Origin of the sequence: Massilia polaris, from assembly GCF_012927275.1 — a bacterium.
Lineage (GTDB): Bacteria > Pseudomonadota > Gammaproteobacteria > Burkholderiales > Burkholderiaceae_D > Telluria_A > Telluria_A polaris.
The window spans coordinates 1-43930 of sequence record NZ_JABBGG010000019.1; the positions used below are offsets into that span (position 1 = coordinate 1).

The following is a 43930-nucleotide window of genomic DNA, read 5'->3' on the forward strand; positions in this document are numbered from 1 at the left end:
CAACTGGCTGTGGACCTACAATCACGACCGGCCCAACATGGCACTCGGCGGTATTACGCCAAAACAGAAATTGGCACTTGCCGCTTAACCTCTACTTTTAGCGTGCTCTAAAAATGGGGGGATTACCCTCAACTTTCAAAGCTCGGCAATGTTAATCCAACTTTCCGATGTCTCTATGCCGCGAAGTCTTCACGGGCCAGTCCTGGCTATAAGGCCAGCGCACTCATCCTCGAGAAAATTCTAACGCATGACTACTGGGCAGATCGGTGCCGATGGCGAGCCACCCGCGCGCGTTCGCCACCTCGCCGCTTGCGCGATCTTCTTGCGCCCCGTGGGCGTAGACCGGGCCCCTCCCGGTCCGAATCGCCCTGGCGCATGCGCACCAGAGTCTGTCGGTACTGGAACATCTCGAAGCTCCGTTTGGTCACGGCGCATCAGCAGAAAGTGTCACCCCGATGACGAAAAACGTCAGCATTTTTCCTGAAAAATGGCATTAAATTATGCTATTTGCATCGATATGACACGAAAACTGCCTCAATATTGCTGGTATGACATTTGCTTATAGATAAGTCTACGCGCAGTTGATGAGGTGGCGCCAGTCGCCAATCGCCATCAGCACGTGTTCAGCCCGGCTGCGTTAGCAGAATGTCACACCAACCGGCCTATCGAAGCTACGCACGACGAGGCGGCCAAGGCGCGCAAGCAACGGGATGTACCAGTGACGAACCAAAAGCAAAGGGATAGACCATGAGCAAAGCGCCATATCGGCATCGATCGAGCTTAGAACAGTTACGCAATCGTTCAACACGAGGGCTGCCGTTCGCCCTGACGTTGTTGCTGGCAGCCTGCGGCGGCGGGGGCGGCGAGTCCACAGTCCCTGGATCCCAGAACGTTTTGCTTGCTATGTCCAACTCGATGTCCGCGCGCAAGGCGGCAGAAATCCCGCTCACGCCGGTAAGCGCCGGCGCTAGTTCGTCAGAACGTGGCGACTTGTCCGCCGCTGCGGCGATCGACCACAACGAAAGCACGCGCTGGAGCAGCGAGTTCTCCGACGACCAGTACCTGACGCTGGATTTCGGGAAATCCGAGCTCATCAGCCGCGTGCGCATCGACTGGGAGAACGCCCACGCTGTTCAATACCTCTTGCAAGTCTCCGACGATAATACGAATTGGACCACGATCAAGGCTGTCGACAACAGCCAGGGCGGCACCGAAGACATAGGCGGGCTCTCAGGCCAGGGCCGCTATCTGCGTATGAAGGGCGTCAAGCGCTCGACGCAGTACGGCTATTCCATCCTCGAGATCCAGGCGTTCTCGGGCACGCCGGTCGCACCGCAACCGGTGCCCCAACCGGACCCCGCACCGGCGCCCGGTCCGATCGACACCAGCAAGCCCGGCGTGTCGGTCAAGCCGGTGGCGACCAGCTCCTCCGCGCTGGAAAACCCAGGCTTGTCCGCCGCACTGGCGATCGACGGCAAACCGACGACCCGCTGGGCCAGTTCGTTCGAGGACGGGGCCTGGATCCAATTCGACTTCGGCACCAGGACGCAGATCGGCTATATAAAGCTGCTCTGGGAGAACTCCTACGGAAAGCAGTACGCGCTGCGCGTGTCGGATGACGGTCAGAATTGGTCGCAACTACGCTACGTGACCAATGGCCAGGGGGGCACCGAGGAATTTTTCAATCTCGGCGCCAATGCCCGCTACATCCGACTGCAGGGTGTGGCCCGAGCCACACAGTATGGCTACTCGCTTTTCGAGGTGGAGTTCAAAACACCCGGCAGCGACAACACGGTGCTTAACGCCGCCACGTCGGCGCTGCAGTTCCCCGCCAACGGCAACGGGTGGGCGCCATTGCCCACATCGGTCGAGCCGCTCGAAACGCTGCAGTTCACGCTGTCCGACGGCACGCTGGTCACCCGATTCGGCGCACGCGGCTTAGCCCGTCACGGTCGCGAGCGTGGCGAGGAATGGAATGAAATCGGCTATGGCCCCAACGAGACAGTCGATCCGGTGACGGGTCTTGCAGTGGACAAAGGGCCAGGCAATTACCTGACCTTCGTGCCGAATTACTTCAAGAACCGTACCTGGGGCTTCGAGATCATCGACAATAGCCGCGTGGCGGGTGTGACTAAGCCGACGCTGACTGTTAACCAGTACAACACCGTGGACTTCCTGCCTGGCGGCGTGGCGTTCTTCCGCGCGTTCGACCGGCCGGGCGTGACAGGCTATGGCTGGATGAACCCCGGCGAGCTCGTCGATCGCAACGTCTCCATTTGCAAGCCCGTACCCTACCCTGCCAACGGCAAACTGGCCAGCGCCAATGGAATCAACGGCGCCTGTACCCTGCTGGTCAAGGAGTACCCGGGGCATGGTGATCTCGACGCCAGTGGCTTCCCGAATGGCAGGAATATCCCGGCGCGTCCCCTCGTCGCTGGTGACGTCATCGAAGTATCGCCGTCCATGTTCTCCACGACCAATGCCATGCAGGCCAAGGGTGACAACGGCGGTATCCGCTATTACTCATCCGAATTTATGTACGTGGTGGGCACGGGTCTCCGGCCCTGGTACGGAGTGCAGCCACGTCTTAACTCGGTGCCGCTTCCGGCGGAGACTTTGTCGGGCGGCGTCGGCTCGGTGTCCTATGACTACACGGACAATGGGTCGTTCATGTTCCAGCAGCCGCACACCAATATCGGCATGCAGAATATGCAACGTTTCGTCGAAGGCCGGCGGCTGGTTCATACTAATTTCGCGACCGGCGAGCACAACGAGCCAGGCAATGAGCGCTACACGCCAGCTGTGGGACTGCGGGGGCAGCGCTTCAACCAGTCCGCCTGCATCGCCTGCCACGTCAACAACGGCCGCAGCCCAGGCCCAAGCTCCCTGAACCAGCGGCTTGACAGCATGTCCGTCCGGGTTGCGGCTACCGGCGCTACGGGGCAGCAACTGCCGCATCCGCAGTATGGCAGCGCGGTTCAGATGAACACGCTGTCGGCCACTGGCGCCTCGCAAGATTGGGGCAACAGCGTTCGTGTGGGGGGATTCGAGAGCCGTTCAGTAAAGCTTGCAGACGGCACGATCGTCGAATTGCGCAAGCCAACGCTGGCGTTCGACGGTCCGGTGCCGGATACTTTTTCGCTGCGTGCCGCCCAGCCCATGATTGGCACTGGCTTGCTCGAAGCCGTACCTGAAGCGGATATCCTCGCGCGCGCCCGCTCGACACCGGACGGTGATGGCGTCATGGGCCAGGCCAACTATGTCTTCGATCCCGAGACTGGTGCCGTCCGCGTGGGTCGCTTCGGCTGGAAGGCGACCAAGGCGACGCTGCGCCAACAGACCGCTGCCGCGCTGCTGGCGGACATGGCGGTGACCTCGCCCGTCTACCCCAACCGGTCCTGCAGCACCGACCCTGCCGGCTGCGCTTCCGCCGGGGCCCAGAAGGGCATCTCGGAGTCCGATCTGCAATCGATCTCGCGCTATCTTGCGCTGGTGGGCGTGCCGGCCCAACGCAGTGTTGCCAGCGGCTTCCCCAAGGGCGTGGCACCGCTGGATGAACACCGCGTCGATCCGCTACAGGTGCGTTCCGGCGCCAAGGTCTTCGAGGGCATGCGATGTGCGGCCTGCCACACCGTGGAGATGAAAACTGGACCAGGGCACCTGTTCGCCGAGCTGCGCAACCAGACCATCCGGCCCTACACCGACTTACTGCTGCACGACATGGGTCCGGACCTTGCCGACAAGCTTGTCGAGGGTCAAGCCAAAGGTAGCATGTGGCGTACGTCGCCGTTGTGGGGCATCGGCTATACCGAGAAGGTCATGGGCAGCAACGCTAAAGTAGGTTACTTGCACGATGGTCGCGCCCGAAACCTCACCGAGGCCATCCTCTGGCACGGCGGTGAGGCGGCTCGCGCCCGCCAGCGCTTCGAAACCCTGTCCAAGGCGGACCGTGAGGCCCTGCTGGCGTTCCTGAAGTCGCTTTAATCGCTTAAGGACCGTTTTGTATAATATGCCGGCCGCTGAGTTGTTAGCGCTACCCAGCGGCCGGTTACATGATGCTCGTAACCCTAGCTGGAGGTAGCCGCCACATTGGCCCGTGCCATGTGCAATTTTTTGTAGCTGTCGATCAGGCGCTGGTGCCTATCGAGCCCCTCCAGTTTCGTACTCGTTGGCGTTAAACCGAAGAAGCGCACGCTGCCGTCCACCGACCCCATCACTGCATCCATCCGAGGATTGCCAAACATCCGGCGGAAATTGGCCGCGTAATCGTCCAGCTCCAAGGCGTCATCCAGCAGCACCTCTAACACCACATTCAAGGCCTGATAAAACAATCGGCGCTCGACCGTGTTGTCGTTGTACTGCAGGAAGGCTCCGACCAGCTCATGCGCCTCTTCAAATTGCTGCAAGGCCAGATGAATCAGCAGCTTCAACTCCAGAGTTGTCAGCTGGCCCCAGTCCGTATTCTCGTCAAATTCGACGCCGATCAATGTGGCGATGTCGCCGTAATCATCCAGCTCACTGTTCTCTAAACGCTCAAGCAGTGCTTCCAGGCTGGCGTCGTCCAGGCGATGCAAGTTCAAAATATCGGCCCGGAACAACAGCGCTTTGTTTGTGTTATCCCAGATCAAATCTTCTACCGGATAGATTTCCGAATAACCCGGCACCAAGATCCGACAGGCAATTGCGCCTAACTGGTCATACACCGCCACGTACGCTTCCTTGCCCATGTCTTCGAGAATGCCGAACAAGGTCGCGGCTTCCTCGGCATTGGAGTTTTCACCCTGGCCAGAAAAATCCCACTCAACAAAATCGTAATCAGCTTTGGCGCTGAAAAAGCGCCACGACACGATGCCGCTGGAGTCAATGAAGTGTTCAACAAAGTTATTTGGCTCAGTCACGGCTTCGCTTGCAAAGGTGGGCTGAGGTAAATCGTTCAAACCTTCAAAACTACGACCCTGTAGCAATTCCGTCAGACTACGTTCCAGCGCCACCTCGAAGCTTGGGTGCGCGCCGAACGATGCAAACACACCGCCTGTGCGCGGGTTCATCAAGGTGACGCACATCACCGGGTACACGCCTCCCAGCGACGCATCCTTCACCAGCACCGGAAAGCCCTGCTCTTCCAACCCCTGAATGCCGGCCAGAATGCCAGGATATTTCGCCAGCACTTCCTGCGGCACGTCGGGCAATGCGATTTCGCCTTCCAGAATTTCGCGTTTGACCGCCCGTTCGAAAATTTCTGATAGACATTGCACCTGCGCCTCGACCAGCGTATTCCCGGCACTCATGCCATTACTGACGTACAGGTTTTCGACCAGGTTGGACGGAAAATACACCACCGCGCCGTCCGACTGCCGAACATACGGCAGCGAGCAGATACCGCGCTGCTCATTGCCGGAGTTGGTGTCGACCAGGTGCGAGCCACGCAACTCGCCATCGGGATTGTAAATTTCCAGACAGTGCTCATCCAGAATTTCAGGCGGCAGCGCATCTTTAAGGCCAGGTTTGAACCAGCGTTCGTTCGGGTAATGGACGAACGCCGCGTTGGCGAAGTCTTCGCCCCAAAACGTACCGGCGTAGAAATGGTTGTTGTTCAGTCGCTCGATATACTCTCCCAACGCCGACGCCAACGCGCTTTCTTTGGTCGCTCCCTTGCCATTGGTAAAACACATCGGCGAGTGCGCATCGCGGATATGTAGCGACCACACATTGGGAACGATATTGCGCCACGAAGCAATTTCAATCTTGATGCCCAGGTCCGCCAAAACGCCCGACATATTGGCAATGGTTTGCTCCAACGGCAGATCCTTGCCCGCAATATAGGTGCTCGCTTCAGAAGCCGGATTCACCATCAGCAACGCCTGAGCATCGGCATCTAAATTCGCTACCTCTTCAATCACGAACTCGGGGCCGGCTTGCACCACTTTTTTCACCGTACAACGGTCGATGGAGCGCAAAATACCTTGGCGGTCTTTGTCGGAGATGTCCGCCGGCAACTCAACCTGAATCTTGAAAATCTGCTGGTAACGGTTTTCCGGATCAACAATATTATTTTGCGACAGGCGGATATTTTCGGTAGGAATATTGCGGGTTACGCAATACAACTTCACAAAATACGCCGCACACAGGGCCGATGAGGCCAGAAAGTAGTCAAACGGACCCGGCGCCGAGCCATCGCCCTTGTAACGTATCGGTTGGTCGGCGATCACCGTGAAATCATCGAACTTGGCTTCAAGACGAAGCTTATCGAGAAAGTTGACCTTAATTTCCATGGGGGAATTCCAAAATAGTGCGCAAAATCGCTTAGACAGCATTATCCGTTCTTTTAGCCTTACAGCATAGGCTGATGACCGGCCCCATACCGTCGGGGTGCGCGTAAGCCTGTTCCTACATCACCAATATAAGTCGCCATCCCGTCGATCCGTCCGGCTTTCTTTCCGGTGCTAGCGCCATCGCAGCATGTTCATCGATGGCCTGGACATGCTGGGATCGACGCTGCGTCACAAGCAGCAGATCGAGTCCTTTGCCCGCAACTGGCACGGGGCTCATCCCTGGCTGAAAGACGTTGCCGCGGTGACGCGTGACAGGCTTAACCGGACAGCAAACGCTCGTATTTAAGGATGGCCTGGCGCGGGTTTGCGCCTGGCCACCGGCCGCTTCGCAGCTGTGGATCTGTTCAGGGCCACGGCGGCGCGGATCAAGGCGATCAGGGCCTCCTCGTCAACCGCTTCGCCTTCATGGAGATCGATGGCGCGCCGGGTGTTTCCTTCGAGGCTGGAATTGAACAGGCCCGAAGGGTCGTCCAAGGAGGCACCCTTGGCGAAAGTCATCTTCACCGCACTTTTGTACGTCTCACCGGTACAAATGATTCCAGCGTGTTCCCACACCGGGACCCCGCGCCACTTTACTTCTTCGATCACCTCGGGATCGGCCTTCTTGATGATTTTCCGAATCAGCGCGAGCGTCGGGCCGCGCCAATCGCCCAGTTCCTTAATTTTCGCGTCGATCAGTTGAGCGGGAGAGTTACTGACTTCGTCTTCAGCCTTCTTCAGCATCGGTCTCTTTCTTGTTTGTGGCTTCCCAAGATCGGTAGTCGGCCGCCGTCCGCTGTCAGGACACTGCCTGAGATAAAGCTCGACTTGTGCGACGCCAGGAATAACACAATTTCTGCGACCTCTGACGGCTTTCCAACCTCGCGCTTGTCGATCGTCTCTTCGCCCGACTTCACCTGCGGATTATTCCAGAGCATCTCGGTATCCACCGCGCCCAGTCTCAGCGCATTCACCCGGATGCGCCGTTCGTAGCATTCAAGCGCGAGTCCGCGCGTGAACGCTTCAAGCCAGCCCTTGCTTGCAGAATATGCCGTGCTGTGGGTGTCCGTAGCGATTGCGTGAACCGACGAAATGTTGATGATGGAACTGTCCTGCGGCATGTGCGGGATGGCGTGCTTTGCCATCAAGAACGGGCCGCGCATGTTCACTGCTACCGTATGCCCCCATTCCGCCTCGTCCATGTCAATCAACGGACCGGTCGCCATGACGGCGGCATTGTTGACCATCACGTCAATCGACTTCCATCGTTTGACGATATCCGAAACCGCGTTGCGCACCTCGTCACTATTGGCGACATCGGCATGGATAAAACTGCAGTCGCCGACGCCCAGGCGCCCTGCCAGCGCCTTTAGTTTAGCTTCGACTTCCCGCCCGGCGTCGTCGTTGCGCCCAATAATTGCCGTGCGAGCGCCCTCCTCCACAAACCTGCGTGCGATCGCCTCGCCGATGCCGGCGGTACCGCCGGTAATCACCGCCACCCGGTCGCGTAATTCCATACGCCCCCTCTATTTGCGCAGGCACATCAGCCCGCTGTTGACCTGGCCCGACCACGTTTTGATCAGCTCGCGGTAAGCCTCGCCAACCGGCCTGATCCGCCGGTCGAGGTCGAACAGTCCGTAGTGGTTCACATGGCCGCTGTTTTCGGTTAGCAAACTGTCCCAGTCGACCTGGTCAATGAGGCTGTACCAGGTAAAGCCGACGATCGGCACGCCGTCGTTCTTCAGGCGGAGAACGTTCGACCATTGCTGCTCCAGCCAGACGCGGCCGTCCTTCTCAAGCCGCGCGTCGTCGCGGTTGTTGGTTTCAGTGTGCATCACAGGCAACCGGTAGCGGTCGTAGTATTGCTTCGTGATGACGTAGTAGCCGAACATTTCGCAGACAAACATGCTGCCGTCCGGATAAACGATGTGCTCGTTGGTAGCGTAGTAGTCGTTGCCCATGATGCAGACGGCCCTGACATTCCGGTCGAGGAAGAAATGGTATTCCTCACGCGTCATGCCGTTATCCATCAGGTACTCGTACATGGTGCCGCACACGTCGTAGCCGTAATTCAGGTCCAGCGCAAGGAACCTCAGCTCGTTCAGGTGGTCGGCGACTTTAATCGCGGCAGGTTCGACGGCGTGGAAATATTCCGACGATTCGCTTTGAATAAAGCGGCCATTCGGCTGGACGTTCGCGATCGCTTCGGTGGCCAGGATGTTCGCCTTGACCAGGTGCTTGGTCGCGGTGACGAAGGCGGCATCGGATGCCAGGCACTCGTTCCACATGCCGTAGCGCGCGGAAAAATTCGCAGCGACATAGATCTCATTCACCGGTGTGTACAAGGTTATCCAGGGAAAGCGCTGGGCGAATGCGCCGGCGTATTCGGCAAACAGGGCGGGAAAGTCAGGATTCTGGAAGTCGCCGATCCAGTCTGGGACGCCGAAATGGCAGAGGTCGACAATCGGCGCGATGCCCAGGCGCTTCAGTTCCGGGAAGACCTGGTCGGCAAAGTCCCAGTCGTAGCGGCCGGGTCCGAGATGGGTGGCGTAATACGGCGGGCCATACCGCAGAACATCGATGCCGAGGCCCTGCACCAGCGCGAAATCTTCCCGCCAGCGCTCGTAATGGCCCGTCTTCGCCATTTCGTCGACGCGGTGGCGCGTGCCGTCCGGCAAAGCTATGACGGGATAGCTGTTCTCGATGCCAGTTGCAAAAAGAAACGGTTGCACGCGCGTTCCTTGTGCCTCGGGGAACCCCTGCCCTGTTCGCCTATTGCTTGCTTGCCGCCTGGTACAGCGGCGCAACGGCGGCTTGCATGCGGGTCAGGTCCGCGATGCGGGATTCGTTAGCCGGATGGGTTGACAGGAACTGCGGCGGACGGTCGCCGCTGCTTGCCGCGCCCATCTTTTGCCAGACGCTGACGGCCGCCGCGGGATTGAACCCTGCGCGCGCCGCGAGTTCGAGGCCGATCTTGTCCGCCTCGGATTCGTTCTTACGTGAATTCGGTAGTGTGAGCATCACATCGGCAACCTGGCTCGCCATTTTGGCCTGCGTCTCGGTGGTCTGCAATGCGCCCAGCACGACCGAGCCGATCAGGTTTTGCGCCATTGCCTGCGATACCTTTTCGCGGCCGTGTTCGCGCAGGGCGTGGGCGATTTCGTGGCCCACAACCATCGCGATCTCGTCGTCGGTCAGGTTGAGTGAGCGGATGATGCCGGTGTAGACGGTGATCTTGCCGCCTGGCGCGCACGATGCGTTCAGCTCGGGGGAATCGATCAGCGCCACTTCCCAGTTCCAGTTGGCGGCGTCGGGCCGGAACACCGGCGCCTGTTGCTGCAGGCGCGCCGCGATGCGCCGGAGGCGCTCGTATTCGGCGCCCTGGGTGACGAGCTTGCCCGCCGCCCGCGCCTTTTCATTTTGCTCGTTGAAACTTACCTGCGCCATCTGTTCGAGCTGTTCAGCCGGAACAATCAGTAATTGCCTGCGATCGACATCGACTGCGCCGGGACTTGTGGTCGAAGCACAGCCAGCCAGGGCCGCGATGGCCGCGACGATGACAGCGTGCTTAATCAAGGTAAGTTTCATTGCGGCGGATGATTAGTGGACGGAGGAAGTTACTGCGTAGCCCTTTTCGGAAAGCTGCTCTGTGAGGCGCTGGATGTCGTAATCGGGCATCTGGGTGGCGTCATCGTCGACTTCCACAGCCCTCGCCTCCACCTGCCAGTCGGTATTGGTTGCTTCTTCGGGGATGTTGCGGGTCTCCGGAACTGCGAGATACTGGAAATTGCCGTCCGTCTCGGCCCTGCGGTAGATATCCAAGCGCATGCTGAACTCCTATAAAAGAAAGGCGGACCACGCCATCCGATCAGCGGGATCCGTTTCCTTACTTTGGAGAAGGCCGGCAGTTCTGTCTGTTAAGTCACCCACATTGAAGGGTTATCGGCCCGGCCCCGAGCCGAGGATACGCGCGGGCAGCAGCACGATGGCGCGCAGCAGCTCGAAAACCGCTTCGACGCCGATGCCGATCAGGCGAAACGGCAGGGTCAGCAGCCAGGCGACCGGCCATAGCACCAGGGCGAGCAGCGCAAGCGGCCAGCACAGGAACAAGACAAGCAACCACACCAGGAAACTAAACATTGCACACTCCGAAGGGAAAGAGATCGAGTGTGCATACAGTACGTCAGCAGCCAAGCGCGGGCAACGCCCATGCGACCAGCTGCGTGTGGAAGCGACAAGAATGCAAAAACCGGGGATAGACGGCTAAGCTGGCCTTACTGGCCCAGGCAGATGATCCGGGTGCTGTATTCGTGCGCGTTGGGCTTGCGTTTGGTGGCCCAGTCGATGGCTTCCTGCGCTTCGGCGACGGTGAGGACCGTGGCCTTTTCCTTGTTCTTGATAAAGGAAACGCCTTCGAACTTGCCTTCCTTGCTGCGCATTACTTTCGCGAACACAGGTGGTTTGGTGTCGCCGTCGCTGATTTTGTTCTGCTGGACGAGGTAACGCTGGTCAATGTTTTCCATGTGGGACAGTCGATAGTGGTCGGTCAAACCGGCATTTTACCGGTTGGCGGCGGCGATTGTCAGGAAAACCGGGGGGGCGCCGAGGCGCCCGGCGAGATGGCCGGGCGATTGCTGCATGCGATTTAAGCGCGGGCAGTGTTGAGATGCACTGGCGTGGCGACCATGTCCTGTGCCACGGAAACGCGCATCGTCGCTTCCAGCGAAGGCAGCGAGCCGCCGGCGCGGTAGGAGAAGCTTACCTGCACCACATCGCCGGCCTTGACCGCCACCGGCGTCGCCACCGGCAGGCTCATGTAGTGGTTGAGCCAGTCGATCGTGCTGCCCTCTTCCTGCACGACGGCAAGAATGTTCTTGGTGATGAAGCGCAGTGCGTTGACCGTGCCGCTCTTGCCGGCGACGAATTCGCCTTCCCAGGCGATCTGCGGATCGTTCGGCTGGCTGAAATCGAGAATGCTGTAAACCGCTGGCGGCGCCATGTCGATGGTGCCTGGGTGAATCACATTGGTCTCGTGAAACTGGACGATTGGCGCGTAGAAGCCTTCGAAATCGTATTCGACCTGCATCGGCTGGACAGCCATGATCGCCGCTTCCGGCAGGAACACCGGCAGCGGGCCGCCGAAACGCTCGAGGTAACGGATCTTGAACGCCTCGATGACCTGGACCTGCTTTTCGCGCAGCATGCCGACATGGATCATTTCGCAGATCACGACATCGACCGGCTCGGGCGGCAGGTACTCGAATGCGTCCGCGTGGACGACCTCGACCTTGTGGCCGTTCGGGTTCAGCGCCATCATCTTGCGCGCTTCCTTGACCATGTCCGGATTGAACTCGACGCAGTAGACCTTGTCGGCCTTTGCCGCCGCGAACCACGACAGCACGCCGGTGCCGCCGCCCAGTTCGAGCACTTTATGTCCTGGACGTACGGCGTAATGGATCGCCGACTTAAACCCGTGCATGCGGTTCTGGTCCATCAACATATTGTGGTGGTAATGGACGGGGATAAATTGCCCCAGATAACAGCTCTCGATTTCGCTTTCGTTCCGCATGGTTTCCTTTTCGTTCCTGGCGATGTGACGATGCCATTATCGACAACATTCGCCTCGTCCCATGCGGCGAGGTGGGCAGTGTTTCCATGCCAGTTCGGGAATTGCCAAGACGAAACTAGCGAACGCGTTTGCCCGGCCGACGATGCGCGTTGATGGCTTTGACGATGCGCGGTTTGTCCATGCGTTCGGCGAAATCGGCGGCGGTCAGGCCGTCAGAGCTGGTCAGCGACGTGTTCGCACCGGCTTCCAGCAGCACGGCGACCGCGGATTCCTGCCCTTCGCGGGCTGCCATCATCAAGGGAGTCAGCCCGCCAGGGGCGGGTGAGTTGAGCGCGGCGCCACGGCCGATGAGGATGCGGGCGATGTCGGCGGCGTCGCCGGCGGCGGCGTAGTGCAAGGGGCTCCAGCCCGCGCGGTCGACCTTGGCGCCGCGTTCCAGCAAGGCCAGCGCGGCCGGCTTGTTGCGCTTGAACGCAGCCATCATCAATGCGGTGTTGCCGTTGGGTGCTTCCAGCTCAAGCTTTACGCGAGGATCATCCATCAAGGCGTTGAAAACGTTCATGGAATCGTCGCGCAAGGCGACGATCAACGCGGTCTCGCCCGTGCGCGGATCGCGCGCGTTGACGTCGACGCCCTTCGCGATCTGTGCCTTCACGGCGTTCGCGTTATCGACCTGCACCAGGGTAAAGTAGTGGGACAAGTCGTCCGCGCCTGCGCCGCGCGCGACGCCCATGCACAGCATGAGAAAGAACATTAAGTGCATTGGCCGGCGCAGGTTCAGCATGAAGTCCTCAGCGTACCGCCTTGAATAGATTGAAGAAGTTTTCCGTCGTCTGCTCGGCGACGTGGCTGAGCGGAACGTCCTTCAGCGTCGCCAGATACTCGGCAACATGGCAAACGAAGCCGGGCTCGTTCATCTTGCCGCGGTGCGGAACCGGGGCGAGGTAAGGCGAGTCGGTTTCGATCAGGATGCGCTCCATCGGGACGGCACGGGCGACAGCCTGCAGGTCCTTGGCGCTCTTGAAGGTGACGATGCCGGAGAACGAGATGTAGAAGCCCATTTCGAGCGCGGCTTCCGCCACTTCCAGCGATTCGGTGAAGCAGTGCATGACCCCGGCGACGCCGCCCTTGTCGGTGCCCGCGCCCTCTTCGCGCATGATGCGGATGGTGTCTTCGCTGGCTGCGCGCGTGTGGATAATCAAAGGCTTACGGGTGATTCTTGAAGCCCGGATGTGGGTTCGAAAGCGCTCGCGCTGCCATTCGAGGTCGCCTTCCAGCCGGTAATAATCGAGGCCTGTTTCGCCGATCGCGATGATTTTCGGATGGTTGGCCAGCTCGACCAGCTGGTCGACGCTCGGCTCGGGCGTGTCCTCGTAATCGGGATGCACTCCGACGGAAGCGTATATGTTCGGATACTGCTCGGCCAGCGCGAGCACTTGCGGGAAATCGGGCAGGTCGACGGAAACGCAGAGCGCGTGGGTCACCCGGTTCTCGGCCATCTTGGCAAGGATTTCGGGCATCCGGGCAGCCAGCTCCGGGAAATTGATGTGGCAATGGGAATCGATGTACATGGCGTTATTGTACGCGATGGCGCCACCCGGCTTGAGCCCTCCGCCGATCGCGGCGCGGTTCGCCGTCATCCCCGCGAATGCGGGGATCCATGCCGAGCAGAACGGAATGGGAGTTACGCGACCCGCTTGCCCAGGATAATCAGGTCGCGCTCGATACCATCCAGATTCGCCACCCGCGGCAAGTTCGCCCAGACTTCGAACCCATATTTTTTGAACAACGCCAGGCTCGGCGCGTTGTGCCCGAAAATGAATCCCAGCAGCGTATGCACGGCAATCTTCGGCGCATGCTCAATCGCCTGCTCGAGGCAATACCGCCCCAGCCCCTTGCCGCGCCAGTCTTCAGCGATATAAATCGACACCTCAGCCGTACCCGAGTACGCCGGACGGCCATAGAAGTTCGAGTAAGACATCCAGCCTATCACCGGGCCGCTGTGATTCTCTTCATGAATCACCCACAACGGCCGACGGGCCGGATCGTGATCGTCAAACCATTGCTGCCGGGACGCCACCGTGACCGGCTCGGTATCGGCCGTCACCTCGCGCGAGGCGATGGTGGAGTTGTAAATCCCGACAATGACGGGCAGGTCTTCAGGGCGTGCAACGCGGTGTACGAAAGACGGCATAAAAGCAGGAATGGGGAATTAAAGGGTATGGGTAGCGCGCGACGACCGCAGCGCGGCACCGAGGATTTCTTCGATGCGCAGCTTGGCGCGCTGGCCGGATTCGTCGTCCGGGAAGTGCACGCCGATGCCCTGCGCCTTGTTATTGTTGGCGCCGGCAGGCGTGATCCAGGCGACCTTGCCTGCGATCGGGTACTTGTTCGGGTCTTCCATCAGCGCCAGGATCAGGTAGATCTCGTCGCCGAGCTTGTACGGCTTGGCGGTCGGGACGAACATGCCGCCGTTCTTCAAAAACGGCATGTAAGCGGCATACAACGCCGCCTTTTCCTTGATGGCAAGCGACAGCACCGAGGGCCGCGGGATCAGCGGAGCGTTCGGGTCAGTTGGATTGCCAGTCATTCAAGTCCTTTTTTCAAGCACAACATGCAGTGTAATCAAGCAGCATGTCCTCGACAAACAATTTCGCCGACAGCGGGTGGTCGGCGACCGCGCGTCGCTCGTTTGCACCCTTGATCGCGCGCATCAGGTTGGCAGTGTGCACCTTGCCCGCGAGTACTGCAAGTTCCTTCTCATAACGAGGGTAGTAGCGGATCTGGCCGGACAACTTATATGACAACAAATCGTAGAGCCAGCGCTGTTGCCAGGAAACCAACGCGGCAAGCGGCGCCTTGCTAAGCTTGTCGGCGGCCTTGAGCGCGCCCTCGACGCCGGGACGGGCGAGCACCTGCAGCAGCGCGTCCATGTCCTCGCGGCTGCCCGATTCGGACTGGACCAGCGCGGCCAGCGGCGCCCCGCCCTGCTCGCGCAGCCAGCTTTCGGCGTCGGCCAGCCCCTGCTCCTTGAGCCATTTCAGCGCGGCTGCGTTGTCCGGCATCGGCAAAGCGAACTTGCGGCAGCGCGACAGGATGGTCGGCAGCAGCCGGTCGAGACTGTTCGACGCGAGCAGGAACACGGTTCCCGGTGGCGGCTCCTCGAGTGTCTTGAGCAAGGCATTCGACGCCGGCGTATTGAGCGCTTCGGCCGGGTAGACGACCACCACCCGCAATCCTTGCCGGTGGGTCGAGATGTTCATGAAGTCGGCCAGGTTGCGGATCTGTTCGATCTTGATTTCCTTGGATGGCGCCTTGGTCGACTTGGATTTCTTGCCGCTGTCCGCCTCCGCGCCCTCGTCGCCTTCCGCACCGGGCTCGTCTTCGAGCGCTTCCGGCCGTACGCGGCGGTAGTCAGGGTGATTATGCTGCTCGAACCAGCCGCAGGATGCGCAGGCGCCGCAGGCATGGCCGTCGGCGCGCACGTTTTCGCACAGCAGCGACTGGGCGAAGGTTTCAATAAAGTCCGACTTGCCGGTGCCTTCAGCGCCGTAGAACAGGATGGCGTGCGGCATGCGTTCGCGCAGCTGCTGAAGCTGCTCCCACGCCTGCGTGTGCCATGGATAGAGTGGTTTGGCCATTACGCGACCAGCTTTCCGAGCACCTCGGCGAGGAACGCACGGGTTTCTTCGATGCTGCGGGTCGAATCGACGACGACGATGCGGTCCGGGAACTGCGCTGCGCGGCGCAGGTATTCATTGCGGCATGCCGAGAAGAAGTCGGCCTGTTCCTGCTCGAACTTGTCGAGCGTGCGCGTGGCGTCCAGGCGTGCGCGGGCGACATCGAGCGGCACGTCGAACAGCAAGGTCAGGTCCGGCTGCAGGTGCGGATGCACCCAGTTTTCCAGCGCCTCAAGCTTGGCGCGGTCCAAGCCGCGCCCGCCGCCCTGGTAGGCAAAGCTGGCGTCGGTAAAGCGGTCGGACAGCACCCAGTCGCCCCGCGCGAGCCCCGGAGCAATGACCTGGGCGATATGTTCGCGGCGGCTGGCAAACATCAGCAGCGCTTCCGTTTCCAGGTCCATCTGTTCATGCAGCAGCAGGTCGCGCAGCTTTTCGCCGACGCCGGTGCCGCCCGGTTCGCGCGACGCCACCACGGTCTTGCCGCGCGAGGCCAGGAACTCGGCGACGAAACCGATGTGGGTGGACTTGCCGGCGCCGTCGATGCCTTCAAAGCTGATGAACTTGCCCGGTACTGCATTACTTTGGGTCATGAAACGCGACGCCTATCGTTGAAATTTATTCACTGCGCGATTGTGGTCGGGCAGGTTGTCGGAGAACTGACTGCTGCCATCCCCGCGCGCTACGAAATACAAGGCCTCGGTGGTGGCCGGGCCGAGCGCTGCTGCCAGCGATTTCTCGCCCGGCAGTGCGATCGGCGTCGGCGGCAGGCCGGAGCGCATATAAGTATTGTACGGGGTATCGGTTTCCAGATCCTTCTTGCGGATATCGCCGTCGAACTTGTGGCCGATGCCGTAGATGACCGTCGGATCGGTCTGCAGCATCATGCCGCGCTTGAGGCGGTTGACGAACACCGCGGCAATCATCGGGCGCTCCGATTCCTTGCCGGTTTCCTTTTCGACGATCGACGCCATCACCAGCGCCTGGTATGGCGTCGTGTAGGGCAGCCCTTCCGCGCGCTGTTCCCACGCGGCCTTCAGCTTGGTCAGCAGCATCGAATGCGCCTGTTTGTAGATGGCCAGGTCGCTCGCACCTTTAGCGAACAAATACGTGTCCGGGAAAAACAGGCCCTCCGGCGCCTTGTACTCGGGCGAGATCTTGGCCATCAGCTCGGTGTCGGACAACTTCGCGGTGTCATGACGCAAGCCCTTGTTGTTCGCGACCGCTTCGCGCATCTGGCGAAAGGTCCAGCCCTCGATGATGGTCAGCGACTCCTGCGCGAACTCGCCGCGCACCATCTGGTCGATCAGGCCGCGCGGCGTGGTGTTCGGTTTCAGCTCGTACGAGCCGGCTTTGATCTTGCCGCTCTTCTGCGTGACCCGCGCGAGGGTGGAAAGCAGGAACGGATTGACCGGCACGCCGGCGGCCGAGATCTCCTTCGCTGCGGCGCCGACGCCGCTGCCCGGCAGCACCGTAAACGGAATCGGCTCGGCCTGCGTGGTGATGGGCTGCTTGGCCCAATAGCTGAATCCGCCAACCGCGGCCGCCGTGGCGAGGATCGCTGCGATTGCTAGTTTTTTCATGAACGACATACCCGATCCCTTGGTTTTGCGCGGCTTCCGGCGCGATTTTCTCGACATCTTTATAATGAGCCCGTAATGATAAAGCTTTAATCGGCAAATACATGAATAATATAAACAGTTGGAACGACTATCTCGCCTCGGCCGGCGCCCCTGTCCTTACGGCGGACGAGCTTGCCAAGGGCTTCGTTGCCGTGGTCAATGGCCAGGACCTCATCGCCGTCACCGGTGATGACGCCGCCAGTTTCCTGCATGGCCAGCTGACCAATGACGTCGAGCACCTCGGCAACGCCGAAGCGCGCCTTGCCGCCTACTGCTCGCCAAAGGGCCGCATGCTCGCCAGCTTCCTCATGTGGCGCAACGCCGAGTCGGTTTTCCTGCAGGTGCCGTCCGAACTCCGTGCTGCACTGCAAAAGCGCCTTTCCATGTTCGTTCTTCGTGCAAAGGCAAGATTATCCGATGTGTCCGCCGATACTGCAAATTCGGTAACTTTGGGCATCGGCGGCGCCAACGGACAGGCTGCGCTCCAGCAGGTCCTCGGCGCCTTGCCTGCGGCCCCATACACCCGCATCGACCATGCGCTCGGCACCGTCATTCGCCTTGCCGACGCCTTCGGTGCGCCCCGCTACCAGTGGCTGAGCTCGCCGGAGACCGCGCGCGAACTGCTGCCAACCCTGCGTTCAACGTTGGCGTTCGGCGGCAGCGATGCATGGCGTTTGTCGGAGATCCACGCGGGCATCCCGCAAATCACGCTCAAGACCCAGGAACAGTTTGTCCCGCAAATGGTCAACTACGAGCTGATCGGCGGCGTCAATTTCAAGAAGGGCTGCTACCCGGGACAAGAGATTGTCGCCCGCAGCCAGTACCTCGGCAAGCTGAAGCGCCGCACCGCGCTCGCGAGCATCGACAGTATCGATGCGGCCGCCGGTGACGAAGTATTCGACGTTGCCGATCCGGACCAGCCGTGCGGCATGATCGTCAACGCCGCGCCGAACGGTGTTGGCGGCGTCGACGCCCTCGTCGAACTCAAGCTCGCCGCGCTGGAGCAAGGCGAAATTCGCCTCGGCTCCGCGTCCGGCGCCCCGCTGCGCTTCAAGCCGATGCCGTACGCGCTAGACGCGCTCGACCTGTAAGCCCCGCCATGCGCGATCTCTATATCTATTACAAGGTAAGCGAGCGGCACGCCGACGCGCTCGAACTGCGCCTGCGCATCATGCAGGCCGAGCTGGGCGCGCTGAGCGGCGTGTACGGCGAAATCAAGCGCCGTCCCGACAGCCGCGACGGTTTGCAGACCTGGATGGAAATCTACGCCGGCACCGGCGACGACTTTGATGCAGCCCTGTCCGATGCCGAACGCGATGCGGCACTATCGGAACTGATCGAAGGCGAACGCCGCACCGAAGTCTTTATGGATCTAAGCCTATGTGCCTGATTGTTTTTGCCTGGCAGGTTATCCCGGGAGTCCCGCTGATCGCCGCCGCCAACCGCGACGAATTCTACAACCGTCCCGCCACGGCTGCCGACAACTGGGCCGAGGCCCCGAACGTGATTGCCGGGCGCGACCTGAAGGCCGGCGGCACCTGGATGGGTATCACCCAGCAAGGCCCGGATGGCGCGCGGTTCGCGGCGATCACCAATATCCGTGGCCCGCAGGAACGCCGTGCCGATGCGCCGTCGCGCGGTGCGCTGGTGGCGGATTATCTTGCCGGCGACATGACGGCGGCTGATTACATCGCGCACATTGCCAACGGCAGCGACGCTTACAACGGCTTCAACCTGGTGCTTGGCGACCGCAACAGCCTGTACTGGTTCTCGAACCGTGGGGCGGACGATGTACGCAACGGTAAGCAACTGGAGCCGGGCATTTACGGCGTGTCGAACGGATTGCTCGATGCACCATGGCCGAAGGTGGTCAGGAGCAAGGCGCAGTTTGCCAGCTTGCTCTGTCAGGGAGCGCCTGAGGATGCGTACTTCGAGATGCTTGCCGACACGACCCGCGCGCCGGATGCGCGCTTGCCGGATACGGGGATCGAGATTGATCTGGAGCGACAGCTGTCGGCCGTGTGCATTGAAACGCCGGGGTATGGAACGCGGACGTCGACGGTGGTGAAGTTATATTCGAACGCGCCGGCCGAGTTGCACGAACGCCTGGTCCAGTAGGGCGGACAAGCGCGCAGGACTCGGCGTCCCCCGCGACTCCGCCGAATTACATTTTCGACCGCAGCATCTCGCGCACATGCGGCGTCGCTGCATACGGATCGCCCGGATTCCGCTGATGCACGATCGCATCCATCCGTTCGGCCACATTGCCCAGCGCACCCGGATGCGAGTAGATATAGAACTGCCCGTCCCGCACCGCGTCGAAGGTCATCTGCGCCACCTGCGCCGCCGTCACCTTGCCCGACTCGACCGCCTTGACCGTCATCGCCTGCGCGGCCAGCTGGCTGGCCGTCGGCGCCGCGTCCATCTTGACGTCATCCGGCCGGTTCCGATGCGACTGGCTGATACCGGTGGGCACAAAATACGGACACAATACCGACGCCCCGATCGGCGCATTCACAAGCTGCAAATCGTGATAGAGCGTTTCCGTCAGCGACACCACCGCGTGCTTCGACACGTTATAAACACCCATCGCCGGCGCGTTCAACAGGCCCGCCATCGACGCCGTATTCACGATATGCCCCTCGAACGCAGGATCGCTCTTTGCGCACTCCAACATGAGCCGGGTAAAGGTGCGCACACCGTGAATCACACCCCACAGGTTAACGCCGAGCACCCACTCCCAGTCCGCCTCGGAGTTCTCCCATATCAGCCCGCCTGAACCGACGCCAGCGTTATTGAACACCAGGTGAACCGCGCCGAAGCGCGCCATCGCCGCGTCGGCCAGCGCCTGCACCTGCTCGCCCTTGCGCACGTCGCACAGCATCGCCAGCACCTGCGTGCCCTGCCCTTCCAGCTCGCTGCGCGCACGCTCGAGCGCATCGTGCTGCACGTCGGCCAGCACGATCTTCATGCCGAGCCCGGCCGCAATCGACGCGAACTCGCGGCCCAAACCACTGGCGCCGCCGGTGATAACAACGACTTTGCCGGCGAAGTTCTTCATCAGACCAGCTTGACGAGTTGCTTGCCGAAATTACGGCCCTGCAGCAGGCCAATGAAAGCTTCCGGCCCCGCAGCGAGGTTCGGCGCGACCGATTCGCGGTATTTCAGCTTGCCAGTACCAACCAGCATGCCCAGCTCGGCCAGGCCCTGCGGCCAGAACTCCATGTGTTCGGTGACGATGAAGCCGCGCAAGGTCATGCGGTTGGTCAGCAGGAAGCGCGTGTTGCGCAGCGCGGTTTCCTCACCGTTATAGCCGGCGATCAGGCCACACAGTGCAACCCGTGCGAACGCGTTGGTCTGCGATAGCGCACGGTCGAACACCTCGCCGCCGACGTTTTCAAAGATGCCGTCGATGCCGTTTGGCGCCGCTGCCAGCAGGTCGGCCTTCAGGTTGCCCGCCTTGTAATCGACGCAGGCATCGAAGCCCAGCTCGTTGACGACATATGCGCATTTCTCGGGGCCGCCGGCAATGCCGACAGCACGGCAGCCGCGCAGCTTCGCCAGTTGGCCGACAGCGCTACCGACGGCGCCGCTTGCCGCGGTCACCACCACGGTCTCGCCCGCCTTCGGCGCGATGATCTGGTTCAGCCCGTACCACGCGGTCATCCCCGGCATGCCAACGGCTCCGAGGTAAGCCGACAGCGGCACGTGCGTTACGTCGACCTTGCGCAGGTTACGCCCGTCATCGACGCCCATCTCGGCCCAACCCATCATGCCGACGACCTTGTCGCCGACCGAAAACTTGGGATTATTCGATGCGACGACCTCGCCGGCAGTCCCGCCGATCATGGTTTCGTCGAGCGGCTGCGATGCGGCGTAGCTCTTCGCTTCGCTCATGCGGCCACGCATGTAAGGATCGAGTGACAGGTAATGGTTACGCACGAGGACTTCGCCTTCCTTCAACTCAGGGAGCGAAGCGGTTTCGATGCGGAAGTTTTCTGGCAGGACGGCGCCTTTAGGACGCGAGGCCAGGACGATTCGTTGGAAAGTTGGAGTCATGATTTATACCGCTGATACACCGCCATCGACCGCGAGGGTCTGGCCGGTGATGTGTTTGCCAGCATCGGATGCGAACAGCACCGTTGCGCCTTTGAGATCTTCGTCGTCGCCGATCCTGCCGAGCGGGGCGCCGCGCGCCAGCTGGTCGACGCCGATTGCTTCGAGCACGCCCTTGGTCATCTTCGATGGGAAGAATCCGGGCGCAATCGAATTGACGGTAATGTTATAGCGGCCCCACTCGCCCGCCAGCGTGCGCGTGAAGTTGATGACCGCCGCCTTCGAGGTGTTGTAGGCCAGCGTCTGCATCGTGCCCGCCGGGTTGCCGGCAAGGCCAGCAATCGACGAGATATTGATGATGCGGCCGTACTTTCGCGGAATCATCGATAGCTTGCCGACCGCCTGGCTGACCAGGAAAATCCCGCGTATGTTCAGGTTCATCACCTTGTCCCATGCCTCGACCGGATGGTCTTCGGCCGGCGAACCCCAGCTGGCGCCGGCGTTATTGACGAGGATGTCGATGTGGCCGAGGCGTTCGATCGCCTGGCCGACCAGCACCTGTACCTGAGCGTCCTGCGACAGGTCTGCCGCGATGGCCGAAGCATCGATGCCGCGCGACTTCAGGTGCGCGCAGGCCTCGTCAAGTTCTGACTGCTTGCGCGACGAGATGACGACCTTTGCGCCCTGCTCGCCCAGCGCTTCGGCCATTTGCAGTCCAAGCCCGCGCGAGCCCCCGGTGACCAGCGCGGTCCTGCCGGCCAGTGAGAACAGCTCCTGAACGGTACGCATCAGGCGTGGTAATCCATGCACTGGCGGTCGGAGCGCACCGCGCCGATGAACGGCTTGATCGCAACGTGCACCGGATGATCGGCGTAGGCGTCGAGCGACTCCTTGCTGTCGAACTCCGAATACAGCACCACATCATAGGTGGCTTCCAGCCCCGGTTCGGGCAGCTTCACCTCGAACGTCAACGTGCCCGGCACCAGCTGCGCGCAGCTTTCGAGCTTCTGCTTCATCTTCACGGCGTTGGCGGCCTTGTCGGCGCCCTCGGCGAAGTCCTTCAGTTTCCACATCACGATGTGCTTGATCATATTCGTCCCCTGCTCAGACCACTTCGAACAGGCCAGCCGCGCCCTGTCCGCCCCCGATACACATTGTCACCACCACATACTTGACGCCGCGGCGCTTGCCTTCGATCAGCGCATGGCCGACCAGGCGTGCGCCCGACACACCGTACGGGTGGCCGACCGCAATGGCGCCGCCATTCACGTTCAGGCGATCCATCGGAATGCCCAGGCGGTCCGCGCAGTACAGCACCTGCACCGCGAAGGCCTCGTTCAACTCCCACAGGCCGATGTCGGCGACCGACAAACCCGCCTTTTGCAGCAGTTTCGGCACCGCGAACACGGGCCCGATGCCCATCTCGTCCGGTTCGCAGCCAGCCACCGCGAAGCCGCGGAAGATGCCCAGCGGCTGCAGGCCTTTCACTTCGGCGACCCGGCTGCTCATCACCACCGCAACCGACGCACCGTCGGAAAACTGGCTGGCATTGCCGGCGCTGATCACGCCTCCCGGAACTGCCGTACGAATATTAGACACCGCTTCGAGCGTTGTGTCCGCGCGAATCCCTTCATCGGCCGAAATCGTGACTTCGCGGGTCAGCAGCATGCCGGACGCCTTGTCGGCCACGCCCATGACGGTGGTCATCGGCACGATCTCCACATCGAACTTGCCGGCCGCCTGGGCATTGGCTGCGCGCTGCTGGCTCTGCACGCCGTATTCATCCTGCCGGTCGCGGCCGATGTTGTAGCGCTTGGCGACGGTCTCGGCGGTCTGCAGCATCGGCCAGTACAGCTCAGGCTTGTGCTGTTTGAGCCAGGTTTCGGCCAGCATATGGGTATTCATTTCCTGCTGCACGCAGGAGATCGACTCGACGCCGCCGGCGGCGTAAATATCGCCCTCGCCCGCGATGATGCGCTGGGCGGCCAGCGCGATGGTCTGCAGGCCCGACGAGCAGAAACGGTTGACCGTCATGCCCGCAGTGGTGACCGGGCAGCCGCCGCGAAGCGCGATCTGGCGCGCGATATTGGCGCCGGTGGCGCCTTCCGGATTGGCGCATCCGATCAGCACATCCTCGACCTCGCCGGGCTCGATGCCGGCCCGCGCGATGGCCGCCTGCAGCACATGGCCGCCGAGGGTCGCGCCATGCGTCATGTTGAATGCGCCTTTCCACGATTTGGCCAGGCCGGTGCGGGCGGTCGATACGATGACGGCGTCTAACATTGATGTCTCCTGATTGAGGTTGGGAACGCCGTTGCGGCGTACTGATCGATATGAGAATAGCACATTTTAGTACGGTCGTTCGCAAACCATTCTGGCGCCGGGCCGCTTGTAAGCTTTACGTAAGTTTGAAGCAAGAATTACGTAAGTTTAACGGCCCACACTCGGTCACAGTCGAAGCAGTATCGGCTAATCCGATGACACCACATATATACACGGAGACAAACATGGCAATTACCCCCGGCATGACCGCCGACGGACGCAAGGTAACCCCTACGTCCTCGGCGATGACCAAGGAAGAACGCAAGGTCATCTTTGCTTCCTCCCTCGGTACCGTTTTCGAATGGTACGACTTCTACCTGTACGGCGCGCTCGCGAGCATTATCGCGAAGCAGTTCTTCGTCGGCGACCCGACCACCACCTTCATCTTCGCGCTGCTGGCATTCGCTGCGGGCTTCATCGTGCGTCCATTCGGCGCACTGGTGTTCGGCCGCCTTGGCGACATGATCGGCCGCAAGTACACCTTCCTCATCACCATCCTGATCATGGGCGCATCGACCTTCCTGGTCGGCCTGCTGCCTAGCTACGCGCAGATCGGCATCGCGGCGCCTATCATCCTGGTCTCGCTGCGCATCCTGCAGGGCCTGGCCCTGGGCGGCGAATACGGCGGTGCGGCGACTTACGTGGCGGAACACGCGCCGCACGGCAAGCGCGGCTACTTCACCTCCTTCATCCAGACCACTGCGACGCTGGGCCTGTTCCTGTCGCTGCTGGTCATTCTCGGCGTACGTACCGCGCTGGGCGAAGAGGAATTCTCCGCGTGGGGATGGCGCATTCCGTTCCTGGTATCGGTCCTGCTGCTTGGCATCTCGGTGTGGATCCGCCTGTCGATGAATGAATCGCCGGCATTCGCCAAGATGAAAGCCGAAGGCAAGACCTCGAAGGCGCCGCTGAGCGAAGCTTTCCTGAAGCCTAAGAACGCCAAGATCGTCTTCCTCGCACTGGTCGGCCTGACCATGGGCCAGGCGGTCGTCTGGTACACCGGCCAGTTCTACGCGCTGTTCTTCCTGACGCAAACCCTGAAAGTGGACCTGGCGACCGCCAACATCATGGTGGCGGTATCGCTGCTGTTTGCCACCCCGTTCTTCATCGTGTTCGGCATTCTGTCCGATAAGATCGGCCGCAAGGGGATCATCCTGGGCGGCTGCCTGATCGCGGCATTGACCTACTTCCCGATCTTCAGCGCACTGACCCACTACGCCAACCCGGCTTTGGAAAGCGCACTGAAGAATTCCCCGGTGGTGGTGATCGCCGACCCGGCAGCGTGCAAATTCCAGTTCGACATGACCGGCACCAAGAAATTCCCGGCATCGTGCGACATCGCAACGCGCATGCTGACGGCAGCATCGGTCAGCTACACGAAGGTCGACGCCCCAGCTGGTTCGGTGGCGCGCATCAAGATCGGCGACAAGGAATTCACCTCGTTCAACGCCGCCATGACACCGGACGGCCTCAATTTCGACGACGCCAGCAAGGCCGCCGAAACGGCGCTGAAGACGGAAGTCGGCGCCGCGATCAAGGCCGCTGGCTACCCGCCGAAGGCTGACCCTGAGCAGATCAACAAGCCGATGGTCGTGCTGCTGCTGTTCATCCTCGTGATCTACGTGACGATGGTGTACGGCCCGATCGCAGCGATGCTGGTGGAAATGTTCCCAACCCGCATCCGCTACACCTCGATGTCGCTGCCGTACCACATCGGTAACGGCTGGTTCGGCGGCCTGCTGCCGACCACCGCGTTCGCGCTGGTGGCGTTCAAGGGCGACATCTACTACGGCCTGTGGTATCCGATCATCATCGCGCTGATCACGGTTGTGATTGGTATGCTGTTCGTGAAGGAAACCAAGGACAACGATATTTACGCTGCCGATTAAGCGTTTCAACGCTGAAATGAAAATGCCGCAGCGATGCGGCATTTTTTTGCGTGGATATTTGCGGATCCGGTTCTCCGATCCGCAGGCAACAAGCCAACAATCAGCTGTTGAATCCCTTGCCTTCGGCAGCCAGTTTGACCATCAATGGGGCCGGCGTCCACGCGTCGCCATGACGCCCCTTCGCGTACTTGTCCATCGCCATCAGCACATTTGACAGCCCAACCTGGTCGGCATAGAACATCGGCCCGCCGCGGAACAGGGGGAAGCCATATCCGGTCAGATAAACCATATCGATATCCGAAGCACGCATCGCAATCCCCTCTTCCAGGATTTTCGCGCCTTCGTTCACCAGCGAATACACCAGCCGCTCGACAATCTCCTGGTCGCTGATCGTGCGGCGCTCGACGCCCAGCTGGGCCGAATGCCCGACGATCATGTCGTTCACGTCCTGCGACGGATAAGCCTTGCGGTCGCCCGCCTTGTAGTCGTACCAGCCGGCACCCGTCTTCTGGCCGAAACGCCCCTGCTCGCACAGCAGGTCGGCGGTCTTCGAATACGTGAACTCCGGCGACTCGATATTGCGGCGCTTGCGGATCGCCCAGCCGATGTCGTTGCCGGCCATGTCGATCATGCGGAACGGGCCCATCGCAAAGCCAAACTTCTCGATCGCCTTGTCGACCTGCTCCGGCAGCGCGCCTTCGTCCAGCAGGAAACCCGCCTGGCGGCTGTACTGCTCGATCATGCGGTTGCCGATGAAGCCGTCGCATACGCCGGACACAACGCCAGTCTTGCGCAGCTTCTTGGACAAGGCCATGGTCGTGGCGAGAACATCCTTGCCGGTCTTCTCGCCGCGAACGACCTCCAGCAGCTTCATCACGTTGGCCGGGCTGAAGAAGTGCGTGCCGACCACGTCCTGCGGACGGTTGGTAAAGCTGGCGATCCTGTTCAGGTCAAGGGTCGAGGTGTTCGACGCCAGGATCGCGCCCGGTTTCATCACCGAGTCCAGTTTGCGGAACACGGATTCCTTGACGCCCATTTCTTCAAACACCGCTTCGATCACGATGTCGGCGTCGGCAATTTCGTCGTAGGAGAGCGTGCCAGTGATCAGGCCCACACGCTGCTCGAATTTCTCCGGCGTCAGCTTGCCCTTCTTCATCGTGTTTTCATAGTTTTTACGGATCGTCGCCAGGCCTTTATCCAGCGCTTCCTGCTTCGTTTCGACCAGCACGACCGGGATACCGGCGTTGGCGAAGTTCATCGCGATGCCGCCGCCCATGGTGCCGGCGCCGATGATCGCGGCCTTCTTGATGGCGCGCGTTGGCGTGTCCGAAGGAACATCCGGCACCTTGCTGGCGACGCGCTCGGCGAAGAACGCGTGGCGCAGTGCCTTCGACTCGGGCGTCTGGATCAGGTGCAGGAAGCGTTCGCGTTCAAACTTCAGGCCGTCTTCAAACTTCTTCGTGACGGACGCGGCAACGGTCTCGACGCACTCGAGCGGCGCCGGGAACGGGCCGGCCATTGCCTTGACGGTGTTGCGCGAAAACTGGAGGAATGCTTCGTGGTTCGGGTACTCGACTTTGCGGTCGCGCACGCGCGGCAACGGGCGCACGTCCGCGACTTTGGTGGCGAATGCCACGGCCGAATCGACCAGGTTGGCATCGGCGGCAAACACTTCGTCGAACAGCGCGGTGCCGGCCAGCTTATCCGACAGCACCGGCGCGCCGGAAACGATCATGTTCAGGGCCATCTCAAGGCCAAGCACGCGCGGCAGGCGCTGCGTGCCGCCCGCGCCAGGCAGCAGGCCAAGCTTGACTTCCGGCAGCGCGATCTGCGCGCCAGGCATTGCCACGCGGTAGTTGCAGCCAAGCGCCAGTTCCAGCCCGCCACCCATGCACACGCTGTGGATCGCGGCGACGACCGGCTTGGTCGAGCCTTCGGCAACGTTGATCAGGGTATGCAAGGTCGGTTCGGTCAGCGCTTTCGGCGAATTGAATTCCTTGATGTCGGCGCCGCCGGAGAAGACCTTGCCGGCGCCGGTAATCACGATCGCTTTCACGCTGTCGTCGGCCAGCGCCTTGCGGATGCCGTCGACGGCCGCCGTGCGGGTCGCCAGCCCCAGTCCGTTGACTGGTGGATTGTTCAGTGTGATGACGGCTACGCTGCCATTGACCTGGTATTCCGCGCTCATGTCTCTTCCTTTGTTAGTTGACCCAGCAAGTTCTCAACTATACATCACAATAGTACGGTCGTATTATTTTCATTGGCCCGGCTTTCCCGCGCACGCTGGAATGACGGGCCGACGCTGCCTCACGCAGTCGGCAGCTTATGGTCCCGGAACTGCTCGCGCAGCTTGTTCTTCTGGATCTTGCCCGTCGCGCCCATCGGCAGCGCGTCAATGAAGGCGACGTCGTCCGGCATCCAGAACTTCGCGATCTTCCCTTCGAAAAATTTCAGCAGTTCTTCGCGGCCGACTTCCTGGCCCGGACGCTTGACGACCAGCAGCAATGGCCGCTCATCCCACTTCGGATGCGCGACACCGATGCAGGCCGCCTGCAGCACCGCCGGATGCGCCATGGCGATGTTCTCCAGGTCGATGGTGCCGATCCATTCGCCGCCCGACTTGATTACATCCTTGCTGCGGTCGGTAATCTGCATGTAGCCATCGGCATCGATGGTGGCCACGTCGCCGGTCGGGAACCAGCCGTCCTGCAGCACGTCGCCGCCCTCGTTCCGGAAATAGCTGGAGATGATCCACGGTCCCTTGACCAGCAGGTGTCCGTAGGTCTTGCCGTCCCACGCCAGTTCCTTGCCATCGTCATCGACGATCTTCATGTCGACGCCGAATACCGCATGTCCCTGCTTCTGCAGGATCTTGCGTTGCTCTTCCTTCGGCAGCAGCTTGTGCTTGCCCTGCAGGGTGCCGGTGGTGCCTAGCGGCGACATTTCCGTCATGCCCCAGGCGTGGATGACCTGCACGTCGAGCTTGTCAATCAGCGTGTCCATCATCGCCGGTGGGCAGGCCGAGCCGCCGATCACGGTCCGGCGGAAGGTCGAGAACTTCAGGTCGTTCTGCAGCGCGTGGTTGATCAGGCCGAGCCAGACCGTCGGCACGCCGGCCGAGAAGGTGACGCCCTCCGCCTCGAACAATTCATATAGCGATTTTCCGTCGAGCGCCGCGCCCGGATAGACCATCTTCGCGCCCGACAGCAGCACCGAATATGGCAGTCCCCATGCGTTGACGTGGAACATCGGCACCACCGGCAGCACGGTATCGGCGGCCGAGACGTTCAGCGCATTCGGCAGCGCCGAGCCGTAGGCATGCAGCACGGTCGAACGGTGCGAGTACAGCGCGCCCTTCGGGTTGCCCGTGGTGCCGGACGTGTAGCACAGCGATGCGGCCGAATTTTCGTCGAACTGCGGCCAGCTGTAATCATCCGAACTGCTGGCGACCAGGTCTTCATAGCACAGCAGGTTGGCGATCCTGGTTTCCTTCGGCATGTGCTCGCGGTCGGACATCAAGACGAAGGCCTTGACGGTCTTGCAGTGCGCGGCAACCGCTTCGATCAGCGGCAGGAAGGTCAGGTCGAAGAACAGGTACTGGTCTTCTGCGTGGTTGGCGATGTAGGCAATCTGCTCCGGATGCAGGCGCGGATTCATCGTATGCAGCACCGCGCCCGAGCCCGACACCGCGTAATACAGTTCCATGTGGCGGTAACCGTTCCAGGCCAGGGTCGCCACGCGGTCCCCCATCTGGACGCCCAGCCCCGTGAGCACGTTGGCCATGCGGCGCGCGCGCTGGTTCAGGTCGCGGTAGGTGTAGCGATGCATGTCGCCTTCCACCCGGCGCGAGACGATCTCGGAGCTCCCGAAGTGGCGCGCGGCATAGTCGATAATGGTGGAGACAAGCAGGGGCTGGCTCATCATCTGGCCCATCACGGGGCTCATCGGGTACGACGTCATCGACTCTCCTGGCGTTAAGTGTTGCATCGGGAATTTAGTTTCGTGCGAGCGTGCTGAAACCGTCAACGCATTTCGATGCTGCATCGCAGCACCTATCCAGCGTGCATGAGTTACTGAATGTAAGCGCGATTCAATAAGGGGGTGCGCACGAATAGAATCGGCCGCGTACGGTAAAATTCTGATATTGCTTCGGCTAACGACACCATTGGAACTGCCATCACCTCCGACGACCTGCCACTCTTCAATTCGTTCGCAGAATTGCCTCCCGCGTTTTATACGCGCCTGATGCCGACGCCGCTGCCCGCGCCCTACTTTGTCGCGGCCAGCGCCAACGCCGCGGCGCTGGTCGGACTTGATGCGGCCGAGCTCGCGAACGACGACCTTGTCGCCGTGTTCACCGGCAACAAGGTGCCGCCGCGCGCCAAGCCGCTGTCGGCCGTGTATTCGGGACATCAGTTCGGCGTCTGGGCAGGCCAGCTCGGCGACGGCCGCGCCATCGTGATGGGCGAGCTGAAGGGGCCGTCCGGTCCGATGGAACTGCAGCTCAAGGGCGCCGGCCTGACGCCGTACTCGCGCATGGGCGACGGCCGCGCGGTGCTGCGCTCGTCGATCCGCGAGTTCCTGTGTTCCGAGGCGATGGCCGCGCTGGGCGTGCCGACCACGCGTGCACTGATCGTTACCGGTTCCGACCAGGGCGTGCTCCGCGAAACAGTCGAAAGCGCCGCGGTCGTTACCCGCATGGCGCCCAGTTTCGTGCGTTTCGGCTCGTTCGAACACTGGTTCTACCGCGACAAGCCGGAAGAACTGCGGACGCTGGCCGATTACGTCATCCAGACCTTTTATCCGGAATTGGCGGGCGACGAGAACCCGTACAAGTCGCTGCTGGCGGAAGTCACGCGCCGCACCGCGCACCTGATGGCGCACTGGCAGGCGGTCGGCTTCATGCACGGCGTTATGAATACCGACAATATGTCGATCCTCGGACTGACCCTCGATTACGGCCCGTTCGGATTCATGGAAGCGTTCAACTCCGGGCACATCTGCAACCATACCGACCAGCAAGGCCGCTATTCCTATGCCAACCAGCCGCAGATCGGCCACTGGAACTGTTTCGCGCTGGGCCAGGCGCTGCTGCCGCTGATCGGTTCGGTCGAAGACACCGAAGATGCGCTCGAGATCTACCGCCCCGAGTTCGGGCGCCGCATGGACGAGCTGCTGCACGCCAAGCTCGGGCTGACGACCTTCAGCGAGGACGACAGCGCCCTGTTCGACGCGATGTTCAAGCTCATGCAGGACAATCACGTCGATTTCACGCTGTTTTTCCGCCAGCTGGGCAACCTGCGCGTGGACAACCTGGGCAATGACACGGTGATTCGCGACCTGTTTATCGATCGCGTCGCCTTCGACACCTGGGCCGTCGCCTACCGCGAGCGCCTGCGCGCCGAGAACAGCGACGACTGCGTACGCAAGCAGGCGATGGACCGCAGCAACCCCAAATTTGTATTGCGTAATTACCTGGCGCAGATTGCCATCGAAAAGGCGCAGCAAAAGGATTATTCCGAAGTCGCCCGCTTGCTGGCGGTACTCGAAAAACCATTCGACGAACAACCGGGCAACGAGCACTACGCGGCGTTGCCGCCCGACTGGGCAAGCCACCTTGAAGTAAGCTGCTCATCCTAAGGAAGAATCATGGACAAGAAATTCACCAAAACCGACGCCGAATGGCGTGCGATGCTCGAGCCGATGGAATACGAAGTCACCCGTCACGCCGCGACCGAACGCGCTTTTACCGGCAAATACTGGGATCACCACGAGCACGGCATTTACACCTGCGTGTGCTGCAACACCCCGCTGTTCGAGTCCGACACCAAATTCGATTCCGGTTGCGGCTGGCCGAGTTATTTCAAGGCGATCGATCCGGCCAATGTCATCGAAATCGTCGACCGCAGCCATGGTATGCTGCGCACCGAAATTATCTGCGCCGTGTGCGACGCCCACCTGGGACACGTTTTCCCGGATGGCCCGCCGCCAACTGGCCTGCGCTACTGCATTAACTCGGCATCGCTGCGATTCGAACCTAAATAAGAAACATCCATGAAATTCCTGTTCGACTTCTTCCCTATCCTGCTGTTCTTCGGCGTCTTCAAGCTCGGCGAACGCAATACCGACGCGGCCCACGGCATCGTCACGCAATACCTGTCCGGCCTGATTTCAGGCGGGACCATCACGCGCGACCAGGCGCCGATTATCCTGGCCACGGTGGTCGTGATCCTTGCCACGCTGGCGCAGATCGCCTGGGTCAAGCTGCGCGGACGCAAGGTCGACGGCATGTTGTGGATTTCGCTGGCTGTCATTACGGTATTCGGCGGCGCGACGATCTACTTCCACGATGACACTTTCATCAAGTGGAAGCCGACCATTCTCTACTGGGTGTTTGGGTTCGCACTGGCCATCGCTCAGTTCGGCTTCAGGAAAAACCTGATCCGCCAGGTCATGGAGCCGAATATCAAGCTGCCCGATCCGGTATGGGCCAAGGTATCGCTGTCGTGGATGGCGTTCTTCTTCCTGATCGGCGTGCTGAACCTGTTCGCCGCATTCGTGATGTTCAAGACCGACACCAGCGCGTGGGTGAGCTTCAAGCTGTTCGGCCTGACGGGCATCTTCTTTGCCTTCATCGTCGGCCAGACGGTGTTCCTGTCCAAATACATTGAAGAAGAAAAAGCATGAACGCACCAGCTACCCGCCCTGACCGCATCCGCGCCATGCTGACCGAGGCGCTGGCGCCCTCGGTGCTCGAGCTGGCCGACGAGTCCGCCCTGCACGCCGGCCACGCCGGTGCGGCATCCGGCGGCGGCCATTACCGCCTCCGGATCGTCTCCGAGAAGTTCGAAGGACTCAAACTCGTCATGCGCCATCGTCTGGTGTATGATGCCGTGCACACAATGATGCACACTGAAATCCATGCCCTTGCAATCACGGCCCTGGCCCCGTCAGAAATGTGAGCAAGAGTAAATATTCGGTAAGTCTTAAGAAATCTGTTCGACAATTGAAACGCTAAGTAAAATAATTAATCTAATCTTTGTCCGTAACTTTCCCCAACAGGAATTAATAATGACTTTCAAGCCTGCCCTGCTGTCCGCCCTCGTAGCCGCCGTTGCCATGCCAGCATTCGCGCAAAACATCGCTGTAGTGAATGGCAAGGCCATTCCATCGTCCCGCGCTGAAGCGGTCGTCAAGCAGGTCGTGGCGCAAGGCCAGCAGCCGGACACCCCGCAGCTGCGCGAAATGGTCAAGAAAGACCTGATCGCACGCGAAGTCATGATGCAGGAAGCCATCAAGCGCGGCTTCGACAAGGACGCCACCGTCAAGGCCCAGCTGGAAAACGTGCGCCAGAGCCTGGTCGTCAACGCGCTGGCCAAGGAATACATGACCAAGAACCCGATTTCGGACGCCGAGATGAAGGCCGAATACGACCGCTTCAAGGCACAGGCTGGCGACAAGGAATACCATGTCCGCCACATCCTGGTTGAAACCGAAGCCGACGCGAAGGCTGTCATCGCCAAGCTGAAGGCCGGCAGCAAGTTCGAAGACCTGGCCAAGACCTCCAAGGACGCCGGCACCGCGAACAACGGCGGCGACCTGGACTGGGCAACCCCAACCTCGTTCCCGAAACCTTTCAGCGACGCTTTCGTCAGCCTGAAAAAGGGTGAAGTAGCAGCGGCGCCCGTGCAGACGCCAAACGGCTTCCACGTGATCAAGCTGGACGACACCCGCGCTGCCAAGCTGCCGACGTTCGACGAAGTCAAGCCGCAGATCGCCGAAGCGATGGCGCAGAAGAAGCTGATGGCTTACCAGGACGCAATGGTCAAGAAAGCCAAAGTACAATAAGCCGCTTGCTCCGGCGCAGCGCGCCGGCAGCAGTTCGAATCTTGTGATGTGTTGAATTAGATAGGATCTGAATAATGATGTTGAAACCAGCCCGCCTGTTGTTAGTCCTCATCGCGATGGCTGCGGCCCCTGCCTTTGCGCAGAACGTCGCTACCGTCAACGGCAAACCAATCGCTGCCGCCAAGGTCGAGCAGATCGTCAAGCAGGTTGTTGCCCAGGGCAAGCAGACCGACTCGCCGCAACTGCGCGACGCGATCAAGAAAGACCTGGTCGCCCGTGAAGTCATGATCCAGGAAGCCGACAAGCAAGGTTTCGGCACCCGTTCCGAAGTCAAGCAAGCGCTCGAAAACGCCCGCCAGAGCATCGTCATCAACGCGATGCTGGCTGACTACGTTCGCAAGAACCCGGTCAAGGACGCTGAAGCCAAGGCCGAGTACGACAAGTACAAAGCGCAGATGGGCGACAAGGAATACCACGCACGCCACATCCTGGTAGCGACCGAAGAAGAAGCGAAGGCGATCGTCGCCAAGCTGAAGACCGGCGGCAAGTTCGAAGAGCTGGCCAAGCAGTCGAAAGACGGCTCGGCAGCCAACGGCGGCGACCTGGACTGGGCGAGCCCGGCCAACTACGTGCCTGAGTTCTCGAAGGCGATGATCGCCCTGCAAAAAGGCGCGATTACCGAGACCCCGGTCAAGACCCAGTACGGCTTCCACGTGATCAAGCTGGAAGACACCCGCGCTGCCAAGGTTCCTCCGTTCGAGGAAGTCAAGCAGCAGGTCACCGAATCGCTGCAACAGCGCAAGCTGCAGGCTTTCCGTGAAGATCTGATGAAGAAAGCGAAGATCCAGTAAGCTGGGTTTCTGCTAAACAAAGGAGCGCTTCTACGGAAGCGCTTTTTTTACGCCTCGAAAGAAGATCATGGCTATTCGACCGACAACTGAAGAAGACTGGGAAGTGCTGCGCGAGATTCGGCTGGCGTCGCTGGCCGATGCGCCGAGGGCGTTTGGGGTGACTTATGCAACCGCGGCTGCGAACAGCGAGGCGCAGTGGCGTGACCGGGCTGCGGGGCGGGGTCCAGGGCGGTTCGTGCTGGCGTTTGTGGATGGAATAGCGGTTGGCATGGCTGGCGCGGTTGTGAGTTCGGCGGCGGAGTTCAATCTGATTGCGATGTGGGTCAGGCCGGAATATCGGGGCGCTGGCGTGGCTTGCGCTCTCGTGGAAGCCGTCACAGCGAGTGCGATCACGCGGGGATATTCACGCGTCGTGTTGGACGTGTCGCCGGCGAATGAACGTGCAGCGGCTTTCTATCGCAAGCTGGGGTTTGTGTTTTTGCCGGAATGGGAGGCGCTTGAGAGTCATCCCGAAGTCACGGTCCAGAAGATGGAATGGGTGCGTCAAACGCAGGACGGATAAGCGCAACGCGCTTATCCGTCCTGCTATTTAATGGCTGTGATCAACCAACCCACTTCCGCGCATTGCGGTACATGCGCATCCACGGCGATTCCTCACCCCACGATTCAGGATGCCACGACTGCTGCACCGAGCGGAATACGCGCTCGGCGTGCGGCATCATTACCGTGAAGCGGCCGTCAGCCGTTGTCACCGCCGTCAAACCGGCTGGCGAACCGTTCGGGTTGTACGGATACATTTCGGTCGCATCGCCACGGTTGTCGACATAGCGCAGCGTCTTGACGACCTGGCTGATATCGCCGGTCTGCGAGAAGTCCGCAAAGCCTTCACCATGCGCCACCGCGATCGGCGTCATCGTGCCAGCCATCCCGCTGAAGAACATCGACGGCGAGTCGAGCACTTCAACCATCGAGAAGCGCGCTTCGAACTGCTCCGATTTATTGCGCGTGAACTTAGGCCATGCCTGCGCGCCCGGAATGATCGACTTCAGGTTGCTCATCATCTGGCAGCCGTTGCAAACACCCAGGCCGAAGCTATCGCCGCGTGCGAAGAAGCGCGCGAACTGGTCGGCCAGCTTTTCGTTGAACAGGATCGTCTTGGCCCAGCCTTCGCCGGCACCCAGCACGTCGCCGTACGAGAAGCCGCCCACGGCGATAATGCCCTGGAAGTCGTCCAGCTTGACGCGGCCTGCAATCAGGTCGCTCATGTGCACGTCAACCGCCGCAAAACCTGCCTGGTGCATGACCCACGCCGTTTCGATATGCGAGTTGACGCCCTGCTCACGCAGGATCGCCACACGAGGACGCACGCCGGTCGCCAGGAACGGCGCCGCGATATTCTCCGACGGGTCGAAGGTCAGGCGCGGCGCGATGCCAGGATCGGTTTCGTCGAGCAGGCGGTCGTATTCCGAATCCGCACATGCCGGATTGTCGCGCAGGCGCGCGATGCGCCAGCTGGTGTCGCTCCACAGGCGGTGCAGCGCGCTGCGGGCCTGGCTGTAGATGATTTTGGCGTCGCGCGTGAATTCGATCACGCCGCGGTCGTTCGGCTTGCCGATAATGTGGCTGCAGGCGCCCAGGTCGTGCTCGCGCAGCACGTTCATCACGTCGCTGCGTTGGTCGGTGCGCACCTGGATTACCGCGCCCAGTTCTTCGCTGAACAGCGCGCGCAGGGTCAGTTCGTTGCGGCGCTCGGCCACCTGCCCTGTCCAGTTCTTGGCATCGCCCCAGTCGGACGAGTGTTCGCCCTCGTGCGCGAGGATGTCGAGATTGATCGACAGGCCGCTGCGGCCGGCAAACGCCATCTCGCACAGCGTGGCAAACAGGCCGCCATCGGAACGGTCGTGGTACGCGAGCAGTTTGCCGTCGGCGTTCAGCTGCTGGATCGCCTTGAAGAAGCCCTTCAGGTCTTCCGGATTGTCGACGTCTGGCGCGTCGTTGCCAAGCTGCTGGGTCACCTGGGCAAGCGCGGAGGCGCCGAGGCGGTTCTTGCCGCGTCCGAGGTCGATCAGGATCATCGACGTTTCGCCGGCATCCATGCGGACTTGCGGTGTCAGCGACTTCCGAATGTCGTACACAGGCGCGAACGACGAGACGATCAGGGAGACAGGCGAGGTGACAGCCTTCTGCGCATCTTCGTCGCGCCACGTGGTGCGCATCGACAGCGAATCTTTACCGACCGGGATGCTGATCCCCAGCGCCGGGCACAGGTCCATGCCAACCGCTTTCACGGTGTCGAACAGCGCTGCGTCCTGGCCTGGCTGGCCGCATGCAGCCATCCAGTTAGCCGACAGCTTGATGTCCGAGATGTCCTTGATCGGAGCAGCGGCGATGTTGGTGACTGCCTCGCCGACTGCCATGCGGCCCGATGCGGCAGCGTTGATGACGGCCAGCGGCGTGCGTTCGCCCATCGCCATCGCTTCGCCGAGATAGCCTTCGAAGCTCATCGCGGTGACCGCGCAATCGGATACCGGCACCTGCCACGGGCCGACCATCTGGTCGCGCACGGTGGTGCCGCCGACGGTACGGTCGCCGATGGTGATCAGGAAGGACTTGTCCGCTACCGTCGGCAGCAGCAGTACGCGCTCGGCGACGTCCGTCAGGTCAAGACCGGTCAGGTCGATCGGCGGATACTCGTTCGACACGTGCTTCACGTCGCGCAGCATCTTTGGCGGCTTGCCGAGCAAGACGTCCATCGGCATGTCGACCGGCGAGTTGCCCAGTTCCGGATCGATCAGCTTGAGCTGGCGTTCTTCGGTAGCGACGCCGACTGCCGCGAACGGGCAGCGCTCGCGCTCGCACATCGCGGCGAACAGCGGCAGGTTGTCCGGCGAGATCGCCAGAACATAGCGTTCCTGCGATTCGTTACTCCAGATTTCCTTCGGCGCCATGCCGCTTTCTTCGAGCGGCACTTTGCGCAGGTCGAAGATCGCGCCGCGTCCGGCGTCGTTGGTGATTTCAGGGAAAGCGTTCGACAGGCCGCCCGCGCCCACATCGTGGATCGAGATGATCGGATTGTCGGCGCCCATCTGCCAGCATGAGTTGATGACTTCCTGCGCGCGGCGTTCCATCTCCGGGTTGCCGCGCTGGACCGAGTCGAAGTCCAGGTCGGCGGTGTTGGTACCGGTTGCCATCGACGATGCGGCGCTGCCGCCCATACCGATGCGCATGCCGGGGCCGCCCAGCTGGACCAGCAGGCTGCCGACCGGGATGTCGTTCTTGTGGGTGTGCGCGGCCGAGATGCTGCCGATGCCGCCGGCGATCATGATCGGCTTGTGATAGCCGTACACGGTGTCGCCGACGTTCTGTTCATACGTACGGAAGTAGCCGCCGAGGACCGGGCGGCCGAATTCGTTACTGAACGCGGCGCCGCCAATCGGGCCCTCGATCATGATCTGCAGTGCCGACGCGATGCGGTCAGGCTTGCCGTACACGCCCGCTTCCGCGCGCTGTGCGACCGGTGCGGTGACGCTGGCGGCATTCTCCCACTTGCGCTCAGCGCCAGGGATCGACAGGTTCGACACCGTGAACCCGGTCAGGCCAGCCTTTGGTTTCGCGCCGCGACCGGTCGCACCTTCGTCGCGGATCTCGCCGCCAGCGCCGGTGGAGGCGCCAGGGAATGGGGAAATCGCGGTCGGGTGGTTGTGCGTTTCGACCTTCATCAGGATGTGGGTCAGTTCGGTCGACGCCGCGTACTCGTGGTTCGCGCCGCGCGGGTAGAAGCGCGTGACGGTGCCGCCTTCGATGATCGACGAGTTGTCGCTGTACGCGACGACGGTGCCGCGCGGGTTCAGCTGGTGCGTGTTCTTGATCATCTGGAACAGCGACTTCGGCTGCTTCTCGCCGTCGATGATCCAGTCGGCGTTGAAGATCTTGTGGCGGCAATGCTCGCTGTTCGCCTGCGCGAACATCATCAGTTCGACGTCGGTCGGATTGCGCTTCGCCTTGGTGAAGGCGTCGTGCAGGTAGTCGATTTCGTCGTCCGACATGGCCAGGCCAAGCTCGCTGTTGGCCGTTTCCAGCGCGGACTTGCCGGCGCCAAGGACGTCGATCGATTCGAGCGGGCGTGCTTCCAGTTCGCTGAACAGGTTGGCCGCGTCGTCGGCGTTGCGCAGCACGCTTTCGGTCATGCGGTCGTGCAGCAGGCCGGCGACGGCGACCGCCTCGTCCGCGCCCAGCTTCTTGGCAGCGCCGATGCCGAGCAGGCCATGCTTCAGGGTCACCGTGTAGGCGATGCCGCGCTCGATGCGGTGCACGTGGCCCATGCCGCAGTTGTGCGCGATGTCGGTCGCCTTTGACGCCCATGGCGAAATGGTGCCGAGGCGCGGGATGACGAAGAACTCTTCGCCGCCCTCCTGCCCTGCTGCTGCCGGTTCGCCATACGTCAGCATGGCGCTGAGACGCTCAGTATCTTGCGCCGATAGCGGCGCACTGGTGTCGATGAAGTGGTAGAACCGTCCCTGGACCGCCGTGATCGCGGGCGCGACGGCTTGCAACTGGCTCAGGAGGCGTTGGGTACGGAAGACAGACAGGGCATTGGAACCCGGCAGAATCAACATGTTTGGAAGATGGTTGATGCAGCGTGGCTGCGGGTTAAAGGTAAGTGAGACACTGGTGCGTGATGCAGAATTCCTTTAGGCCGCTATTATACCGCGTCGCACCATCCCCTGACAGCTTCCACTCTGGTAGCGATATGCAACAGTTTGACTGCTCATGCGCAATCCCTGTTGCCGGGAACATAACAATAGCGTATCGTTGAGTTTCAAGAATTGCCATAGACAACTAAAATCAGACGAGACCCTGGACAAAGGGCGAGAGTGAGAGCATGGACGACAACAGCAACCTGACCGTATTGGTCATCGACCCGAACCCCGGCATGCGCGGCAGCCTGCAGAACATGCTGAACATGTCGAACATCAGCAAGATCGAGTTCGCGGTCAGTTCCGGCACGGCGATCCGCAACCTGTCGCGCAAGGCGTACGACATCATCCTGTGCGAGTATGACCTCGACAGCGGCGGCGAGAACGGCCAGGACGGCCAGCAGCTGCTGGAAGACCTGCGCCACCACAAGCTGATCGGCATGGGCGCCATTTTCATCATGCTTACCTCCGAGGGCGTCTACAGCAAGGTCGTCAGCGCGGCCGAACTGACGCCGACCGACTACATCCTCAAGCCGTTCACCGTCGATGTGCTCATGCAGCGCATCACGCGCGCGGTCGATCGCCGCAGTGTGTTCCTGCCGACGTACAAGCTGATCGACCAGGGCAGCCTGCGTGAAGCGATCCGTTCATGCGTGGCGGCCGAGAACGCGCACCCGCGCTACGCCGCCGACTTTGTGCGGCTGCGCGCCGAACTGCACGTCAGCCTGAATGAATTTCCGGAAGCCGAACACCTGTACACCGCGATGCTCGGCGTGAAGCAGGTTGGCTGGGCATCGCTCGGCCTGGCACGCACCCTGTTCACACAGGGCCGCGTCGAGGAAGCCGAAAATGTCCTCACCCAGCTGGTCAGCGTCAATCCGAAGCTGATGGCGGCCTACGACCTGCTGGCCAAGTGCCATGAAGCGAACGGTTCGGCCGCGCGCGCGCAGCAGGTGCTGGAAGAAGCCGTATCGATCTCGCCGCACATGGTGCGCCGCCTGCGCCACCTGGGCGAAGTGGCGCTCGGCGCCGGCGATGTGACCGCCGCCGAGAAGTCATTCAAGCAGGTGGTGACGAAAGCGAAGTATTCCGAATTCCGCGACCCGGAAGACCACGTCAACCTGGTCAAAACGCTGGTCCAGAAAGGCGATGCGACGCAGGCCAGCGGCGTGATCCGCGACCTCGAGCGCTCGATGCGCGGCAATCCGAACGTCGACGCCTGTAAGGCGATTTCCTTCGCGATGCTGCACGAGGCGGCCGGCAACAGCGCCGCCGCGGTCGCTGAGCTGAATAACGCAGTTGGCGCGGTGCGCGCCAGTAGCGGCTTGTCGAGCAAGCTGCGCATCGGCCTGGCCGAGAGCTGCCTCGCGCACAAGCTTGACCAGGGCGCGGCGGAAGTCATGCTGTCGGTGATGAACGACGCCAAGAGCGGCGTGTCGACGCAGCAGGCGATGAGCGTGTTCGTCAAAGCCGGCCGCCCGGATCTTGCGGACGGCATGGGCGCGCAGCTCAAGGCGCAGGCGCAGATCCTGCTCGGCGTCGCGGCAGAGAAAGCCAACATGGGTGACATCAAGGGCGCGGTGCAGTCGCTGCTCGAAGCGATGCACATGTCGCCGGGGAACCTGCAGGTGATGATCGCCGTGGCGAAGGGCATCCTGCGGCAGCTGTCCGAACTCGGATGGGATCACCCGCTGGCGGAAGTCTGCCAGGCCCAGATCGCGGCCATCCACAAGATCGATCCGGCGCATCCGCAACTGGAGCTGATCAACAACGAGTACAACGCGCTGAAGCGCAAGTACGGGATTGCGGCGGCTTAACGCAGCTGATTATTAGATTAGGAAAAAAATTTAGCATGGCCGCACCCAAAGTTTTCGTAAGCTCGACCTGTTTTGATTTGAGCGAGGTACGTGAGCAGCTGACTCGTTTCATTCTTTCTTACGGTTTTGACCCGGTATTAAGTGAAAATGGTGACGTGTTTTATAAACCCGACTGCCATACGCATGAGTCATGCCTTCACGAGGTGGCAAACTGCCAGCTTTTTATCCTGATTATCGGCGGTCGGTTCGGTGGTGAATATATCGCAGATCGAACCAAATCAATCACAAATGCTGAATATGCAGCTGCCCGGCAATGCAACATTCCAATCTTTACTTACGTTCGGAGCGGCGTTCTTGCCAATCACCATCTCTACCAGCAGAACCGGAAGAAAGCGTTCGTGTCTGATATAGAGTACCCGGCAATCGAGAAACAGGAGTATGCGTTGGATATCTTCCGGTTTGTAGATGATGTTCGAAAGAGTCCTGCAAACAACGCTCTTGAAGGCTTTGTAAATTTTCAGCATATTGAGAGCCACCTTCGCAAGCAGTGGGCAGGAATGTTTTTCGAATTATTGAGATCGCGCGAGCTTACTGCGCAAATGGACGTTACCAATCATTTAATTTCTGGCGTTCGAGCGTCAAACCAGAAACTGGAAGAACTAATAAAATCTCTGTACATCTCGTCGAATAAAGTCACCGCAGAAAAGGAGATCGCATCGATTGAAGCGGTTAGCGAGATAGAAGTCTTCTTCGAGACCGTCTTGCATCCCGACTGGATTAAAGAGGGAAAATACTTGCTCGACAGCGCAAGAGTAGACTTAACTGCGATCTCGCATATCGCTCCTGCCGATCTAACCTGGCATCAATATCTAGTGACGACTGGACTTTTCGAATACGATGAGATCCCAATTGATCCAGCTGATGATGATTCGGATTTTGAAATAGCGCTCAAGTGCATGGTTACGGTAGAAAGCAACAGCTATTTCATGATCGGAATAGATAGACGAGAAAACGGCATGACGCCTGAATGGTTCGAGCGTGGAGTTCGATCATCGACCCCGGAGCAAAGGGAGAAAGCTTTATCAAGAATTTTTGACAAGTATGCAGCCTCAAGCTCTAAAAAGCCCCGTCGAAAGCTACCTAATTTGACGTCAGCCGGACGGAACGAGTAACTGATTAAATTCGGGTGTCATCTACTTAACAACAGAACATTACTATTCCGGCGCGGCCCCGTGTTGCGCCCAGTTTTCTTGCCATTACAAAGCGCCGCTAGGGAAACGCTGATTTATTGATCGCCGACCGTTTCGCCAGCACACCTGAGCTGAGACAATATCGTTCCATTAACCATTGCCCCGCTGACCATGCGGAAGGGTTTTTCCGATCTTGAGTACGCCAACAAGAAGAAGCTCACGCGGCGTGACCGCTTTCTCGCGGAGATTGACAAGGCAACCCCGTGGGACAAGCTGCATCAGGCGATCGAACCGTTCTATCCGAAGCTCAGCGGACCAGGTCGCCCGCCAATCGGTTTGGCGCGCATGCTGCGCATGTAAGTGGCCCAGCAGTGCTTTGGCTTATCGGATGAAGGCATCGAAGATGCGATCTACGACAGCCAGGCTATTAGCGGCTCTGTCGGTATCAACCTCAATTGCGAGTCGGCGCCGGACGCGACAACGCTGCTTAAGTTAAGTTCCGCCACCTGCTCGAAGCGAACGGCCTGACGCGCAAGATCCTCGACACCATCAACGCGCACTTGGCCGAGAAGGGTTTGATGATGCGCGAGGTGGCCATCGTCGAACGCGACCTTGATCGCAGCGCCGCGTTCGACCAAGAACAAGGACGGCCTGCGTGACCCGGAAATGCACCATCGAAAAAGGGTAATGACTGGCACTTCGGCATGAGGGCCCATGTCGGCGTAGATGCGACGTCGGGTCTCGTACACACGCTGAATGGCCGAAACGTCGCCGACGCGACGCACGCGGGTGCGCTCTTGCACGGCGACGAAATTGCGGCACTTGGCGACGCCGGCTATCAGGGTGTTGAGAAACGAGAGGAGAACAAGGATAAAACTTTCACGTGGCACGTAGCGATGAAGCAATCCAAGCGCAAGGCGCTGCCCAAGAACAAGATCGGGCGCCACGCGAGAAGCTGGAACAGCTCATGGCGAGCGTGCGGGCGAAGGTTGAGCTGTACTAGATCAGACTTGACCTGACACACGACGTCCGACGACCGGCAGCATCCGCACCCCAAAGCTGACGGTCGCGATTGCGAACTCAAGCAGTCTGTTCGTACTGCGCTTTAAGTCGACAACGAGGAAAGCGAATGCTCATTGCGGCACAAGCGCGACTAGCGACGATCAGCGGCCCCATTCAGGCATTAGGCCCGTTCTGAAGCAGGCGGCGGTGGAAACTCGCGAACTCGATATTGACGGGCACCGAGTAGTCGCACAGTTGCAGGACGCTCTCGCGGCACAAGCAGACCGAACGTAAATCGCGATGTTGACGCCATGCAGCGTCACCGCTGACTGTGCTGACTTTCGCGCGCTAGGATTTCCCTTTTGCCTGGATGGCAAACAAGGGGCCCTAAGTTGCTGTCATTTACGTTGAGCAGTGAGCAGATGTAGATCGAACCGCGCGACAGCGGCGGGACACTCCCATCTGGTCCGTCTGACCGGTGGGGTCCCACTATAGATCGTTTGCTTGAGCAGGGGGCGTCGCAACTGTGTCCGCACCATGAGTTGATGCGGCTTACCGGGCACCAGATTGACGATCGGATCGGTGATAGGCGTGACGCCGCGCTCAAGCGGAACGAGTTTGGGGCGCACGATCTCGGCGGCCATCAGGTGTAGTAGTTCCGACTTGATCTGACAGTAAGGCCTTGCCAAAGGGTGGGGTTACCCGGTTTGATAGAGGTGCGAATCTTTATTAAACCAGCGCGTAAGCGCCAAGGAGTAACCCCATGAGCAGTGTTCCGCAAAGCGTCATCAAACACAAGGTCGGTCTGCTAAATCTGGCAACTGAGCTTGGCAACGTATCCCGCGCCTGTAAGGTGATGGGCTTTTCCCGCGATACCTTTTATCGTTACCAGTCGGCCGTCGAGGCCGGCGGAGTCGATGCCCTGATCGACGCGAACCGCAAGAAACCCAATTGCGTATTCCGGTCAACGTGACCGCTGATTCCGGCCTATCGTGACCGCTGCGCATTCGATGATGTTACGCGTTTAAATTGTAAAGGCTGCGGTCACGATGGGTCGATATTTCTCTCCTTTTTGCTAG

General features: G+C 60.6%; 39 protein-coding genes and 2 pseudogenes. 17 read left to right on the forward strand and 24 right to left on the reverse strand.

From position 1 onward, the window contains the following. Positions 1-903 precede the first annotated feature (903 nt). A complete protein-coding gene (locus HHL21_RS20795; protein WP_370659776.1) occupies positions 904-3984 on the forward strand; it encodes a di-heme oxidoredictase family protein in 3081 nt (1026 codons plus the stop codon). 83 nt (positions 3985-4067) lie between these two features. On the opposite strand, the gene HHL21_RS20800 is transcribed toward HHL21_RS20795, so the two are convergent. Further along, entirely contained in the window at positions 4068-6272 is a 2205-nt protein-coding gene (locus HHL21_RS20800) for an OsmC domain/YcaO domain-containing protein (RefSeq protein WP_169469488.1), read from the reverse strand. Positions 6273-6459: 187 nt separating this feature from the next. Between HHL21_RS20800 and HHL21_RS20805 the strand changes: the two genes are divergently transcribed. Next, positions 6460-6618 carry a hypothetical protein gene (locus HHL21_RS20805; protein ID WP_169469490.1) on the forward strand — a complete coding sequence of 53 codons (159 nt, stop codon included), beginning with the start codon at positions 6460-6462 and terminating at the stop codon, positions 6616-6618. Here HHL21_RS20805 and HHL21_RS20810 read toward each other — a convergent pair. From HHL21_RS20810 to mltG, 15 genes are all read right to left on the reverse strand, one after another. Then, positions 6615-7055: a DUF1801 domain-containing protein gene (locus tag HHL21_RS20810; protein ID WP_169469492.1), complete on the reverse strand. Its 441-nt coding sequence runs from the start codon at positions 7053-7055 to the stop codon at positions 6615-6617. The genes HHL21_RS20805 and HHL21_RS20810 overlap by 4 nt on opposite strands. Beyond that, entirely contained in the window at positions 7049-7828 is a 780-nt protein-coding gene (locus tag HHL21_RS20815) for an SDR family NAD(P)-dependent oxidoreductase (RefSeq protein WP_169469494.1), read from the reverse strand. The genes HHL21_RS20810 and HHL21_RS20815 overlap by 7 nt, the downstream gene beginning before the upstream one ends. A 9-nt stretch (positions 7829-7837) precedes the next feature. Then, a complete protein-coding gene (locus HHL21_RS20820; RefSeq protein ID WP_370659775.1) occupies positions 7838-9043 on the reverse strand; it encodes a family 1 glycosylhydrolase in 1206 nt (401 codons plus the stop codon). Positions 9044-9083: 40 nt separating this feature from the next. After that, complete coding sequence (locus HHL21_RS20825; RefSeq protein ID WP_308640262.1) at positions 9084-9887, reverse strand: M48 family metallopeptidase; 804 nt, start codon at positions 9885-9887, stop codon at positions 9084-9086. Positions 9888-9911: 24 nt separating this feature from the next. Then, the gene (locus HHL21_RS20830; protein WP_169469498.1) at positions 9912-10139 is read right to left on the reverse strand and encodes a DUF6139 family protein; all 228 of its coding nucleotides are present in this window, start codon (positions 10137-10139) and stop codon (positions 9912-9914) included. 111 nt (positions 10140-10250) lie between these two features. Then, positions 10251-10451 carry a hypothetical protein gene (locus HHL21_RS20835; RefSeq protein ID WP_169469500.1) on the reverse strand — a complete coding sequence of 67 codons (201 nt, stop codon included), beginning with the start codon at positions 10449-10451 and terminating at the stop codon, positions 10251-10253. A 134-nt stretch (positions 10452-10585) separates the two neighbouring features. Further along, positions 10586-10834 carry a hypothetical protein gene (locus HHL21_RS20840; protein ID WP_169469502.1) on the reverse strand — a complete coding sequence of 83 codons (249 nt, stop codon included), beginning with the start codon at positions 10832-10834 and terminating at the stop codon, positions 10586-10588. Positions 10835-10956: 122 nt separating this feature from the next. Beyond that, positions 10957-11880, reverse strand: a complete 924-nt coding sequence (locus HHL21_RS20845; protein WP_169469505.1) for a class I SAM-dependent methyltransferase — start codon at positions 11878-11880, stop codon at positions 10957-10959. A gap of 115 nt (positions 11881-11995) precedes the next feature. After that, the gene (locus tag HHL21_RS20850; protein WP_169469507.1) at positions 11996-12634 is read right to left on the reverse strand and encodes an ankyrin repeat domain-containing protein; all 639 of its coding nucleotides are present in this window, start codon (positions 12632-12634) and stop codon (positions 11996-11998) included. 37 nt (positions 12635-12671) lie between these two features. Continuing rightward, positions 12672-13451 (reverse strand): TatD family hydrolase, encoded by a 780-nt coding sequence (locus HHL21_RS20855; protein WP_169469561.1) that lies wholly within the window; start codon positions 13449-13451, stop codon positions 12672-12674. 113 nt (positions 13452-13564) lie between these two features. Beyond that, positions 13565-14074 (reverse strand): GNAT family N-acetyltransferase, encoded by a 510-nt coding sequence (locus HHL21_RS20860; protein WP_169469509.1) that lies wholly within the window; start codon positions 14072-14074, stop codon positions 13565-13567. Positions 14075-14092: 18 nt separating this feature from the next. Further along, the gene (locus HHL21_RS20865; protein ID WP_169469511.1) at positions 14093-14470 is read right to left on the reverse strand and encodes a PilZ domain-containing protein; all 378 of its coding nucleotides are present in this window, start codon (positions 14468-14470) and stop codon (positions 14093-14095) included. A gap of 13 nt (positions 14471-14483) precedes the next feature. Further along, positions 14484-15521, reverse strand: a complete 1038-nt coding sequence (locus HHL21_RS20870) for a DNA polymerase III subunit delta' (RefSeq protein ID WP_169469513.1) — start codon at positions 15519-15521, stop codon at positions 14484-14486. Then, a complete protein-coding gene (gene tmk, locus HHL21_RS20875; RefSeq protein WP_169469515.1) occupies positions 15521-16150 on the reverse strand; it encodes a dTMP kinase in 630 nt (209 codons plus the stop codon). Before tmk ends, HHL21_RS20870 begins: the two co-directional genes overlap by 1 nt. A 12-nt stretch (positions 16151-16162) precedes the next feature. Further along, complete coding sequence (gene mltG / locus HHL21_RS20880; RefSeq protein WP_169469517.1) at positions 16163-17149, reverse strand: endolytic transglycosylase MltG; 987 nt, start codon at positions 17147-17149, stop codon at positions 16163-16165. A gap of 92 nt (positions 17150-17241) precedes the next feature. On the opposite strand from mltG, the gene ygfZ reads away from it, so the two are divergent. Genes ygfZ through HHL21_RS20895 form a run of 3 tightly spaced genes read left to right on the forward strand, consistent with a single transcriptional unit; the run spans position 17242 to position 19297 of the window. Beyond that, positions 17242-18270: a CAF17-like 4Fe-4S cluster assembly/insertion protein YgfZ gene (gene ygfZ, locus HHL21_RS20885; protein WP_169469519.1), complete on the forward strand. Its 1029-nt coding sequence runs from the start codon at positions 17242-17244 to the stop codon at positions 18268-18270. Positions 18271-18278: 8 nt separating this feature from the next. After that, on the forward strand, positions 18279-18569 hold the full coding sequence (locus HHL21_RS20890) for a DUF4936 family protein (RefSeq protein WP_169469521.1): 291 nt from the start codon (positions 18279-18281) through the stop codon (positions 18567-18569). After that, positions 18560-19297: an NRDE family protein gene (locus tag HHL21_RS20895; protein ID WP_169469523.1), complete on the forward strand. Its 738-nt coding sequence runs from the start codon at positions 18560-18562 to the stop codon at positions 19295-19297. Before HHL21_RS20890 ends, HHL21_RS20895 begins: the two co-directional genes overlap by 10 nt. Positions 19298-19343: 46 nt before the next feature. Here the strand turns inward: HHL21_RS20895 and HHL21_RS20900 are convergent, their stop codons facing one another. Genes HHL21_RS20900 through HHL21_RS20920 form a run of 5 tightly spaced genes read right to left on the reverse strand, consistent with a single transcriptional unit; the run spans position 19344 to position 23518 of the window. After that, complete coding sequence (locus tag HHL21_RS20900) at positions 19344-20240, reverse strand: SDR family oxidoreductase (protein ID WP_169469525.1); 897 nt, start codon at positions 20238-20240, stop codon at positions 19344-19346. Next, positions 20240-21238 carry an NADP-dependent oxidoreductase gene (locus HHL21_RS20905; RefSeq protein WP_169469527.1) on the reverse strand — a complete coding sequence of 333 codons (999 nt, stop codon included), beginning with the start codon at positions 21236-21238 and terminating at the stop codon, positions 20240-20242. Before HHL21_RS20905 ends, HHL21_RS20900 begins: the two co-directional genes overlap by 1 nt. 3 nt (positions 21239-21241) lie before the next feature. Then, entirely contained in the window at positions 21242-22024 is a 783-nt protein-coding gene (locus HHL21_RS20910; RefSeq protein ID WP_169469529.1) for an SDR family oxidoreductase, read from the reverse strand. Then, entirely contained in the window at positions 22024-22326 is a 303-nt protein-coding gene (locus tag HHL21_RS20915; protein WP_169469531.1) for a Dabb family protein, read from the reverse strand. The genes HHL21_RS20910 and HHL21_RS20915 overlap by 1 nt, the downstream gene beginning before the upstream one ends. Before the next feature lie 13 nt (positions 22327-22339). Further along, the gene (locus HHL21_RS20920; protein ID WP_169469533.1) at positions 22340-23518 is read right to left on the reverse strand and encodes an acetyl-CoA C-acyltransferase; all 1179 of its coding nucleotides are present in this window, start codon (positions 23516-23518) and stop codon (positions 22340-22342) included. 224 nt (positions 23519-23742) lie between these two features. Here HHL21_RS20920 and HHL21_RS20925 point away from each other — a divergent pair, with 224 nt between their 5' ends. Further along, entirely contained in the window at positions 23743-25446 is a 1704-nt protein-coding gene (locus tag HHL21_RS20925) for an MFS transporter (protein ID WP_169469535.1), read from the forward strand. A 100-nt stretch (positions 25447-25546) separates the two neighbouring features. On the opposite strand, the gene HHL21_RS20930 is transcribed toward HHL21_RS20925, so the two are convergent. Then, on the reverse strand, positions 25547-27634 hold the full coding sequence (locus HHL21_RS20930; RefSeq protein ID WP_169469537.1) for a 3-hydroxyacyl-CoA dehydrogenase NAD-binding domain-containing protein: 2088 nt from the start codon (positions 27632-27634) through the stop codon (positions 25547-25549). A 119-nt stretch (positions 27635-27753) separates the two neighbouring features. After that, positions 27754-29406: a 3-(methylthio)propionyl-CoA ligase gene (locus HHL21_RS20935; RefSeq protein WP_169469539.1), complete on the reverse strand. Its 1653-nt coding sequence runs from the start codon at positions 29404-29406 to the stop codon at positions 27754-27756. A 204-nt stretch (positions 29407-29610) separates the two neighbouring features. Between HHL21_RS20935 and HHL21_RS20940 the strand changes: the two genes are divergently transcribed. The 7 genes from HHL21_RS20940 (at position 29611) to HHL21_RS20970 (ending at position 34707) form a co-directional block, all read left to right on the forward strand. Then, positions 29611-31086: a protein adenylyltransferase SelO gene (locus HHL21_RS20940; RefSeq protein ID WP_169469563.1), complete on the forward strand. Its 1476-nt coding sequence runs from the start codon at positions 29611-29613 to the stop codon at positions 31084-31086. Positions 31087-31095: 9 nt separating this feature from the next. Further along, positions 31096-31491, forward strand: a complete 396-nt coding sequence (msrB, locus tag HHL21_RS20945; protein ID WP_169469541.1) for a peptide-methionine (R)-S-oxide reductase MsrB — start codon at positions 31096-31098, stop codon at positions 31489-31491. A gap of 9 nt (positions 31492-31500) precedes the next feature. Further along, positions 31501-32133 (forward strand): septation protein A, encoded by a 633-nt coding sequence (locus HHL21_RS20950; protein WP_169469543.1) that lies wholly within the window; start codon positions 31501-31503, stop codon positions 32131-32133. Then, positions 32130-32408 carry a BolA family protein gene (locus HHL21_RS20955; protein WP_169469545.1) on the forward strand — a complete coding sequence of 93 codons (279 nt, stop codon included), beginning with the start codon at positions 32130-32132 and terminating at the stop codon, positions 32406-32408. The genes HHL21_RS20950 and HHL21_RS20955 overlap by 4 nt, the downstream gene beginning before the upstream one ends. A gap of 109 nt (positions 32409-32517) precedes the next feature. Further along, positions 32518-33294 carry a peptidylprolyl isomerase gene (locus tag HHL21_RS20960; RefSeq protein ID WP_169469547.1) on the forward strand — a complete coding sequence of 259 codons (777 nt, stop codon included), beginning with the start codon at positions 32518-32520 and terminating at the stop codon, positions 33292-33294. A gap of 74 nt (positions 33295-33368) precedes the next feature. Then, entirely contained in the window at positions 33369-34145 is a 777-nt protein-coding gene (locus HHL21_RS20965; RefSeq protein WP_169469549.1) for a peptidylprolyl isomerase, read from the forward strand. Positions 34146-34212: 67 nt separating this feature from the next. After that, the gene (locus HHL21_RS20970; RefSeq protein WP_169469551.1) at positions 34213-34707 is read left to right on the forward strand and encodes a GNAT family N-acetyltransferase; all 495 of its coding nucleotides are present in this window, start codon (positions 34213-34215) and stop codon (positions 34705-34707) included. A gap of 40 nt (positions 34708-34747) precedes the next feature. Here the strand turns inward: HHL21_RS20970 and purL are convergent, their stop codons facing one another. Then, complete coding sequence (purL, locus tag HHL21_RS20975; RefSeq protein WP_169469553.1) at positions 34748-38761, reverse strand: phosphoribosylformylglycinamidine synthase; 4014 nt, start codon at positions 38759-38761, stop codon at positions 34748-34750. A 266-nt stretch (positions 38762-39027) separates the two neighbouring features. On the opposite strand from purL, the gene HHL21_RS20980 reads away from it, so the two are divergent. From HHL21_RS20980 to HHL21_RS20995, 4 genes and pseudogenes are all read left to right on the forward strand, one after another. Further along, complete coding sequence (locus HHL21_RS20980) at positions 39028-40659, forward strand: response regulator (RefSeq protein WP_169469555.1); 1632 nt, start codon at positions 39028-39030, stop codon at positions 40657-40659. A 35-nt stretch (positions 40660-40694) separates the two neighbouring features. After that, positions 40695-41831 (forward strand): DUF4062 domain-containing protein, encoded by a 1137-nt coding sequence (locus tag HHL21_RS20985; RefSeq protein WP_169469557.1) that lies wholly within the window; start codon positions 40695-40697, stop codon positions 41829-41831. Between the two features lie 189 nt (positions 41832-42020). Then, a pseudogene (locus tag HHL21_RS20990) lies at positions 42021-42843 on the forward strand (IS5 family transposase); the annotation flags it as partial. A gap of 771 nt (positions 42844-43614) precedes the next feature. Further along, positions 43615-43803, forward strand: a pseudogene (locus HHL21_RS20995) (helix-turn-helix domain-containing protein); the annotation flags it as partial. Positions 43804-43930 lie beyond the last annotated feature (127 nt).

Bases quoted from the DNA above. Each gene is read 5' to 3' on its own strand.
- HHL21_RS20845 (WP_169469505.1), bottom strand. From the start codon at position 11,880: ATGCGGAACGAAAGCGAAATCGAGAGCTGTTATCTGGGGCAATTTATC.
- HHL21_RS20920 (WP_169469533.1), bottom strand. From the start codon at position 23,518: ATGTTAGACGCCGTCATCGTATCGACCGCCCGCACCGGCCTGGCCAAA.
- HHL21_RS20900 (WP_169469525.1), bottom strand. From the start codon at position 20,240: ATGAAGAACTTCGCCGGCAAAGTCGTTGTTATCACCGGCGGCGCCAGT.
- HHL21_RS20795 (WP_370659776.1), top strand. From the start codon at position 904: ATGTCCAACTCGATGTCCGCGCGCAAGGCGGCAGAAATCCCGCTCACG.
- HHL21_RS20925 (WP_169469535.1), top strand. From the start codon at position 23,743: ATGGCAATTACCCCCGGCATGACCGCCGACGGACGCAAGGTAACCCCT.
- HHL21_RS20960 (WP_169469547.1), top strand. From the start codon at position 32,518: ATGACTTTCAAGCCTGCCCTGCTGTCCGCCCTCGTAGCCGCCGTTGCC.
- HHL21_RS20985 (WP_169469557.1), top strand. From the start codon at position 40,695: ATGGCCGCACCCAAAGTTTTCGTAAGCTCGACCTGTTTTGATTTGAGC.
- HHL21_RS20965 (WP_169469549.1), top strand. From the start codon at position 33,369: ATGATGTTGAAACCAGCCCGCCTGTTGTTAGTCCTCATCGCGATGGCT.
- HHL21_RS20805 (WP_169469490.1), top strand. From the start codon at position 6,460: ATGTTCATCGATGGCCTGGACATGCTGGGATCGACGCTGCGTCACAAG.
- msrB (WP_169469541.1), top strand. From the start codon at position 31,096: ATGGACAAGAAATTCACCAAAACCGACGCCGAATGGCGTGCGATGCTC.
- HHL21_RS20860 (WP_169469509.1), bottom strand. From the start codon at position 14,074: ATGCCGTCTTTCGTACACCGCGTTGCACGCCCTGAAGACCTGCCCGTC.
- HHL21_RS20835 (WP_169469500.1), bottom strand. From the start codon at position 10,451: ATGTTTAGTTTCCTGGTGTGGTTGCTTGTCTTGTTCCTGTGCTGGCCG.
- HHL21_RS20980 (WP_169469555.1), top strand. From the start codon at position 39,028: ATGGACGACAACAGCAACCTGACCGTATTGGTCATCGACCCGAACCCC.
- HHL21_RS20840 (WP_169469502.1), bottom strand. From the start codon at position 10,834: ATGGAAAACATTGACCAGCGTTACCTCGTCCAGCAGAACAAAATCAGC.
- HHL21_RS20915 (WP_169469531.1), bottom strand. From the start codon at position 22,326: ATGATCAAGCACATCGTGATGTGGAAACTGAAGGACTTCGCCGAGGGC.
- tmk (WP_169469515.1), bottom strand. From the start codon at position 16,150: ATGACCCAAAGTAATGCAGTACCGGGCAAGTTCATCAGCTTTGAAGGC.
- HHL21_RS20955 (WP_169469545.1), top strand. From the start codon at position 32,130: ATGAACGCACCAGCTACCCGCCCTGACCGCATCCGCGCCATGCTGACC.
- HHL21_RS20850 (WP_169469507.1), bottom strand. From the start codon at position 12,634: ATGTTCTTTCTCATGCTGTGCATGGGCGTCGCGCGCGGCGCAGGCGCG.
- HHL21_RS20855 (WP_169469561.1), bottom strand. From the start codon at position 13,451: ATGTACATCGATTCCCATTGCCACATCAATTTCCCGGAGCTGGCTGCC.
- HHL21_RS20950 (WP_169469543.1), top strand. From the start codon at position 31,501: ATGAAATTCCTGTTCGACTTCTTCCCTATCCTGCTGTTCTTCGGCGTC.
- HHL21_RS20935 (WP_169469539.1), bottom strand. From the start codon at position 29,406: ATGACGTCGTACCCGATGAGCCCCGTGATGGGCCAGATGATGAGCCAG.
- HHL21_RS20910 (WP_169469529.1), bottom strand. From the start codon at position 22,024: ATGCGTACCGTTCAGGAGCTGTTCTCACTGGCCGGCAGGACCGCGCTG.
- HHL21_RS20865 (WP_169469511.1), bottom strand. From the start codon at position 14,470: ATGACTGGCAATCCAACTGACCCGAACGCTCCGCTGATCCCGCGGCCC.
- purL (WP_169469553.1), bottom strand. From the start codon at position 38,761: ATGTTGATTCTGCCGGGTTCCAATGCCCTGTCTGTCTTCCGTACCCAA.
- HHL21_RS20870 (WP_169469513.1), bottom strand. From the start codon at position 15,521: ATGGCCAAACCACTCTATCCATGGCACACGCAGGCGTGGGAGCAGCTT.
- HHL21_RS20830 (WP_169469498.1), bottom strand. From the start codon at position 10,139: ATGCGCTTGGATATCTACCGCAGGGCCGAGACGGACGGCAATTTCCAG.
- HHL21_RS20970 (WP_169469551.1), top strand. From the start codon at position 34,213: ATGGCTATTCGACCGACAACTGAAGAAGACTGGGAAGTGCTGCGCGAG.
- HHL21_RS20810 (WP_169469492.1), bottom strand. From the start codon at position 7,055: ATGCTGAAGAAGGCTGAAGACGAAGTCAGTAACTCTCCCGCTCAACTG.
- HHL21_RS20890 (WP_169469521.1), top strand. From the start codon at position 18,279: ATGCGCGATCTCTATATCTATTACAAGGTAAGCGAGCGGCACGCCGAC.
- HHL21_RS20930 (WP_169469537.1), bottom strand. From the start codon at position 27,634: ATGAGCGCGGAATACCAGGTCAATGGCAGCGTAGCCGTCATCACACTG.
- HHL21_RS20905 (WP_169469527.1), bottom strand. From the start codon at position 21,238: ATGACTCCAACTTTCCAACGAATCGTCCTGGCCTCGCGTCCTAAAGGC.
- HHL21_RS20815 (WP_169469494.1), bottom strand. From the start codon at position 7,828: ATGGAATTACGCGACCGGGTGGCGGTGATTACCGGCGGTACCGCCGGC.
- ygfZ (WP_169469519.1), top strand. From the start codon at position 17,242: ATGAATAATATAAACAGTTGGAACGACTATCTCGCCTCGGCCGGCGCC.
- HHL21_RS20800 (WP_169469488.1), bottom strand. From the start codon at position 6,272: ATGGAAATTAAGGTCAACTTTCTCGATAAGCTTCGTCTTGAAGCCAAG.
- mltG (WP_169469517.1), bottom strand. From the start codon at position 17,149: ATGTCGTTCATGAAAAAACTAGCAATCGCAGCGATCCTCGCCACGGCG.
- HHL21_RS20895 (WP_169469523.1), top strand. From the start codon at position 18,560: ATGTGCCTGATTGTTTTTGCCTGGCAGGTTATCCCGGGAGTCCCGCTG.